We start from the raw sequence: 57,671 nt of genomic DNA, 5'->3' as shown, positions 1-57,671 counted from the left end.
CGACAGGTAACTCGCGAGCTCAAGCATAAAGCTGTTGACTACGAGCTGAAAAACACCAAGCGTAATAATAGTGAGCGGCAGTGAGATGACGGTCAGGAACGGCTTGACGAGCGAATCGACAATGTTCAGGAACAGTCCCACAAAGGCAAAGCAGACCCAGGTCTCGGCAAAGCCGAAGGGTTGGATACCGGGGACGAGGAACGTGGCGATCGCGATGGCGATCGAGGTGAAGAGCCAGTTAAGCATAAAGCGCATGGCGTGAATCCTTTCTTGCGCCGGGGTTGCTGGCGTCGCGTGAAGCGGCTTGCGGCGGCGACCTGGATGGTTGCGCGGGCGCGCCGCGGTGTTTGGGCGCCCATTGTCTCAAATATTCGTGGAGCTTACGTGCGCATACGGTTTCTAAACGGCGTTCGTCCTGAAAAACGCGCCGCTGGCAGAGAGTCTTGTCGCTTTAGTTTGGTGGTGTGCTACACTGCTACGGGCAAAAGCCACAGGCGTTGCCCTATTGCATAGAACGGGTGAACGATGCCCGATGTCAGTATCAACTTCGATGCCTTTTGGCGGGTTTGGCGGTGATCGATGAATATCGAGAACATGTTTGACAAGCCTGATGTCAAGCAGCTGGTCCACGCATTTAGCCTTTTGGACGACGAGAAGGATATCCAAGTGTTTTTGACCGATATCTGCACGCCGCGCGAGATTTGCGACCTTTCTCAGCGTTTGCAGGTTGCGCGCTATTTGGACGAGGGCGAGCCTTATGTTGAGGTTCAGGCCCGTACCGGCGCTTCGTCCACCACGGTGAGCCGCGTTTCAAAGGCGCTGAACGGCGAGTACGGTGGCTACCGCAAGATCCTCATTAAGTTGGAGGATGGCGAGTAGGCCAGCGACAACATTGAATTACGAAGAACCGTCCCTCCGGGGGCGGTTTTTATATGCCTGCAATCGGCTGGTGCGTTGGGTTCAGGTTGCTTTGTACCAAAAGATGGAACTGCGGTGGCAATGTGTCCGCTTGGGCGGGTAGGATGGATGCATTGATTATTGCGAACGGTTTGAGCGGAGGACCATGCCTGTTCGAATCTATACCACCAATGCCGGCACGGATTTGAGCGATGCCGAGTCGGCGCTGCTTGCCGACCTTATTGCCCGTCACGGGCGTGCCGTGTTGCTGGCACCAACGTTTGCCGAGCTCGATCTGTGCCGTCATGATGCGGCGGAAGCCGGCATTTCGCTGGGTATCGACTACAAGACACCCGCATCGTGGCTTCGCTCGCTTTGGGAGCTTTTGGGCGACGGGCGCGGTTTCGTCGACAACCTGCAACGTCAGATGCTGTTTTCGGATATGATTGCCCGCCGCGACGATGCCGACCTGCAGCCGCTTTCGCGTAGCCAGGGCACGGTGCGCATGCTCGCGCGCATGGCCCGCGATGTGCTGCCGGGTGTGGCGGGGACGACGGCCGAGCGATGCGGTGGCAACAATTGCCAGCCTGAGCCAAAAAGCGATGCCGAGGCTCGTGTGTTTGAGCTTTTGCGTGCCTACGCGGGCGGTTTGGACCGTCGAGATATGGTCGAGCCCTGCGAGGCAGCCGACATTATGGCCGGTGCCCTGGCCGATAGCCTGCCGGCGTGCGCCCGCGCCGTATGCGTGCGCGGTACCACGTCGTTTACGCACGGTCTACTCGAGCTGCTGTCTGCCGTGGCGAACAATGGGGGAGAGGTCGTCGTGCTGCTTGCCCGCGAGCAGGCGGCGATGCGCGAGGAGCTTGCCACGGCATTTGATGCCCGCGGTGTGCTGTTTGAGATCGCGCCGCTGGGGGAGGACGCCGTCGCGTCTGATGTCGCTTGCGGGGCCGCCGCTCAGCCTGCCTTTATTGAGGTCGCCGGCCCCCATGCCCGTGCTCATGTCTATGCGGACGCCATCGATAAGTTGGTGAAAGCGCACAAGGAGTCCAAGGCCGATAAAGCTACTGCAACGCCCGCCGACCCCGTGCGCGTGCTCGTCGTTTCTGCCCGGGCACCCCAGCTGTTCGGCGAGCTCGCCGCCCGTTTGGCGGCGCGTCACATTGCGGCCGAGACGACTGAGTTCACGGCGTTTTCCCAGTCCATCGCGGGCAGGCAGTTTACGGCGCTCGCCAACCTGATCGAGCGTATGAAAGCCGCCGACGAGGGCACCGCTTCCAAGACTGAGTGGTGGCCCGCGCCGGAGCTTACCGACTGGATCTACAGTCCGCTTTCGGGCGCTGATGCCGTCAATGCCCGTACCTTCGATAAGAATATGCGTCTCTCGCGCAGCAAGACTACCGCGGGCGTCAAGAGCCTGCTGCAGAGCGTTCAGGGCCAGGTGAGGGGCGCGCGCAAGGCGACGAGCGACGATAACTGGTTTAAGAACGTACCGTGTGTGGTCTCGGACGTGTTCCAGGCGCTGTGGCGTGACAAGCCCGTGACGGCGCTTAAGGCCATGCTTGCCGTTGCCGAGGCGTTGCCCGATCGCGCTCTAGGCGGCCTTGACGGCCAGGCCCGTCGCCAGGCAGAGACGGCTTTGCTGCGCCATGCCATCGACATCCTTATGAACGATGCTCGCGCGCTCGACGTGTCGCAGGCCGCGACCGTGCCGGTTCTCGACGGCGTTCGAACCAAGGTGGACAAGCGCAGTACCGCCTACGATTACGAGACCTATGAGGTCGATCGCACACCACGAGCACAAGTGCGCTTCGCGTCGCTTGCCGATGCGTCGGTTCTTCGCCCTGGCAGCTACGATGCCGTGCTGTTTGCCGATGTCGACCTGGACAGCTATCCGCTTTCGCACGAAGAGGGCCCGCTTGCCACGTTGACAGCCGAGCTGCGCCGCGACGGCGTGTCTTTGGAGCCCGCTGCCCTGCTGCGCGTGCGCTTTGGCCGTGCGATGCAGGCGGCGAGCGGTCCGGTCGCGCTCGCCCGTGTGACGCACGATCGCCAGGCACGCGAGTGCTACCCGGCAGCCGTATGGACCGAGCTGTGGGCACATGCCGAGGCCGCTGGCGCTGCCAAGCCCATGCGCGTGGGCGAGGGCGATATCATCGCCGACTTTGATCCCGCTGCAGGCGAAGGTCTTAGGCGCGAGCGCGTGACCTGCGATGCTCCTCAGCATCTGAGCGATGAAGCCATTCCGTATCTGGTCCTGCGCCGTCGCGATGGCGAGGGTGAGGACGCGCCGCTCGTGCCGCGCCTGACGTCTGCCTCGCAGATCGAGGCCTATTCGACCTGCCCGCTATGCTGGTTCGTCTCGTACCGCGTGAAGCCCCAGTCGATCGACGCAGGCTTTGGCAATATGGAGAAGGGCAACTTTGTCCACGACGTGCTGGAACACCTGCACGCCCGTCTGCCCCAGGAGGGCATGGAGCGCGTGACGCCCGAGAACCTGCCACGTGCTCAGGAGCTGCTGCGCGAGGTCTTTGACGAGACCTTGGCCGAGCATGCCTCCAAGCGTGGCAACGAGGGCCCGCTGGTGCCGCTCTCTGCGGTGGAGGAGCGCCAGGTGGCCGAGATCTTGCCGCAGCTGGAGGGTGTGCTTGCCTACGAGTCCGAGGCACTTGCCCCCTTTGCCCCGCGCTACCTGGAGTTCGCCTTCAACGAGCTCAAGGTCGAGTATGCCGGTTGGCCGCTTGGCGGGCGCATCGATCGCGTGGACGTGGACGCCGAGAATCGTGCCGTGGTGATCGACTACAAGCATCGCACGGGCGTTGAGGAGTTTAAGCTCGCCGACCCTACGGTGCGCGACGAGGAATCGGGCACGGCGCCCATCGACGATCCACGCTGGTTGCCACCACATACCCAAACGCTCATCTACGCCCAGGCCATGCGCCGGGCGCTGGATTTGGACACCCGCGCGGCGCTCTACTTTTCGACCAAGGGTGGCAAGCCGGCGTTGCGCGGTGCTGCGAGCGCCGAGCTGCTCGAGGAAGAGCGCGGCGACGGTCGCATCCCGGGCCTTAAGAAAGGTTTCCCCGGCGAGGGTGGCAGCATGGACTTCGACGCCCTGCTCGATCGCGTTGAGGCTGGCATCGCCGAGCGCCTGCGCGAGCTCGAGGCAGGCAACGTTGCCGCCATCGACCCGACGTCGGCTCAGGCCGCGCATGCGCGCTGCTCGTATAACCACGAAGGAACGTTTGTAAGGAGGGACGTGTAGACCATGGATCTTTCGACTTTGATGCCGCAACAGCTGCAGATTGTCAAAACGCTCGACCGTCCGCTGTTTGTCTCGGCGGGCGCCGGTTCGGGCAAGACCTTTACCCTCACGCGCCGCATCGTCTACGCGCTCTCGCCCGAATCAGGTCCGTTCGTTGAGCATCTGGACCAGGTGCTCGCCATTACCTTTACCAAAGATGCCGCGGCCGAGATTCGCGACCGCGTGCGCCGTGCGCTTATCGACGAGGGCATGGACGAGGAAGCACTGACCGTCGACGACGCGTGGATCTCGACCATTCACGGCATGTGCTCGCGTATCCTGCGCGCGCATGCGCTGGAGCTGGGTATCGACCCCGAGTTCACGGTGCTCACCGATACCGACGAACTTATGGACCAAGCTGTTGAGCATGTGTTGGCCCGCGCGACGGCGCCCGATGCCGCCCCCGAGCTCGCGGCATCGCTCAAGGCCCTCTATGCCTGGTATCCCATGGCGGGCGAGGGCGGCCCCTTTGGCACCGGCACGACCATCAAGGGCCTGGTGCGCGACCTGCTGGAGCTGTCGAGCCAGTTGCCGGGCGGTATGGACGACGTGTGCGTGGCGCGCGGCCAGGCCGATACCTCGGCACTTGCCGATGCCTATCGTGCGGCGCTGGGCGCAAGCAAGGCCGCGACCGAGAAGGCGCAGACGGCGCTCGATGCCATCGACGCGTTCGAGGCGAGCGGCAAGACCATGGCCGATGCGGCGCGACTCATGATGTCGTGCACCATGCCGCGCGCGAGCAAGGCGTTCCCCAAGGAGCAGGTCGAGCTGCTCAAGGCGGAGGCTGCCGATGCATTTATCAATATCGTGCTTGCCTGCGGTGGCCCGGCGCTCGATGCGCTGGTGGGCTTGGCCCGCTCTGTAGAGGCTGAGTACCGCGCGCTGAAGGCTGCCCAGTCTGCCCTCGACAACAACGACCTGCTGCGCATGGCCTACGAGGCCCTGCGCGATTACCCGGCCATCCGAGTGGCATACGAGAGCCGCTTTAAGATGGTCATGATCGACGAGTTCCAGGATACCGACCAGATGCAGGTCGATCTGATCTGCTACCTGACGGGTGCGGGGGAGCGCGCGCTGTGCACCGTGGGCGATGCACAGCAGTCGATCTATCGCTTCCGCGGCGCCGAGGTCGAGGTGTTCCGTCGCCAGGAGCGCAAGGTAGGTGCTTCGGGCGCGGCGGCAGCTGCCAGCACCCCGGGCGCCGTCCTCGCTTCGTCCGAGGTGTCGGCCTCGTCCGGGGCACCGGCCGGTGAACTCGTCAAGCTCGTGCGCAACTTCCGCAGCCATGACGAGGTGCTGCGTTACGTGGCGCGCGTCTTCGATGGCGATGACGGCGGCCTGATGCAGGGCTTTTTGGATCTTGAGGCGAGCGACGGCCGCAAGGACACGCTGGTGGCAGACGCCTCGCGTCGCCAGGCCCTCTTTGTTGCCGGCGGCAGTACGCAGGAGCGCACACAGGCCAAGGCCCGTGCGATCGCCGAGCGCTTCCGCGCGCTTGCCGATGCCGGCCAGCCCCAGGGCGGCATGGTGCTGCTGCTGGGCCGCATGACCAACGCCGACGTCTACGCCCAGGCCTTCCGCGACCAGGGGCTCGACTGCGTCATCGCGGGCGGCTCGGTCTTTGCCCAAGCAGCCGAGGTGCAGACGGTGCGCGCCCTGGTTTGTGCGCTCGCCAATCCGGCCGATACGGCGCAGGGCCTTATGCCGCTGCTCGCCTCGCCGATGTTTGCACTCGGCGCCCAGGAGTTCCTGGCGCTGGCGACCAAACTCGACGATCAGACGGGCGAGACGTCGCGCCGCAACATCGATGCGGGCATCATGAGCGATTCCGATGTGCCGGGTTTGCAAGACTTGCCGCTCGTGACGCGCGCCCGCGAGGTGCTGCGGTATGCGCTTCGTCGCGTTGGCCGCGATTCGTTCGCCGCCATCGCGCGCGACGTGGTCAACGCCTCCGGCTGGTTTGTACGTCTGGCACAGCGTGGTCCCGAGGGCAAGGCCATTGCCGCCAACGTGCTCAAGGCGCTCGATGCCGTGGCCGAGGCGGAGGCCGAGTTCGGCAACTCGCCGCGTTCCATCGCGCTGGCCTTCGACCGCTTCTTGGCGGGCAAGGAAGCCCCGGGTGCCCTCAACGAGGGGGGCGACGGCGCGGTGCGCATCATGACGGTGCATGCCTCCAAGGGTCTGGAATATCCGGTCGTGGCGGTCGCCGAGTGCTTTGGCGTGCGTAAGTCCTCGGGTGCGGCACAGATGGGTCGCGTCGAGGGCGGAGCACAGGTCGTGGCACTGCCGGCACGTTTCGACGGCGTTAAGCTCGCCGACGGTACCTTTGTGAAGGGCGACGACGTCAAAAAGCAGTTTGAGCATGCGTTTAAGGGCAAGGGCACGTCGCTGTGGCTGCCGCCGGAGCTCATGGAGGACGTCTGTGCGACGGGCTCTCCCGCCGAGGCATTTGCCCGCCTGCGCAACGACGACCTGCGGCTTTCGCTCGAGGAGCGGGCCCGCTTGCTCTACGTTGCCATGACGCGTGCGCGCGAGCTGGTGATCTTGGCGATGGATGCTGGCGTGAGCCGTGGCAAGGTGACGGCGCCGACCTTCGATGTCGAGACCGATCTGACCTACGACGTGCTGCGCCGTATTTTGCCGACCGACGCTCTGGACATGCCGCAGCTCGATGCCGACCGCCTGGTGTTCGACAACTCCCAGCCGGGCGACTACGAGCTCATTTCGCTTTCGGACTTTACCTTTGGCGAGCAGGCGTTTGAGGCCAACGCTTCGCTGGATGCCGAGGGCAGGCTTGTTCGTGGCGATGCCGATGCCGCCGATAATGCTGCGCGCTCAACCGTCCCCGGTCCTGCCGACCCCAAGCCCGATTCGTTTGAGCTTGTGTATTCCCAGGCAGTGGGCGTGCGCATGGGCATCTGTCCGTATCCGATGCGTGATTCGTATAGCTACTCGTCAATCGCCGCGGCGCTCCATGCCGAGACGGAAGATCGTGCCGCCGAGGCACACGTGCCCATGGACGAGGCCGGCGATGATGCGGAGTCGGATGGCTCGGAGATGACGGATGCAGACGTGGCTGCCGTTGAGCCCGCCGGCAACCCCATGGCGCTGGGCTCGGCGTTCCATGCCGCCTGCCAGTGGCTGATCGAGATGGGTGCCGATGCGCTGCCCGCTGAGCGTGCCGATGCGCTGGCGCGCCTGTGGTGCCTGACGCCGGAGCAGCGTGAGCGCTTCGACGTTGCCCTGGACCGCTGGCTCAAGTCGGCTGTTCGTGCCGACTTGCTCGCGTGGCCGTGCGTTCGCGCCGAGGTGCCGTTCTTTTCACTGGGCTGCGAGGACGAGGACATCGCTCGCTACGGTGCTTATGCCGAGGGCGCCATCGACGCTTTGGCGACGAACCCGGCGGATTCGTCATGTGCGCTGGTCATCGACTACAAGACGGGCGGCGCGCCGGACGAGACGCCGGAACAGCTGCAGGAGAAGCACGCCCTGCAGGCGCGCGTCTACGCCGACGTTCTGCGCAGGGCGGGCTTTGAGGCTGTGACCGTCAAGTTCGTTCGCGTGGAGCAGGCCGATCCGACTCTCTTCGTCAATCCCGCCGAGCCCCAAGTAGTCACCTACAATCTCTAGCCCTCAGATAGCTTGCGGTGGAATAGTTCCTGTATTGCGGCCCAGATGGCCCAAGCGGGAACTATTTCACCGCAACTCAAGAGGAGCCGTGTGGGTTTGGCTAGGTTCGGGTGCTGTCCGTGCCGTGGGGTAAAATCGTTCAGTCAGAACACGAACCCGCATCGGAGCTCATCACATGGCATTCGTCCATCTGCACAACCACACTGTCTTTTCCATGCTCGACGGCGCAACCCGTATCCAGGATATGGTCAACCGTGCCGTTGAGCTGGGCATGCCCGCCGTGGCCATTACCGACCACGGCTACATGTATGGCGTGCCCGACCTGGCGCTGGCCTGCGACGCCGTCAACCACAACACGCCCGAGTACAAAACCTGGAGCCACGACAAGGCCTTCCTGGAAAAGGACCGCCGCGACGAGCTGGTGGAGCCCGATCCCGAGGAAAACCCGCGCGAGCATGCCCAGTATGTGAAGGACATGGCCATGTGGGACGAGAAGGGCAACATCGACGAGCTCAAGCCGCCCCTGGTCATCAAGCCCATCTTTGGCTGCGAGGTCTACTTTACGCCGGACGAGACCCTTGCTCGCGACCACAAGCCCGAGCTCTACCACATGATCCTTCTGGCCAAGGACCAGGAGGGCTACGTCAACCTGATGCAGACGGTTTCCGAGGCCGCCGTGCAGGGCTTTTACTACAAGCCGCGCGTGACGCTCGACAACCTGCGCCGCCACGCCAAGGGCATGATCTGCACGAGCGCCTGCATCGCGGGCATCATCCCCAAGTACATCGACCGCGGTGACATGGAGGGCGCCATCAAGTGGGCCGAGACCTTCCGTGACACCTTCGAGCCCGGCGACTTCTACATCGAGATCCAGGAACACGGCATCACCACCGACAACGGCCTGACCGACGAGCAGATGGACCGCACGCTCATCGACATCGCCAAGCAGGTGGGCGTCAAGGTCATCGCCACCAACGACTTCCACTACCTGCGCCGCGAGGACGCGCCCGTGCAGGACGTCATCATGTGCATTGGCATGAACGCCAAGGTCGACGACCCTAACCGCATGCGCATGACCGGCTCGGAGTTTTACATGAAGACCGAGGAGGAGATGCGGGCGATGTTCCCGTATTGCCCCGAGGCCTGCGACAACACGCTCGAGATCGCCGACAAGTGCTACGTTGAGCTGGACTGGGACTCCATCATCCTGCCGCGCTTCCCGTTGCTCGATCCCGGCGAGACGCACGAGAGCCAGTTCCGCCGCGAGTGCGAGAAGGGCCTGCGCCAGCACTACGGTGACGACTGGGCCACGCGCGAGATCGGCGGCGTCAACATCAAAGAGCGCTTTGAGTACGAATACAAGGTCATCTGCGACAAGGGCTTTGCCGCCTACTTTTTGATCGTTGCCGAGTACGTGCAATGGGCCAAGGACAACGGCATCGGCGTCGGCCCCGGCCGTGGCTCGGCCGCCGGCGCTATCGTCGCCTACGCCATGAACATCACCGCGTTCGACCCGCTCGAGAACGGCCTGATGTTCGAGAGGTTCCTGTCCCCGCAGCGTACCGAGATGCCCGATATCGATATGGACTTCGACGATGAGCGGCGCCTCGAGGTCGTGGAGCACGTTCGCCAGCTCTACGGCCCCGAGAAGGTTACCCACGTCATCACCTACTCGACCATTAAGGCCAAGCAGGCCATCAACGACGCCGCGCGCGTCCTGGACTACCCGGTCTACATGGGCCAGCGCCTGTCCAAGATGGTCTCGAGCGACCCCAAGGTCAAGCTCAAGCAGGTGCTCGAAAAGCAACCCGGCAAAGAGGATCTGTTTAACCCCGACTTTGCCGAGGCCTATAAAAAGGACGACGACGCCCGCCGCATCATCGACACGGCGCTCTCGATCGAGGGCCTTACCCGTGGCGAGGGCGTGCACGCGTGCGCCGTTCTGATTTGCCGCGACCCCGTCAACGAGCACGTGCCCACCAAGCTCGATACCAAGGGCGGCGTCGAGATTACCCAGTACGAGGGCCATACCGTTGCCGACATGGGCCTGCTCAAGATGGACTTCCTGGGTCTGCGTACGCTGACGGTTATCTCCAAGGCCAAGGCCAACATCAAAAAGAACTTCGGCATCGACATCAAAGAGGAAGAGATTCCCTTTGACGACCCCGAGATCTTTAAGCTCATGGGCTCCGGCCACACCGCCGGCGTCTTCCAGGTCGAGTCCGCCGGCATGACGGCCACGATCAAGAACATGAAGCCCACCGAGTACAAGCACGTCGTGGCATTGATCGCTCTGTACCGCCCGGGACCGCTGGGCGCCGGCATGGTTTCGTCCTATATCAACCGTATGAACGGCAAGGAACCGGCTGTCTCCTACGACGACCGTCTGGACGACATCCTGGGCGAAACCTACGGCACCATGGTCTATCAGGAGCAGGTTATGCTCATCTCCGTCGAGATGTGCGGCTTCTCCAAGGGCGAATCGGACTCGCGTATCCGTAAGCCCGTGGCTAAGAAAAAGATCAAGCTGCTCACGTCGACGGTGCTCCACTGGGAGGATGGCTCGGACGAGACCACCTACGACCACTGGATGAACGGCGCTATCAAGAACAACTACACGCGCGAGGTCGCCCAGAAGATTTGGGACGATGTTCTTGAGTTCGCGTCCTACGCCTTTAACAAGTCGCACTCCGCCGGCTACGCCATCCTGGTTATGCAGACGGCGTGGCTCAAGGCGCACTATCCGCACGAGTACATGGCGGCCGTTCTGACGTCCTATACGGGCAAGACCGACAAGATCGTTCACTACGTCTCGGCGTGCCGTCACGACGGCATCCCCGTGCTGTCGCCAGATGTCAACGAGTCCGGTACTGAGTTCACGGCTACCAAGGAGGGCGTGCGCTTTGGTCTGGCCGGCATCCGCGGCGTGGGCACCGGCGTGGCGCAGGCGATTATCGCCGAGCGCGAGGCGGGCGGTCCGTTTAAGACGCTGCACGACTTTGTCGAGCGCGTGGACTCGAGCCAGGCCAACCGCCGTGTGATCGAATCGCTCATCAAGGCAGGCGCCTTCGACTCCACGGGGTATCCGCGTCGCCAGATGATGCACTTTGTGGATAAGAACAACCCTGAGAACATCATCGATGCCGCGGTGAAGCGCCAGAAGGATCGTGCGAGCGGCCAGACGTCGTTCTTCGACATGTTTGGTGATGTTGAGGGCTCGGGCTTTGAGGTGAGCGTGCCCGATCCGGATGGCCAGGAGTGGGACCGCCACCTTAAGTTGAGCCAGGAGAAGGAGGTTCTGGGCATCTATGTCTCGGACCACCCGCTGCGCCCGTTTGAGTATGCGCTGGCCAAGGCACGCGACTTCTCGTTCTCGCAGATCGACACTGGCTACGAAGTTCAGAATCCTACGGGCGGTACCATCAACCAGGAGATTCCCGAGGGCAAGGCGCTGTGGTGGGCCGGCATGGTCTCGAGCGTGTCCAAGCGCGTGACCAAAAACGGCGACCCCATGGGCATCGTGCAGCTCGAAGACATGGAAGGCGAGGCCACGGTCGTGGTGTTCCCCAAGACCTACAAGGAGGCCGAGGGGTATCTGTATGGCGAGGTCGATCCCGAGACCGGCGCGCAGCTGTCCGACGCGTTTGTGCGCATTAAGGGCAAGCTCGAGCGCTCGGACCGCGGCGACCAGATCATTGCGCAGGAGATTGTGCCGCTGGAGCTTAGCGAGGAGAAAAACAAGCCCAAGGTCTTTGAGGTCATGGTGCCCAACAGCCGATTTAGCCAGGGCAATATGGCGCGCCTGGCCACGGTGCTCACCACCAACCCGGGCGGCGACCGCGTGGAGATCTTTATTGAGCAAGTCGACGGGCGCGTGCTGCGTGCCGAGGTGCCGGCCAAGGTCAATGCACGCTCGATTCCGCTGCTGGCAGAGGCAAAGGCCATCGTCGGCAACCAAGGCCGCGTGACGGTTATCTAAGCTACCCCGGGTGAGATTGGAGGAAGTGATGGCGCAGGGGACGTTTGTGCAGGCGCTCCGGAAAGAGGCGGCGCTGAGTGGCACCTTTATGAAGGGGCGTTCGCTCATGCTCAACGGCGCCGTGCTGTCGATCGAGGACAGCGGCTCGCGCTTCTCCAAAAACGTGACGGTTGAGGGCTCGGTGCGCGGTTCGCGTGGCGACCTGTACAAGACGCGCGTGGCGCTCGACATGGACGAGCACGAGGTGATCGACTACGACTGCGATTGCCCCGCTGCCTATCGCTACCCCGGCATGTGCAAGCACGCTATTGCCACGGCTCTGGCGTATTTGGATGCCAGCGGCGCCGAGCCCGTCGAAGGTTTGCGCACGCCGGTCCGCACGTTTGCGGCGCAGCCGAAACAGCCCGCGCGCAACGCGCCCAAAGCGCCGGCCGTCAATCCCAACTTTCCCTTTCCGGCGCCCGTCCCCACGAGTCCCAGCCTCATGGCGGCGCTCTCCGATCTTTCGGACGCGCGCATGGATGAGCTGGCGAGCATGCGCCGCAAGCTCGCCGGCAGTGTGGATCCCGATGCCCCCAAGGCGGTGTTGGAGCCCTCGCTGGTGCCGTATTACAATCCACTGTTTGCCGAGCGCTTTAGCTGGGCGCTCGAGCTTCGCATTCGCTGTGGATCGGTCTCCTACGTGGTCAAGGACATCGACGGCATGGCCGATGCCTACGTGCGCGGCGGCACCTTCTCGTACGGCAAGAAGCTCACGTTTGTCCATACGCCCGAAGCCTTCGAAGACGTGTCGACAAAGCTGCTCAACCTTGTCGTGACGACAGTTGCCTATCTCGATGACATCACAAGCTCGCGTTCGGCGTCGTACGACTTTGCCCGCAGCGGTTTTGTCGCCGAGCGTCAGTTGCCGCTGTCCGAGCATAGCATCGTATATGTGCTGGACCTGTTGCGCGGCCAGACCATCTCTTTTGAGCCCGCCTGGTCGCGGGGGACGACGACGCATCGCACCTATGACGTGGCGGTTGAGATGCCTCCGGAAGGGGAGGACGAGGCGCTGTCTGAGCGCCCACCGCTCCTTGCCGCCAAAATCGCGCCGGCGGCTGGTGGCAGCTACGATCTACGCCTGCCGGCCGATGCATACTGCTTTGCTTCGGGCGACGTTGCCTATCTGGTCGACACCCGCCGTGCGCGCCGCGCCGATGTAGCGTTTGCCCAGCATGCGGCGCCGTTCCTATCGCGCTTACTGCCCTGTCGCACGCCGATCCATATCGCTGTCGACCAGGTGGAGGAGTTCTGTCGTATGGCGCTGCCCATTTTGCGCGACTACACCGACCTTACCGCGCCCGCCGCGCTCGATACCGTGGCGCCCGAGCCGAGCTTTACTATAGCTATCGGCGTCGACGATGGGCTCGTGACCTGCAAAATTACGGTTACCTACGGCGACTGGTCGGCAGATCTCTTTAGCCTGGGCGCTCCGGGCAGCCCCTTCGAAGAGCAGCGCCCGGGCGTGCCGCCGCGCGATGAGGTGGCAGAGTTTCGCATTATGGACACGGCGGCCCTGTATTTCGACTTTTACGAGGGCGGCCTGGCGTTTGAGGAACGCGATGACGAGAGCCTGTTCCGCTTGCTGACCGAGGGCCTGTCTGCCCTGTCTGAGCTGGGCGAGGTCATGCTCAGCGACCGCCTGCGCCAGGTCTCGGTCCGCCCTGCGCCCAAGCTTTCGGTGCGTGCAACCGTCAAGAGTAACCTGCTCGACGTCGAACTGGGCGCGAGCGGCCTTTCGGCGGCAGACCTTGCCATCTATCTGGACTCCTACAAGCGTCACCAGACGTTTGCGCGTCTCACGTCGGGCGACATCGTACGCCTGGACGAGGGGGCGCGCGCTGCGTTTGGCCTTGCCGAGGATCTGGGGGTCGATGCTGTCGACTTGCTCGACGGCGTGTCGCTCCCCGCGTCGAGTACCCTGTTCGTCGACAGCATGCTTGCGCGCACGCCTGCGCTCGAAGCCGATCGCGACGCTGCATTCCGTCGCACCGTCGAGCGCTTGGATACGCTCGGCAAGATGGACTTTACGGTGCCGGTCTCGCTCAAGGCAACGATGCGCGGCTATCAGGTCGACGGCTACCAGTGGCTCGGCTCGCTCGAGCACCTGGGCCTCGGCGGCATCTTGGCCGACGATATGGGCTTGGGCAAAACGCTGCAGATGATCGCACATATCCTGGCGCGCGTGGAAGCGGGGGACGCTAAGCCCACGCTTGTGGTGTGCCCTGCGTCGCTTGTGTACAACTGGACCGCCGAGCTGGAGCGCTTTGCCCCGTCGCTCGATGTGTGCGCCATTGTGGGTGCCAAGGCCCAGCGTCGCGTGCAGATCGCCGGCGTGGCCGAGCATAACGTGGTTGTAACGTCGTATGACCTTATGCGCCGCGATATCGATGAGTACGCCGAGCAGGATTTTGCCCGCGTGGTGCTCGACGAGGCCCAGTACATTAAAAACCCGCTCACCCAGGTGGCGCGTGCCGCCAAGCGCCTGCCGGCCGGCGTGCGCTTTGCCCTGACGGGCACGCCCATCGAGAACCGCCTGTCCGAGCTCTGGAGCATCTTCGACTTTTTGATGCCGGGCCTGCTTGGCACGCGCGAGTCGTTTGCCAAGCGCTTCGAAAGCCCGGTCGAGCACGCCGAGGGTGACAGCGCCGCTCGTCTGCAGGCGCTCGTGTCGCCGTTTGTGCTGCGCCGTGTCAAGGAAGACGTGGTTGCCGACCTGCCCGAAAAGATCGAGGACACCGTCATGGCGCAGCTCACCGGCGAGCAGCGCAAGCTCTACCTGGCCAACCAAGACCGCATCGCCCAGCAGGTGCAGCACCGCGAGGCATCCGAGTTTAAGAAAGACAAGCTCAAGGTGCTCGCCGAGCTCACCAAGCTGCGCCAGATCTGCTGCGACCCGCGTCTGCACTACGAGGATTACAAGGCGGGGAGCGCCAAACTCGATACGTGCATGGAGCTCGTGCACGGCGCACTCGACGGCGGGCATCGCATCCTGTTGTTCAGCCAGTTTACGGGTATGCTCGATATCATCGGCAAGCGCTTGGCCAAGGAGGACATCGGCTTTCTTAAGCTGACGGGCGCTTCGTCTAAGGAGAGCCGCGCCAAGATGGTCGCGCAGTTCCAAGCGGGCGAGGTTCCGGTCTTTTTGATCTCGCTCAAGGCGGGCGGCGTGGGCCTTAACCTGACGGCGGCCGACGTGGTCATCCACTACGACCCGTGGTGGAACGTGGCGGCGCAGGACCAGGCGACCGACCGTGCCCACCGCATTGGCCAGCAGCACACCGTGACCGTGTACAAACTCATCGCCAAGGACACGATCGAGGAACGCATTATGCGGATGCAGGAGTCCAAGCGCGACCTGGTCAACAGCGTGCTCGGCGGCGACGGCATCTCGTCGGCACTGTTCACGCGCGAGGATGTTCTGGCACTGCTCGGCGGTGACGGTCGCTAGCCGCGCGCGGGGTGGGACTGCTGGAGCGGGCAGGACGGTCGACGCATTTTGGCCCGACCGCTTGCCTGATCCGTTATGTGTTCATTTGCAATGCCGTGGATGGTTTGTCTGCCTTTGGGCATAAGAACCATCAAGAACATTGGCACATCAGCAAAGGAGAACATCATGGCGAAATTCTTTAAGGACCCCGACGGCAAGCTTATCGCCGCCCTTGGCGACGACGTTGCGACCCCTGCCGGTTGCACGGAACTGACTGCAAACACTGAGGACGCGGCGCACGAGAAGCACGTGCCTGTTGTCGAGACCGAGCGCGACGGTCACGTGATTCGCGCACGCGTTGGCTCGGTCGAGCACCCCAGCCTGCCCGAGCACTACATTGAGTGGATCGCCCTTGAGGCCGAGGGCCGCTTAGAGGTTCATTACCTTGAGCCCGGCATGAAACCCGCGACGTTTTTCGCGGGCGGCTCCAAGACCGGTACCGTCTATGCCTACTGCAACCTGCACGGGCTGTGGTCCGCGACATTCTAGGAGCGCGCCCCCGCTCGGGGTATCATAGCTAGCATATGCACATGCAAGCGCCGGCTGCATTATGCGGCCGGCGCTTTTACTACGATTTCGATGGTTTACGACGGAAAGGGCTGGGCCATGAAGCTCGCGCTTGCACAGATCGATATGCGCCTGGGTGATATTGAGGGCATTTGCGGCCGCATCGAGGACCAGGCTCGTCTGGCCCACGAGCGCGGGGCGCGCGTGCTGTGCGTTCCGGCTCCGCTCTTTATGGGCGCCATGCCCGGTGGCCTGGTGGGCGCTGCCGACTTTGAGCACGACATGCTTGCCGGCTTGACTGGTGTCGCTGAGCGTATCCAGGAGCTTGACATGATCTGCATCGTGCCCGCGGCGGTTTCGTTTGAGGGCCAGCCGCTGCTCGACTACATGATGCTCAAGGACGGTCATGTGGTGCCGGCGCGTTCGAGCATTGCCCTGCAGCGTGGCGAGAACAACGACACACGTTGGGCGCCGCCGGTGTTCGACGTGGACGGCGTGCGCATCGCCGTGATTTTTGACTTGGACCGCGAACTCGAGATACTGCCGACCGGCGTTGACCTCATTGCGTATTTCCAATTCAACGCGTTTGACATGACCGACCGCGAGACTGCCGCCATTGCCGCCGTTCGCAGCGGTGCCTACCGCAAGATCGCATCCAAGCGCAGCGTGTGGTTTGCCTGCATGGCGCCGGTCGGTGCCTATGACGAGTCGGTGTATACCGGCGGATCGTTTGTGCTCGACGACTGCGGGCGCGTGGTGGCCCAGGCGCCGTGTTTTGAGGAGAGCCTGCTGATTCAGGAGATTCAACGCGGCGTGATGCTCGATGCCCTGGAAGATCACGAACTACCCGAGTTCCGTTCCGAGGAGTGGCTGTGGCAGGCGCTGGTGCTCGCCGTGCGCGACAACGCCCGAGCCCACGGTGCGTCGCGTGCTGTGGTGGCACTCGAGGGTGACTTGCCGTCGTCTTTGCTGGCGGCGCTGGCCGTCGACGCTCTGGGCCCGCGCAATGTGATTGGCCTGGTGCTGGGGCGCAACCGTATCTTTACGCCGGCGCAGGAAGAGGCCGAGGCTGCCCGCTGTGCCGCCGTCCGCGCCATTGCCGAGCGTTTGCACATTCGCACCGTCGAGCGCGATGCACCGGATGCGGCGCGTGTGCTCGATCGCGACGTGTCGGCAGGCGATGCCGAGCGTCTGCGCTCGCGCACGCTAGGCCTCATGCTGGAGGACACGGCGCTCGAGTTGGGTGCGATGGCGCTGAGCCCGCTGTCCAAAACCGAGTACGCGCTGGCGGCGCCGGCGCTGTGCGGCGGCTACCAGGGCGACTTTGCGCCCTTTGGCGATGTGTACCTGTCGACGCTTGAGTTTGTGGCGCGTGTGCGCAACCGCACGTCTGCTGTGGTGCCCCAAGAGCTCGTGACGCTCAACGCGGTGGAAGATTGTATGGAGCGCGTGCTGGCGCAGGCGCTCTCGACGCTCGACGGTCCGGTCGATATGCTCGACCGCGCGGCACAGCTGCTCGGTGGGCTTGAGCCGGGTGAGGTCGATGGCGCGCTCGAGGCACACGTGGACCGCAATCAATCTTTCGACGACATCCCGATGGCCGCTGGCAAGCCTGAGGCCTGCTCGCTGCTGCTGATGCTCGTGCGCCAGGGAGAGGCTTCCCGTCGCATGCTGCCGACGGCGCCGATCGTCTCGTCCCGTTCGTTTGCCGAGCGCTCCTGGCCTTACATGCTCGCGTGGTCCGACCTGGGGCTTAACGGCAAGGAGCGCATGTCGGTCGATTCGCTGGCGCGCGCCGAGGTGCGTCGTTTTGCCGACGAGGATACGAGCGAGCGCGTGCGAAACGAGATGATGGGCGTGCTGGGCGAGCTACTGGGTATTTCGCCCGAGCAGATGGAGGAGCTGCGCTCTGAGGACGGTCAGCGTCGTTTGCACGAGGGAATGAAAAAGTTCGAGGGCGAGGTTCAGGACGCCATCGATAAGATGATGGGCGGTCAGGGCGGCTCGCAGGGTGGGCCCCAGGGCGGACCGATGCCGCACCCGCCGGTTGATCCGAGGCAGTTCCCATTCTTCTCGCAGAATTAAGCTGGAGACGGGATTTGCTCCCAACGCCGACACTTCAACTAAGTATCTTGGCCCCGTTGTGTTATTCTAGAACAGACGTTCGTGAATAGTGCGCGGGGCCTTGTCTTGCGCTGTGCTTGTGGCGAGGGGAGGTCTGCTTGGTTATCTTGGGCATTGACCCCGGTTTGGCTCATACGGGTTGGGGGATTATCGAGGAGCGGCGTGGCGAGGTTCGTTGCCGTGCCTACGGCTGCATCGAGACCAGTGCCGGAAGTCCGCTCGCGGTGCGCCTGTCGCATATCGCCCATGACCTTAAGGATGTCGTTGAGCGTTATCGACCCGACACGGCTGCTGTCGAGAGCATCTACTTTGGCGCCAACGTTCGTTCCGCCATCCCCACGGCGCATGCCCGCGGTGCTGCACTCGTCGCGCTTTCGGAATGCGCGCTCGAGATTGGCGAGTACACGCCCATGCAGATCAAACAGGCTGTGGTGGGCACCGGCGCCGCGGACAAGCGGCAGGTCGCCTACATGGTACGCACGCTCACACAGCTCGATCACGACCCGCATCCCGACCATGCCGCCGATGCCCTTGCCTGCGCCATCTGCCACGTAAACCTCAGCCGCACCCGCGCCCTCACCGGTGGCGAGTTCTATCAACAGAGAGGAACCGGATACTGATGATTTCCCAGCTCCACGGAACGCTTGTCGAGGTCACGATGAGCTCTGCTGTCGTCGATGTGTCGGGCGTTGGCTTTGAGCTCGGCATTTCGGGCAGCACTGCGGCCACGTTGCCGACGCCCGGCGGCGAGGTCCGCCTCTACACGCGTATGCAGGTGCGCGAGGACGCCATGACACTTTTCGGTTTTTCCTCAAAGGATGAGCGCACGATGTTCGATCGGCTCGTGTCCGTCTCGGGCGTTGGCCCGCGCTTGGCGCTCGCCGTTCTTTCCACCTATACCGTGGGGCAGCTGTATTCGCTGGTGATGGCCGAGGACGACAAGGGCATGGCCAAGGTGCCCGGTGTGGGCAAAAAGACAGCTCAACGCCTGATCCTGGAACTCAAGAGCACCTTTGCCAAGGATAAGGGCTTTGTGCCGGTCGACGTGATTCCCGGCCAGGTTGCGATGCCGGTTCCCGCCGCCGCTCCTTCGGCGATCGATGACGCCCGTGCGGCGCTCCTTTCCATGGGCTTTAGCCCGCAGGAGACCGATGTTGCCCTGAGCGGGTATGATGGGCAGAATATGCGTGTCGAGGATCTGCTCGGCGCGGCGCTTAAGCGACTCGGAATGGATGCGTGATGTGGGAAGCCGATGACTCTCAGGACCTGTGGGCGACGCCCGGCAACTCGCCGGCGGCATCCATGGCGCACGGCGAGCGCATGGTGGGCTCGGAGCTGACGGCCGAGGACCTCGATGTCGACCGCACTTTGCGCCCCCAGCGCCTGGACGATTATTGCGGCCAGGAGCACATCAAGCAGAGTCTGCGCGTGTTGATCGAAGCGGCGCAGAGCCGTGGCGAGACGCTCGACCACGTGATTTTCTCGGGTCCTCCGGGCCTGGGCAAGACCACGCTGGCCACCGTTATCGCCAACGAGCTGGGCGCTCAGATCAAGACCACGAGTGGCCCTGCCATCGCGCGCACGGGCGACCTGGCGGCCATCCTTACTAACTTGCAGCCGGGTGATGTGCTGTTTATCGACGAGATCCACCGCCTCAACCGTTCGGTCGAGGAGGTCCTGTACCCCGCGATGGAGGACTTTGCGCTCGATATCGTGATTGGCAAGGGTCCGGCGGCGCGTTCGATTCGCCTGGATATTCCCAAGTTTACGCTGGTAGCGGCAACGACCCGCTCAGGCATGTTGACCGGCCCGTTGCGCGACCGCTTTGGCATTTCATATCGCCTGGATTACTACACGGTCGAGGAGCTCGCGCAGATTGTAACGCGCTCGGCGACTATCCTGGGCGTGACGATCGACCATCCCAGTGCACTCGAGATCGGCTCGCGTTCGCGCGGCACGCCACGTCTTGCAAACCGCCTGCTCAAGCGCGTGCGCGATTACGCGCAGGTGCGCGGCAACGGCCCCATCGAGCTCGATATCTGTCGCCAGGCGCTTGAGTTCTTCGAGATCGACGAGCTCGGTCTGGACTGGATGGATATTCGCATTTTGGAGACGCTCGCCAAGACGTTCTCCGGTCGTGCCGTGGGACTTACGACCCTTGCCAGCGCGGTGGGCGAGGACCCGGGCACGCTCGAGGATGTCTATGAGCCCTATTTGCTGCAGTGCGGGTTGATGATTCGTACGCCGCAGGGCCGTCAGGCAACCCTTCGCACCTTTGAGCACCTGGGGATTGAACCTACCGTTTAGGGCGCTTTGTTTTGGCGGGCTGTTGGGCTATCGCTGGGCATCGGGTAAACATATCGCCGTTCATCGGTTATGGGCGTTTTTACTATTGCGCGCCCGTGCTATGCTGAATTGGTCTTTTTCTCATTCGGTAACGAAAGGACCGCCCATGCCTACTGACATCGAAATCGCACGTTCTGTCACGCCACTGCCTATTACCGAGGTGGCCAAGAACGCCGGCGTCGACGTTAAGCACCTTATTCCGTACGGCTTCGACAAGGCTAAGGTCGACTATTCACTGCTCAACGAGCCGACTGATCACCAGGCCAAGCTCGTCCTCGTGACCGCTATCAACCCAACGCCTGCGGGCGAGGGCAAGACCACCACGACCATCGGTCTGGCCGACGGCCTGCGTCGTCGCGGCGTCAAGAGTGCCGTGGCCCTGCGCGAGCCTTCGCTCGGCCCCGTCTTTGGCGTTAAGGGCGGCGCTGCCGGCGGCGGCTGGGCTCAGGTCATCCCCATGGAGGATATCAACCTGCACTTTACCGGTGACTTCCATGCCATCGGTGCTGCCAACAACCTGCTGGCCGCCATGCTCGACAACCATATTCAGCAGGGCAACCAGCTCGGTATCGATGTTAAGCGCATTACTTGGAAGCGCGTCGTCGATATGAACGACCGTCAGTTGCGCCACGTTATCGACGGCATTGGCGGTAAGGCCCAGGGCGTGCCGCGCGAGGACGGCTTCGATATCACCGTCGCCTCCGAGGTCATGGCAATCCTGTGCCTGTCTACGAGCATCAGCGACCTCAAGGAACGCTTGGGTGAGATCGTCGTCGGCTATAGCTTTGCCGGCGAGCCCGTCCGTGCCCGCGACCTCAAGGCCCAGGGTGCCATGACCGCGTTGCTTAAGGACGCGCTCAAGCCCAACCTGGTGCAAACGCTCGAGGGCACGCCCGCGTTTGTCCACGGCGGTCCCTTCGCCAACATTGCCCACGGCTGCAACTCTATCATGGCCACGCGTATGGCGATGCGCTTTGGCGATGTCGCCATTACCGAGGCCGGCTTCGGTGCCGATCTGGGTGCCGAGAAGTTCCTCGACATCAAGTGCCGCATGACGGGCGTTCGCCCCAGCGCCGTCGTGGTCGTCGCGACCGCTCGTGCGTTGAAGTACAACGGTGGCGTCGCCAAGGCCGATCTCAACGAGGAGAACCTCGAGGCACTCAAGGCTGGCATGCCCAACCTGTTGCGTCATGTCGACAACATCCAGAACGTTTATGGCCTGCCCTGCGTGGTCGCCATCAACCGTTTCCCGACGGACACCGAGGCCGAGCTTGCTCTCATCGAGTCCGAGTGCCAGAAGCTCGGCGTCAACGTTAAGCTTTCCGAGGTCTGGGCCAAGGGCGGCGAGGGCGCGCTCGAGCTGGCCGATGAGGTTATGCGTCTGATTGAGCAGCCGAGCGAGCTCAAGTTTGCCTATGAGGACGGTGCCGATGTGGCCGACGCCCTCGAGGCCGTTGCCACCAAGGTCTACCACGCCGACGGCGTTGACTTTACGCCGGCCGCCAAGCGCCAGCTCGCCGAGCTGCGCGAGAACGGCTTTGGCAACCTGCCGGTGTGCGTGGCCAAGACGCAGTACAGCTTTAGCGACAACGCCAAGGCCCTGGGCGCTCCCGAGAACTTCCGCATCACGGTGCGTGAGCTCAAGGTTTCCGCCGGCGCCCACTTTGTGGTCGCACTGACTGGCAGTGTTCTGACCATGCCGGGCCTGCCCAAGGTGCCCGCGGCCGAAAACATCGACGTCGACAACGACGGCAACATCACCGGCCTGTTCTAAGTCTGCTGTCCATAGCTGCTTGTCCGCCCCGCCGTGCCCACAAGGCCCGGCGGGGCTTTTTGATCCTTAGGCCCGCGCATGTCTTGTAGATACCGACGGACTCTGCCCATCATAGGCTTTTGCGCGGGTAGAATGCATGGATAACTTGAGGCTCACGCGCGACGGAAAGGAATCGTTGCATGGATCAGGACAAGACAACCGTGATGGGCGGCTACGGTTCCGCGCAGGCTGGCGATAGCGTCGATGCGACCCGCGTTGTTCCCAACCCCGGTTATGCCGACCCCGCCGCGACGCAACCTTCTGCCGAGCCCACCCGGGTTATGGGCTATGGCGACACGGCGCAGGATTCTTACGCTGCATCTTCGCAAGGCCCCTATGGCAACGCAGCTCCGGATCCGTTTGATTACACGCCGCAGGATTCTTATGCTGCTTCGACGCCGAATCCCTATGATGACCTGTCGCAAAATCCCATTCCGCAGCCTCAGCAGACGACGTATATGCCTCGCACGGCGCAGCCTCGCTACGAGTCGCGCGAGCCGTATCGCGAGTACCCCAAGTCGATTCCGCAATATGGCGAGGACGAGGAGAGGAAGCCGTCGCGTTCGTCGAGCGTGATCAAGAAGATCCTCATCGTACTGGCGATCTTCTTTGCTCTGTCGATTGTGTTTGCCATCGTGTCGGGCATGCTCAACAAGCGGGGGAGTTCAACGGCCGATGCCACTGCCGAGCAAACCGAGTCCGCCTCGTCTAGCACCGTCGATCTGAGCGATATCCCGGGGCAGTACTGGTCCAACGCCAAGAAGATCCTCAAGTCGCGCGGCGCCGATCTTTCGAATGCCGTGGTCCTGACTGATGATGGCTCAACGCCCGTCGTCGATGCCAACTGGGTCGTTACTTCTGCCTACTATAACGACAACGGTAACCTCGAAATTCAGCTCACGCACAAGAACAGCTCGGGCAACTCGTCCGACGGACAAAGCGGTACCGACAGCTCGAGCTCCAATACGCTGGAGGACTTGAGCAACAAGGCACAGGAGTTGGGAGACAAGGCGCAAGAGCTGGGCGACACGGCCCAGAACCTGGGCGATACCGCGCAGAACTTGGGCGGCATGGCGACGGATGCCTGGAACGCCCTGCAAAACGGCATCTCGGGCGCGCAGGGAAACTAGCTGTTAAACAGGCTACAGCTGCTCTGCTGGACGGTCGGGCGAGCTAAAGCCCGAGTCAAACGTAACGACGCATGAGGCATCGGGTCGGCGCTCGTGCACGATGCGCGTGACGAGCTCCAGCAGCTCCTCGTCGGATATGTCAAAGCCGTCGGGACGCACAAGGTCAAATGACACAAAGCCATCGTGTTCGTGAAGGTCGTGGATGGAAAGCGCGGGGTCGATCTGCGCTACGCCGCGCTTGACCCAGCCGCGCAGGTCGTCGCCGGTGGTGGCGATGGGGTCGCAGTGCAGCGTGATATCGATGCCCATTTGGCGCTTGATGTCGTGCTCGATGGTGTCCAAAATCTCGTGGTGCTCAAATGCGTCGCCCTCGCCGGGCATCTCCACGTGGGCGCTGGCAAACTGACGACCGGGGCCGTAGTCGTGCACCATGAGGTCGTGTGTGCCCAAGACCTGCGGATAGGACATGATCTTGTCGCGGATTGCCTGGACGAGCTTGGGGTCGGGCGCTTGCCCCAGCAGCGGGCTGATGGCGTCGCGCACCAGGCCCATGCCGCTGATGCAGATGAAGACACCAACGCCCAGGCCCGCCCAGCCATCGAGGTCAAAGCCGGTCGTCTGCGAAATAAGCGCCGCCACCAAGACCGAGCCCGAGGTGATGACGTCGTTTTTGGAGTCCTGCGCTGTGGCGATGAGCGTCTCGGAATCGATGCGGTTACCCAGTGCGCGGTTGAACGCGGCCATCCAGAATTTGACGAGCATGGACAAGACGAGGGCGGCTATGGAGAGCGCCGAATATGCGGTGAGCGAGGGCTTGATGATCTTGGTGACCGACTCGAGGATCAGGTTGATGCCGACGGCGCAAACCAGGACGGCGACAAACAGACCGGCCAGGTACTCGTAGCGGCCGTGGCCATAGGGGTGGCCTTCGTCTGCCGGGCGGCTGGCAAGGCGAAACCCGAGCAGGCTTACGATGTTGCTCGAGGCATCGGAGAGGTTGTTGAAAGCGTCGGCGATGAGGGAGACGGAACCGGCGAGCAGGCCCGCGATGCCCTTGGCTAGGCACAGGGTGATGTTGAGGCCAATGCAGATGAGGCTTGCGGCAAAGCCCGCGTTGGTGCGGCAAGATGCATCGACCGGCTCGCCCTCGCTGCCGGGAACAAGCGTATGTACCAGCCGATTTACAAATAGCATAGCGGTCGTCCTCACAATCATGTTTAAGGGGATAGTGTAGCTCGCGCGGGGGCGCCGTGCACCGATGCTCAGAAAATGCAGCAATAGTCTGCCGGTGCTAACGAGCGAGCCTTCTCGTCTGCCTGGGTGGTCCATTTTGGGCCACATGGGTATGGGCATGTGCCTGTTTGCTCGACATACTTAATGTCGACAGCCCCTGTGCAAAGGAGGACGTTTCCATGGACGAGATGTTTGCCATTAAATGTCAAAACTGCGGCGGCCCTATGTACTCGCACCAGGCTAAGCGCAGCTTTGAGTGCGCCTATTGCGGTGCGGTCATTCCGTGGCAGTCGGACGCCGGAGAGCCCAAGAGCGCTTTGGGTATTCGCCATACGCCGTTGACGGTGGTGGATGGACTGCTCAAACTCACGCATGTGTCGCAACTCGAGCGCCCGCAGGACCCGGACTGGTATTTCTTCAATGCGCACTGGCGCAATCAGTCGGTCCTGGAACATCTGCTGTGGGAGGATCGCGGCACGGCGCAGGAGTTCCAAGAGGCCACGCATGTGAGCATTCCTTGCCCCTTCTGCGGAGCGTCCTTTGAGGGCGAGTCAACGCAGCGTGTGTTTGAGTGCCCGTCGTGCGGCAACAAGATTGGCGTGGCCGACCTGCTCAAGCCCGGTAAGTTTAGCAAGCGACTGACCATGGGCGTTGGCGCGGAGTATGTACCTGAGCAGGGCATTCCCTGCGAGATCACTCCGCAGCAGGCGCGTGCCAACGCACTGCAGCTGGTGCGCCAGTATGCGGAAGCCTTTGCCGGGCACGACGTGGAAGATGCGATCCAAAACGACATGATGCTCTTCTATTTCCCCATGGCGCTGGCGGACCTGCGCATGATGGCGTCCTTCCCGGGCAAGGGCCTGAGCAAGGAGACCTTGGTGTACTACGAGGTGCTCGACTGGGCATATCCCAGGGCAAACTACCTGGACGTTCGCCTCATGGGCATTTTGGAGCCGTGGGACTTTGCCAAGGTTGGGCCGTTTGACCCGGCCATGCAGGAAGGTGACTTTCGCGTTGTCTCCGTCGATGCGTCTACCAAGGACCAGGTGGTTATTGATAAGTTGGCGCTCGACGTTGCGGGCAACGACGCCGAGGCTGTACTGGGGCTCAATAAAAAGAGCATCCGCACGTGGGCATGCAAGGCCCGCAAGCACAAGGACGGCCTAGTTATGGTGCCGGTGTACTTTGTCGACCGTCCGGCAACGGACAGCCGCGACGGCGATCAGGTGCGCATCGCCGTAAACGGCCAGACGGGTCGTGCGGCCGCGGTGGTGTTTAGCGACAAGCGCGAGACGCATATTGTGGCGCCGCTCAGCTCGAGCCTGCATCTGTCCGGTGAGAGCACCGTGCACGCCACGCCCATCGAGGTCAAATACGTTAAACCGCCGTTCCTGTACCAGATCGTGCGCCGTGGAGGCGGCGAGCAACCGCGCCAGGTTGCAGCCGCCGTCGAGGGTTCCTACCGAGAGGAGAAGCCCAAACGCCGCGGTCTGCTGGGTGCGCTATTTGGGAAGTAGGGGGGAGTAGCACCGGTTGTTGCCGTAAGGTGATGGCCGGGGGTGCGGGGCAACTCTCAGGAGTGCGGGCTGCCGTCTGATTGTTTGAGGGTGCCAGATGTAAATAAACAGTGGAGCGGCTGCAAAAGAGCCGCCCCACCGGGTAAAATCAGGTTGTGCCGCGGAACCCGCTCCTCAGCTAGTCACACTTCGGAAGCGCGGGCAACGCAGGTATTATCGTCTAAAGGGCCGACTGCAACCGGCCCTTTTCTGTGGCAGCCAATGGACCCACATCAGACGAAGGCCGCGTCTTTGCCTGTCAGGTCACGCTCGCCAGCCACGGCTAGAATGTCGTTGCCGGCGTCCATGACCGATATTGTTTCGTAGCGTGCGTCGCAACCGCGAGTGCGCCTGCGACGGCTGCGGTGGTTTCGGTCGCAACGTGCTGCTATCCTTGCACTTCGCCATTAGTCGCTTCGTTGATGGCGCGGTACTCGGCGCTTAGTTCGCGCGCCAGCTCTTCCTTGCTTGGAAGATACGGCAGGTATTTGGCGGCAAACACTTGGTCGTTGTCTTCGGGCAGCGTGTACTCGACGATCGAATCGCTTTTGTCCGCGCAGAGCACGATGCCTATGGGCGGATTGTCGCCTTCGTTCATGAGCTCACGCGTGTAGTAGTTCACATACATTTGCATCTGGCCCAGGTCCTGATGCGTAAGGTCATCGGTCTTAAGGTCGATGAGCACGAAGCAGCGCATCAGATAGTTGTAAAAAACAAGGTCAATATAGAAATGGCGCCCATCAAAGGTGATGCGCTTTTGGCGCGCCTCGAAAGCGAAACCACGGCCAAGCTCCAGCAGGAACTTCTGAAGATGCGTGATGAGCGCCTGCTCTAGATCGCTCTCGCGAAACGCAGTATCGTCCGAGAAACCTAAAAACTCCAGTACATATGGGTCGCGGATGATATCCTCGGGGCGACGAGCCGGGGCGCTCTTTTGGATTTCCTGGGTGACGGCCTCTTTGTCTTTGCTGGCAAGTAGGCGCTCGCGGAACATGGTGTTGATCTGGCGCTCGAGCTGACGCGTGCTCCAACGAGAATCGGCGCATTCGTTCATGTACCAGGCGCGAGCATCAGGGTCGGGAATGCGCATCAACCTGCGGTAATGAGTCCAGCTCAATTCGCTACGCAGTGCGTCGCGAATTGGAAACGCAAGAAAGAACTGACGCATATTGCGAAGGTTTGCGATGCCAAAGCCTCTTCCGAAATCCGCGGTAAGCCTTCTGGAGAGGCCTGCAATCAATGCCTCCCCATATGCTGCGCGCTCCTCTCCGCCCTGCTCATCAACAATGCTCTTGCCAATCTCCCAATACGCCTCAACCATCGCAAAGTTAACGGCGGTATAGGCCTTGTCGCGAGCGGCGTTGAGAATTGAGGAGACCTGCTTGTAAAAACCTTCGGGCACGATTGCCGATTCTCCACGGTTTACCAGTTCGCCCATCACTGTCGCCCCACTTTCCTCTTGTGGAATGCATCTTTATCGCATTTAGTTTAAAGCCTCGCGCGGACACGAATTGCTTTGCTGTCTGGCACCTTCGCATGGGAGCCTTGCGGTGACTAAAATGTGGCCATAGAGGCAGTTTTAGCGAACCCCGCGGGAGTGACACGCATGGATAACAACACTTTGCTGTTCCAGGACAAAGGTTCGGGTAGGTTTAAAGACGTTAAGATCTACCCCAACCGTATTGAGGTGCTCAAGAAGGGCACTTTTGGTGGCAAGCACACCGAGATTGTTTATCTTAAGGACATTACGGGCGTCAATAGAATCAAAGGCCGCGATGATTTTCTGCGCAATCGTCTGTTGACCGCTTGCGTCTTTAGCCTGAGTGGCCGTGCGAAGGCCCAGGAATTTGTGAACGCGCTGAACATGGTGATGTAGCCGATAGCGGCGTTCGGGCCAAGGTAAAAATCGGGGGCACAGAACGGTGTTCTGCGCCCCCGATTGAGTCGATGTGTCTAAAAGGCCGGCTTGCCTATTCGCTGGCGCCTTCGCTGTCTTCGCGGTCACTGGCAAGCATTGCTGCACCGGCGACCGTTGTCGCCATGGCGGCAGCGGCGAGCCCGGCGGCAATGCCGGAGCCGTCGCCCGTGTCGGCGAGTTTTCCGCCCGAGCCCTTGCCCTTGTTGCCCTTACCATTCTTATCAGCGCTGCCTGCGTTGGAGCCCGTGCCGCTGCCGGTGCCGGCGCCGCCTGCACCGGCAGCGGCCGCTACGGTAAAGCTTGCGGCTCCGTCGCTGGCGAGCGTGTAGTTCTGCGCCGCGTCGCCCAAGAGACCGTTCACGCGCACCCAGTACGTTCCTGCGGCAAATGTTTCGCCCTCGGCCATTGCTGTGCCCGGAGCGCCGTTCGCGCCGTGCATAAACTCGAGCTGGGCCGTGCAGGCATCGGTTTCGAGCTTGCCCTCGAGTGATGCCGCAATCTTGGCGCGCACGTCTTCGCCGGCCTTAAGGCCTTCGAGTCCCTCAAAATGGGGCGTCAGCGCGCGTGGATCGATATCGATGGGCACAGAGCCCTGCAGCCCCGTAACGGTCTCGTTGCCCAGGGCGTCGACATCAACGTATTCGATGACAAATGCACGCCCCGAAGCCGCTACGTTGAGTACGTTGCTGCTGTCGACAAGGCGGAAATGGCCCTCGCCAACGGTCTTGCCGTCCTGGAGCGAGGCGTCGCTCAGCGAGTCGCCATATGTCATGTGCATGCGGGCTGGGAGGTAGCACGAAGCCGTCTGCTTGTGCTCCGTATCGTAATTGCGCTGGTAGATGCTCCGGGCCAGCGCCGCATCAACAAAGTCGGATGCGATGATGCCAATGTGCTTGAGGTAATCTGACTTTGTATCCCCGGTGCCGCTGGGATTGATGTACGGGCTCTTGTACAGATGCTCGTCGACTACTCGTGCCGAGGTAAAAGGATTGCCTCCGTGCGACAAGCCCGTGCAGCTGGTGTAGTTGATAGACCAGCAACGCTCCAGGACTTTCTCCTTGGTCCCGTTATCGTCCTCGACATCTACCTCGTTGCGCGTGCGCCCGGTCGTTTCCTTCAGCGCATTATCGACCCAGCTGAGCTTGTCGGTTCCCGTGAGTTTGTACTTGTCCTGGGCGTATACCTTGGTGCAATAGGGCTCTTTGTCGCCTGTTTCCCCCGCGGCTTCAAAGCCCCGCGCGTCTTGGACGAGACACATAGTGGCGCTGTCGGAGTGAGCCTTGATCTTGTCATCCCATTCGGTAAGGTCGAGGCCCCACGTGTGGCCGCTTACACTGTTGCCGGCGAGCCTAAATCGACGCAGCAGAACGATCTTTCCGCGCACCTCGCCCAGTGTGGGAACGCGGCTCGACGTATAGAACAGTTTGGGGTTGTCGTCCAAAACCTTGGCGAAAGCCGTCGTAACACTGTCGTCGGTGGCTTCGTCGTTGCCTCGTGATACAAGCATGATGAGCGCTTCTGTCGGGTTTTCGTTCAAAAACGTTTTGAAGTAGCCTATGACATCGGAAAGATGCATAAAGTACGGGTCTTTTTTGAGCAGGTAGTAATCCCCGTGGTCGATGCCAGGGTTGTCGCCCTTTCCGAGCCGGATATCAAAATAGCGAATGCCTTCGAGCAGCTGCGTGGGAATGTAATCCTGCTGGCATTTTACTTGCGAGGATTGGGGCTCAGTGTCGTTGTCCACGCTACAGGTGCCCGAATCGTGCGTACCCGGGATGCTCAGTTCGTCGAGGAACTTGTTGTCGTCGACGTATTTCATCCAACATGGCCCATCGACGTAGCTGCTGTACGTGATCCAGTCGAGGCTGCTAACCGTGGCATCGTTCTTTTTCATGTCGTAACCGATAAGTTCGAGCTCCCACGGAATGCTCTTACTCTTATGGCAGATCTTATTGTTGTCCTGGTCTTCGCCGTTCGATTCTATTGCCAGGTACTTAATGTCTTTTTTCTCGGTTTTTTTCTCGACCGTGCGGTCTCGGATGATATAGGTTCCGTTTGATTGCCGCTCGAATGCAAAAGAGCGGCTGGCCTTGCCGTCATGCTCGCCACTCCATACGTGGATAACCTTTCCATCTTTGTCCGAGTCGCCATCGACCGACCAAATGCTGTAGCCCGTCTTCTTGTGCTCTTCGAAATTGAGCAGGGTGCGGATGGCATACCAGTTTGTATCGTCATTCTTGGTCGTTACGTTCTCAAGGATGAGCTTGCTGGACGTGCCGTCATTAAACAGGTGGCAGACGTTGCCGATGACGTTGCCGTCTTCGTTAACGCTTGCGGTACGAAAATAGCCCGCGGGGCGAAGGCGAATGACGAAATTGTCGAGGCTGTCCGACGGTGCGGGTGTGTTGTCTGCAAATGCCGCTCGCAGGGGAATGCCCGGCGCTGCGGTTTCGGGCAGGCTTGCAAGTGGTGACAACGCCGCAAGCCCTAGGCCCAGCGTAAACGCTCGGCGGCTGATGGCATGGTGTTCGGTCATAACTTCTCCATTCGCAGAGTGCGGTTATGCGATAGTTTTGGTCACTATACTGCCCAGATGTTTAAAGATGCTGGTTTAATTGTCTGCGCGGCGCAATAAATCGGTGGGCGGACGTGTTGGGGTGTTTGTCGTTTTCGTACTGTTGCCACATTTGGAGCGGTTCCGGCGTCCGGCATCCTCGCGTTCGTTGGCTACCGGCATAAGAAAGGGAGGGTCGGTTTACCGGCCCTCCCTGGGTACGAAGCGCTGGGGTACCGTCGCTTGTTTGCACCGCGCCCGTGTTTCCCGCTGCGCTCGCCAGTCGCTTAACGCTTGATCTCGATATCGTCGAGCTTGACGTCCATGGCCTCGGTCTTGGCCTCGGCGATGTCATCGGCAAATTCCAGAGACTTCATCATGGTCTCGACGGCGTCCTTGTGCTCCTCGACGTTGTCGATGCGCACATACACGCTGCCACCGTCAACGTCGGTGAAGTACTCGGTCGTCACGCCGCCCGAGTGCGTAAAGTAGGCGTTGCGCCAGGTCTTGCCGTTGTACTTAACGGGATCGCTCTCGGTCCATCCGGAGTTGGCCTCCCATTTGGCCTCGTAGTCGAACAGCTCGTCGGCGTTCTTGTCAGAGTCGAAGACAGGGATGAAGCGATCGCTGGCGTGCTCGCTCTCGGTGAACTTAAACTGGGCCCTGTCAGCGGTGTCGCCGGCAACGTCGGTAATCTCGACGCCCTCGGGAACCTCGACCTTAAACCAAATGAAGTCGGTCCTCATATCCACGGCTGGCTTTTCCGCTCCACCGCCACCGCCGCTGCCGGTAGTGCCGCCGCTGCCACCGCAGCCCACCAGGGCAACCGCGGCAAAGAGACTGATGCAGAGGGTGAGAATCGCAAAGGCCTTCTTTTTCATGGCCGTGTCCTCCTCGATCTGTAATCGTCCATGGATTACCTGCCTTTACTGTACGCGTGGACGGCTCGCTAGGGTGGGCCATGTGTCCCATTCTGAGGGCCGGATTTGCGCCGTTAAGTGGCAATATGCGCGGGTCCAAAAGAGAGGGGGGGGCGGTGCTGCCGGCTCTCCTCGGGGTGAGGTGCCCATTGTTTAAATGGGGCGCGTGTACGCGGGCGTTGCCCCAACGGGTTCCTTGTTTATAGATATGCCCCAGTTTGTGTCGTTCGGGAGTCTCGAAAGGTGGGCCATGTGTCCCATGCTTGCGTTGTCGACGCCTATCGCGTGCCATAGAAATCCGCGATGGCCAGGTGCGCTGACGCTCATGTACTTATGGGCTAAACTTAGCACCATTACGTGTTTGACGCGGTTGGCCGGCGGTTGCCACCCGACCGATCTATATGACTTGAAGGTGCGTGCGTATGAGCCAAGAGATGATGGATAAAACCTGTCGAGAGTTTGCCCAAGCGCTGGCCGCGCGCGAGCCGGTTCCCGGTGGTGGCAGCGCGAGCGCTTTTGTGGGCGCGCTGGGCGCCTCGCTGTGCGGAATGGTTGCCCGCTACGGTGCGACAAACCCTGCGCTTGCCGATCGCGCAGACGATCTGACGCGCGCGTTTGCCCAGGCGGATGAGTTGGCGCAGGAACTTGTGGGTCTGGTTGCCGAGGACGTTCGTGCCTACGGGCAGGTGTCCGCGGCGTACGGTATTCCGCGTGAGGACCTGGCCCGACCGGCTGCGATTCAGGATGCGCTGCATGTGGCCGCCATGCCACCGTATCGCATTATGGATGCCTGCGGGCGCGCGCTGGCGCTGCTCGAGGACATGGCCGACAAGGGTTCGCGTCAACTGCTGTCCGATGTGGCGTGCGGCGCCGTGTTCTGCCGTGCCGCCATGCAAGGCGCGAGCCTGACGCTCTTTGCGAACACCACGTCTATGAAGGATCGCGTTCGTGCCGAGAAGCTCGAGACGGCGTGTGATGAGTTGCTCGACACATGGTTGCCGCGCGCCGATGCGCTGGCGCGCCGCGCCTCCGACGCTGCAAGGAAGAGAGGATAGCCATGGCTGAACTGCTGAAGGGTGCTCCCGTTGCTCGCGCTTTGACTGAGGAACTTGCTGCTCGCTGCGCAGCCCTGCACGAGCGGGGCGTCGTTCCGACGTTGGCTATCGTGCGTGTGGGCGAGCGCGAGGACGACCTATCCTACGAGCGCGGTGCGCTCAAGCGCTGCGAAAAAGTGGGGATTGAGGCTCGTCGCGTTTTGCTTTCTGCCGATGTTTCGCAGGACGAGCTGTTGACGGCTATCGAGGACATCAATGCCGATTCGGCTGTTCATGGCTGTCTGATGTTCCGTCCGCTGCCCGCCGGCCTTGACGAGAACGCCGTCGCCGCAGCGCTCGATCCCGCCAAGGACGTTGACTCCATGACGCCGGCTTCGCTGCTCACCACGCTTTCGGGGCGCGGCGAGGGTTTTGCCCCCTGTACAGCCGAAGCCGTGCTTGCTTTGCTGGACCATTACGGTGTTGAGCTGGATGGAGCTAAGGTTGCTGTGGTCGGGCGCTCGCTGGTGATCGGGCGTCCTGTTGCCGCCATGCTTACGGCGCGCAATGCGACCGTGACGACGTGCCATACGCATACGCGCGACCTTGCTGCCGAGTGCCGTGCTGCCGACATTGTGGTTGCCGCCGTTGGACGCGCGCGTACGATTGGTGTGGACGCGGTTCGCGAGGGCCAGACGATCATTGATGTGGGCATTAACTGGGATGAGGACGCTGGCAAGCTGGTGGGTGACGTCGATTTTGTTGCCGCGGAGCCGGTTGTTGGTGCCATCACCCCCGTGCCGGGCGGCGTGGGCGCCGTGACAACGGCGATTCTCGCCAAACACATGATCGAAGCGGCCGAGCGCGCATCGAAATAGGCGTTTTGAAGCTGTTTGAGGGGTTAGTTCTATACCCCGTGGACAAAAAATGCCAAATATGAGTAGTGTTGCCAAGATAGTCACATATATTTTAAGTTAATTTGGCTCTCTAACGATATTTATTATCGATAGAGAGCCTATTTTATTGGACCTATGGGGAATTACATCATCTAATTTTTGAACAAATGTAGACTTCCGACACCCATGCGTAGCAAAATTGCTGTTACTAAATTGGTGACAGTACTCATATTTGGCATTTTTTGACCACAGGGGTTGCCGGTGCCGTGGTTTCGCCCTTTTTGCGCCGAAGCGATACACTGTTGCCGTTTGATTTCTTCGCTCAAGGAGGATGCGCATGCCGTGCACAACGATTCTGGTCGGTAAGAACGCAAGCTACGACGGGTCGACCCTGGTCGCCCGCAACGAGGACTCGTCCAACGGGGTATTTGAGCCCAAGCGTATGCGCGTGGTGCATCCCGACGAGCAGCCGCGCGTCTACACGAGCGTCCTGAGTCACCTGACCGTTGAACTGCCCGATAACCCCATGCGCTACACGAGCGTCCCCGATGTTGTCCCGGGCCACGGCATCTGGGCCGAGGCCGGCTTCAACGAGCTCAATGTGGGTATGTCCGCAACCGAGACGCTCACCACCAATGAGCGCGTTCGCGGCGCCGATCCGCTCGTCGACTACGTACCCGCCAAGGGCAACGAGGGCGAGGACGGATACGTTCCGGCACAGCCCGGGGGCTTGGGCGAGGAGGACATGGTGACCCTGGTCCTGCCGTATGCCAAGTCCGCCCGCGACGGCGTGCGCATCCTGGGCGACCTGCTCGAGCGCTACGGCACTTACGAGAACAGCGGCATCGCCTTTAGCGACGTGGACGAGATCTGGTGGCTCGAGACCATCGGCGGTCACCACTGGATCGCCAAGCGCGTGCCTGACGATGCCTATGTGACCATGCCCAACCAGCTGGGTATCGACAGCTTTGACCTGGATGACGCCGAGGGCGCCCAGGCCGACCACATGTGCTCCGCCGACCTGCGCGCCTGGATGGCCGAGTGGCATCTGGACCTGACGCTGGGCGTCGAGGGCGACGGCCCGGCTGCGGTCTTTAACCCGCGCGAGGCCTTTGGCTCGCACAGCGACAGCGACCATGTCTACAATACGCCGCGCGCCTGGTACATGCAGCGTTGCCTCAACCCCAGCGACGTGTGGGATGGTCCCGACGCCGACTACACGCCCGAGAGCGACGACATCCCCTGGAGCCGTGTGCCCGAGCGCAAGGTGACCATCGAGGACATTAAGTACGTGCTCTCGAGCCACTACCAGGGCACGGAGTACGACTGCTACGGCAGCAAGGGCACGCCCGCCTCGCGCGGCGCCTATCGCCCCATCGGCATCAACCGCAATAGCCAGCTCGCCGTGTTGCAGCTGCGCCCCTATGCGCAGCCGGCGTATCGCGCCGTGCAGTGGATGGCCTTTGGTTCCAACTCGTTTAACGCGCTGGTTCCGCTGTACGCCAACGTCGAGACCATGCCCGAGTACTATGCCGACACGCAGGCTCGCGTGACGTCCGAAAACTTCTACTGGGCCAACCGCCTGATCGGCGCCCTGGCCGACGTCCGTTTCCATGAGTGCGGCCGCGCTGTGGAGGACTATCAGGAGAAGGTCGGTGGCATGGGCCACAAGCAGATCCATGACGTCGATGCTGCCGTAGCTGCTCTGCCCGAGGCCGAGGTGCCTGCCGAGCTTGCACGCGCCAATGAGGCCTTTGCCGAGCGTGTTCGCGTAGAGACCGATGCTCTACTGGGCAAGGTGCTCTACACCACGAGCTGCGCCATGAAGAACTCTTTCGCGATGAACGACAACGTGAGGTAGGGATTTCCCGTCGATCGAATAGCGCTAAAACGCTTTGTCGCTTTCACTCAATCTTGGGTACAAGAACGCCAATGCAGTTGTTTGTGATTGGAGACAACCATGGTTATGAAACTCGATCAGCTTGTTAACGGCGCCATTAACGTGGGCTTTGGCGCTGCCGCCGTTGCTGTCGAAGGCGGCAAGAAGGTCCTCGACGACCTTAACACCAAAGGCGAGCAGGTCCGCAAGGACACCGCCACCCCCGATATCGCCCGCAGTGTGTCCGATATGTTCGAGCAGGCCGGCGGTACCATCTCCGATCTGACCGAGCGCTTGGGTACGCAGGGCGAGACCGCGGCCCAGCGCGTGCTCGACGAGCTTATCCTTGCCCGTGTCCGCGTCATGACCGCCCCCGAGCGCACGGCCTTCTTGGCCCATGTGCGCGACATCGTCGATTCGGTCGAGGACAACGTGACCTCGGTGCCCGTCGAGTCCGTTGAGCCCGACGATGCGAAGGATACCGAAGAGGCCGAGTAGCAGCGCAGATGGCAGATTCCACCACCGATTACAACAATCTAGATCCCTTGGGTGACGAGGCGGCGGTTGTCGATGAGGTCGATGCCGCCGTCTCGGGCGCTCGCAAGAAGCCGCGCGCTGTCGATATGGTCCCCGAGGAGCCCGACGCGATGGCGCCGGACGAGGAATACCAGCTCACGCCGGCGGGTCGTCGCGAACGCATCGGGCAGATTGTTCGCCTGGTCAAAAAGTACCGCGTGTGGGATAACCTCACGCCGGTTCGTTTGCGCCGCCTGCTCGAGGAACTCGGCCCCATGTTCGTCAAGATGGGGCAGATTCTGGCCAACCGGTCCGAGATTCTGCCGCAGCGCTTTTGCGACGAGCTGCGTCGTCTGCGCTCCGACGTGGAGCCGGTGCCGTACGAGGTCGTACTCAGCTGTCTGGAAGAAGAATACGGCCTGCGCCTGGGGGAGATGTTCGATGCGATCGACCCCAACCCGCTCGGTAGCGCATCGCTCGCGCAGGTGCACCGCGCTCGTCTGGTGACGGGCGAGGACGTGGCCGTCAAGGTGCAGCGCCCCGGTGCGCAGCAGGTTATGGCACAGGACATCGATATCATCCGCTCGGTGGTGCGTATCGTTTCCAAGTTCGTCAACACCGATCAATTCGTTGACCTGCACGGCGTAGTCGAGGAGTTGTGGACCTCGTTTCGCGAGGAGACCAACTTTTTGGCCGAGGCCAAAAACCTCAACGACTTCTACGAGTTCCATAAGAGCGTTCATGGCGTGACGTGCCCTAAATCCTATCTGGACCTGTGCACCGAGCACGTGGTGGTTATGGATTACGTCGACGGCATTTCGATTGCCGATCCTGAACGCTTGGTGGCCGAGGGCTATGACTTGGAAAAGATCGGTGCCGCGATTGTCGAGGACTACTCGACGCAGGTGCTCGATGACGGCTTTTTCCATGCCGACCCGCATGCGGGAAACATCATTCTCAAGGACGGTATCGTTTACTTTATCGACTTGGGTATGGTCGGGCGCATGTCGAGTCACGACCGCGGCATCGTCAAGGATATGATTTTCGCCGTGGCCAAGAGAGACGCGCCCAAGCTCAAGGATTCGCTCATGCGCTTCGCCGTGACGCGTGGCGACTCGGCTGAGCTCGATCATTCAGCCTTTTTGTCCGATCTTGACTATATCGTGGCTGACTTTGCGGGCCTTGACCTGAAGGATCTGGATATCGGCGAGTTTTTGACCTCGCTGCTAAACCTGGCGCGCAAAAACGATGTTGAGCTGCCGAGCGTGGTAACGATGTTCGCGCGCGGCATGGTGACGCTCGAGGGTTTGCTGACCGAGTATATGCCCAACGTCAACATGATCCAGATCATCCAGACGCACATCAAAAACGAAAAAAGCACCTATGCGCGCGTGCGTGATATGGGACGCGATCTTGCCGCGAGCAGCTATCGCGCGGCAAAAGGCTCGCTCGAGGCGGCCGAGTATTTGGGCTTGGCTTCGCGTATGCTCACGCGCGGCCAGCTTAAGGTGAACACGCAGATCATGAGCAGCGATAAGGCGCTGCGACAGCTGGGCGGAATTATCGACCGCATGTCGATGGCTATCGTTATCGCCGGCCTGTTTATCGGTTCGTCGGTGGTGTACTACGCACGCATCGAGCCGGTTGTGTTCGGTATCCCAGTCATTGGCTTTATGGGCTACGTGAGCGCGCTGGTGCTGGCGCTTATGCTGGGCCGCAATATCTGGCTCAACAGCCACGGCGGCAAGCACTAGAGACTGCGACCGTCACCGCGTTTTCCTATCGCAAACAATAGCTTTTACCTTGGGCTTCGCCTGCGTGCGAGGCCCTTTTGCGTGATACCATTTTGACAGTAATAATCGATGGCCTAGATGGTGGTGCGGAGACGCACGAATGCGCGGTTTTCCTGCGCGTTTGGGAGAATCGGGGTGCAAGTCCCCGGCTGTACCAGTAACCGTAATTCCTCTTGGCTCGGGATGCTCGCGTCGCAGATCGGACGACGTGCCTGAGCCGTTAAGGTTAAGTCGGATCGCCTCCCATCTTGCATGCGGCTGCGGCGTTTGCCGCCGGTGTGCATAGGGCTCTGGAGGGAAGGGGGACCCCGATGGGGGAACTCGAGCGCAGTATGCGCGATGACGTGGGGCAGCCTCAAGGCAACGCTCCAAGTACAGACAATGGGGGACAAATGGATATGTTTGAGGACGAGCGCGAGCGCGCCTCGATGCATCGCCGTGGCGCGATTGCACGCGGTATAGCCAAGCGCGGCCTAGTGGCATTCCTGGCCTTCGCGATGGCCTTCAGCACCACGCCGGCTCAGCTGTGGGCCGAGGGTGCCGAGGGCATTACCGAGGCCGTGGCTCAGGCTGCGACGCCGGGCGAGGACGCAGCGCTTGCGGGCGGTGCCGCTGAGCAGAGCGGCGCCGAGGTTTCGGATTCTGGGAGCGCGTCTGCAACTAGTGCCGCCACAACTGAGGCGGCAACTGGCGACGAAGGCTCGGCGACGGGGGAGAGCCCTGCCACGAGCGAGCAGTCTTCGACGGCATCCGCTGGCCAAGCAGGATCTGCCGCCGCGGCTGCCGTCAAGACAGAGAACCCGACAGAAACCTGCGATGTCGCCAAGAAGCAAGTCGAGGTCTCGTTCTCGATTATCGGCACCGATGCCGACGGCAAGGCTCAGACCTGGGTGGCACCTACGCAGCTCAAGCTCGACGAGGGCGCGACGGCTGCGGATGCCTTCGTCAAGCTGCAGCAGAAGACGGGCTTTAAAGCAGATTACGAACCGAACACGGCATACGGTTTCTACCTCAAAAGCATCACATCCCCGGCAGGTGACCGCACGCTTGCCTTCGATTTGGCGACTCATGCCTACTGGCAGCTGTTCGTCGACGGCGCGTCTTCCTCGGTTGGCGCGAGCAGCGTTAAGCTCACCCAGGGGCAGAAGATTGAGTTTGCCTATACGGCTGGTAGCGCGTCCCCTGTCGTTAAGGACCAGGTTGCCGCAAATGTGACCGTCATTGGTCGCGATGCTCAGGGCGAGACTCAGACCTGGGTCGACAACGCGCGGTATGTGGTGACGTCCGGTTCGAGCGCGCTTGACCTTACGAAGGTCGCGCTCGAGGCGAATGATATTGACGCCGTTGCTGCGGGCTCCTTCATTCTGAGCCTTAAGTACAACGGTGTTGAGCTGAGTACGCCCCAAGATTATTCGACCTATTGGCAGCTGTTCATTAACGGCAAGTCGAGTGACTATACGGCGGACAATGTCACCATCCATGCCGGCGATACCGTTACGTGGTTCTACGGTGGCTGGGGCGACCAGTTGCCGTCCGATTCTGTCCATGCTTCTGTTCAGGTTCTCGGTAAGGACAAGGACGGCAAGCAGCAGGTTTGGGCTTCGACGGGCCAGACGAGTCTCAAGGCAGGCTCCACTGCTAAGAATCTCCTTGAGCAGACCGGCCTTAAGCTCGATGCTAGCGAATCGTCTTGGGGCTGGTTCCTCAACGGCATTACTTCGCCGTTCGATGGTAAGTCCTATGGCTGGGATGCTGCGACCAATAGCTATTGGCGCTTCTACGTAAATGGCAAGTTCGCCGACGTTGGCGCCGGTGCCTATGAGCTCCATGAGGGCGATGCCGTCACCTTTATGTATGGTGCTGACGCCGATGCCCTTCCTGGCCAGGTTCTTGGGTCTGTCGATGTTATCGGCCCCGATGTCAACGGCAACAATGCTCGCTGGGGCTCGGCAAGCAACGTTTCTCTGCCCGAAGGCTCTACTGCCCAGAACCTTATTGAGACGGTCCTGAAGGCCAAGGGCGTTGCGTACAACGGCTCCCAGAGTGGTGAGTACTGGTTCCTGAATTCCATTACTTCGCCGTTCGATCACAAGCCGTATGGTTGGGATGCTGCGACCAATAAATATTGGCATCTGTATATCAACGGAGAGCCCTCCTTACTCTGCGCCAATCAGATTACGCTCAAGAGCGGCGATAAGGTCACGCTTGCCTATACCACCGATAATTCGCCCATGCCCGCTCCCGACAAGATTGTCGTGGATCCGAGCGCGACGACTCCTGATTGGGATGCCGAGTGGGCCGGCTACGGCAACAGTGGCAACGGTTCGACCGTAACGGATGCCAAGACGCCTGCGCAGGCCGCCGGTCTTAAGTGGGCCTTCGATTGGAAGGCCGAGTCTGGCCAGCAGTATGCCAACTGCAGCGAGCCTGTCATCGCTAACGGCTTTGTGTACATCGCGACCGAGAACGAGCTCATTAAGATCGATTCGTCCACGGGCAAAAAGGTTGCCTCTGCGCCGCTTGCCTCCAAGGTGAGCTATACCTCTCGTCCGATCTATACCAATGGCCTTATCATCGTTCCGCTCAACGGCGGTGCGGTCCAGGCGATTACTGCAGACAAGCTGATCTGCAAGTGGCTGACGCCTGGTTTGACGGACTTGACGCAGAGCTCCTGCACCGTCGTTTCGGACGGCGAGTACGTCTATGTAGGCTCGGTCGATATTTCGTATGACGAGAATTACAACGCGACCTACGGCAACGGCTCCTTTGCGCGCATTAAGATTGCCACGGGCGAAGTTTCTTGGCAGAACATCGACCCTACCGAGGGCTATTACTGGACTGGTGCGGCTTTGACGGATAAGTATGCCATCGTTCCTACGAGCGCGGGTACGCTTAAGTGCATTGATAAGACGACGGGCGATGTCGTTTCGACCATGAAGCTCGGCGCTCTCGCGAACGCCGACTGTGTCGCCGATCCGTCCAACGGTTCGACCTTCTATCAGATGACGCACGATGGAAAGCTCCATGTGATTTCGCTTTCGGCGAGGGGCGTACTGAGCGAGCAGAAGACGGTCGATCTGGGTCTTACTAATAACATGAGCGCACCGGCGGTGGCTGGCGAAAACTTGATTGTCGGCGGACAGACGGCTACTGGCTCTGCTCTGGCTCTCTATAATCTGAAGACGGGTAAGACCACGATGGTCGCTGCTGCCGACGGCAAGGCGCTGCCGGCTGGCCTCAACGGTATTGCTGCCACTCCGCTGGTGAGTGTTCAGGGCGGCAAGACCTATGTGTACTTCACCGTTAACAGCGCGGATAGCAAGGATTACGTCAACTACTCTGCTGGCGGTGGCGTGTATCGCTATACGCTCGGCGATGCAGAGGCGACGCAGATTTATGATGCGGCTGGCCATTACCAGTACTGTGACTCTCCGGTCATTGCCGATGCTTCTGGCAATCTCTACTACATTAATGATTCGGGCACGCTGTTTAAACTTGGAGCTGTCGAGTCTTGGACGGTTGCCTTTAATTCCAACGGCGGGTCTGCTTGCGACACTAAGTTTGTTGCTACGGCCGATGGCAAGCTGGTCAAGCCGGCCGATCCGACGCGCGATGGCTACTCTTTCGGCGGTTGGTTCACCGATGAGGCCTGCACTCAGGCGTATGACTTTAGCACGCCGGTGACGGTCGATCTGACGCTGTATGCCAAGTGGACCAAGAATGCCACCAACCCTGGCGGTAATGGCGGCGCTGGTTCGAATGGCGGCGGCGGTTCTAGTACCGGTACTGGTTCCGGCACTGGCGCGGGTTCTGGCTCCGGCTCGAAGGGCGGCGCTGTCGCCCCGGGTCATAAGCCGGTGACCAAGACGACGGTGTCGACCAAGACTGAGACCAAGGACAACAAGTCCGACAAGAAGGACTCCGATAAGTCCGATAAGAAGGACGAGAAGAAGTCTGACAAGAAGTCTGACAAGAAGGACAGCAAGTCCGACAAGAAGTCCGATTCCAAGTCCGATACGGGCGCTGCTTTCATCACCGCCACTAAGAAGTCCTCTAGTGCTTCCGAGCAGGAGACTGGCACCAATCCGCTCGCCATCGTCGGCGTTGCCGCCGGCGTCATCGGTCTCGCCATCGTCGGCGTGTTCGTGTTCACCAAACGTCGGTAGGTGAGGGCTGTGTCCAATAAATCCAAGGACGCTGACCCCAAGCAACCAGATTCCTCGTTCATTCAGTTCGACGATTCAAAGCAACAGGGCGCCGCTTCGGCGGCGTTCGCCTCTCGTCACAAGGCGCTCCTTGGCGTTCTGACTGCCGCATGCACCATTCTGATCGTCGTCTCGCTGGGCTTCGTCCATCCTTCCACAAGCGGCGCCTGGTCCATCGACTGGATCATTCAGAACGTGACGGGGGAGAGCGTCGTCGCCAAGGACACCAAGGGGTCTGGCTCGACTACGACTTCGGGCGAGGCCAGTTCCGAGGACTCCAAGTCATCGAATGATGCAAAAGACGGGTCCAAGGGTTCGAACGACGGCAAGGACGATTCCGAGTCTTCGGACAAGGAATCGGATAAAAGCTCGGATAGCAAGAAGTCCGATGGTCAAGACGGCAAGAAGTCTGGAGATAAATTCGCTGCCCAAAATACGGGAGACGGCGATACGCCCAATGTGTCTGGCGGTGCTTCTTCGGGCGGTGGCCAGTCGTCTGATGGAGCCTCATCCTCTAATGGTGGAAACGCCTCCTCGGGCGGCCAGAGCGGCTCACAGGAGTCCAGCTACGTTACGGTGACGGTTTCGGTCACATCAAGTGCTGTGGGCAATCCTGTGTCCTCTGGTGGCACCTTTACCTTTAATGAAGGCGCTACCGTCTACGATGCCCTGTGTGCGCTGGGTCTTTCTGTCAACGCGCATGGCTCGTCGTACGGCACGTATGTCTCCGCGATTGGTGGTTTGGCCGAGAAACAGTACGGCGGCACGAGCGGCTGGATGTACTCCGTCAACGGCGCAACGCCCATGACGGCGTGCAGTAACTACGTTCTCTCAAACGGCGACAACGTGGTCTGGTATTACGTAACAGGCTAGAGGCCTCGACATAGCGCGCCAGACGGGCGGTTCGGACAAACATCCGAGCCGCCCGTTTTTCATGCACAGAGGACTGGGTCGCTGGGTCTCTCGGCAAATAAAAAAACCGGTTGGAACGGGAATTCCAACCGGTTATACATTCAAGCAAATAGTGAATCGACTACGACCGTGCGCCCTCGAGGAAGAAGCGGCGGCTAAAGTAGTTGTACCAGGTGACCAAGAACGTGGCGATGGCCTTCATGGCCTGGTAGCCGATGCTCAAAAACGTGACGCCCACAAACATGTACAGGTCGTTGAGGCCCAGGCCGATCACCGACAGGATGGTGAAGATCGTGAACTCGCGCTTGCGGCTCATGCCCTCGCGATGGTCGAACACGTACTTCATGCTGAGCCAGTAGTTGACCACGACGGACGTGATAAACGAAACCGTGGTGCTCATCAAAAAGTCGAGGTGGAACAGCTCGACGAGCGCAATGAGCATACCCCAGTCGATGCCAAAGGAGATAAGACCCACGACAGCGAACTTGAGGAACTGCTTGGTATGAGGTTGTGCCAGCGCCTTGCGCACGTAATCACATCCAATGCGTTGATGAATCGAGCAGAGGATACTTTAGAGCTTTTGCAAGGGAAACGTAAGGTCTTTACCAAGAACTATACGAACTTGCCAAATATTCAAGAGCTAATCCGCAAACGTTGAAAATTTGCCCGTAAACGAACGATGCCCACGGGCGATACTGTGCTGAGCGTGCATTGTCCGTGGGCATCGTAAGGCTGTAAGGTTGCGAGTTACTTGGTCTCGTCGCCCTCCAGGAAGATCTTGCGGGTCACAAAGTTGTAGACCATGACAAGCGCGGTGGCGCAAATCTTGGCGATATTGGCCTCGAATCCCAGGCCGGTGTTGAGCGCCAGCACGATGCCGTCGTTGAGCACCAAACCGATCACGGACAGCACGACAAAGATGATGAACTCGCGGCGGCGGCTCATGCCTTCCTTGTGCGCAAACACGTACTTCATGCTTGCGAGGTAGTTAAAGATGAGCGAGACGATAAAGCCGCTGGTGTTGGCGATTAGGATGTTGAGGCCCAGACCGTAGTGGAGCAGATTCATAATGCCAAAGTCGATAACCGTGGCAATGACACCGACGACGCCAAATTTCATGATCTGCGCAAGGAGCTTTTGCATGGTACCTGCCTTAAGCTGGCGCCGAAGCGCCGCGGGGATGACAAACTCAGCAAGTTTAGCCAATCCCCGCGGGTGGTGCTAGGCGCGCTCCTCGATAGCACCGTTTCTATATGCATCGAGCAACTGGCGCAGGTCCTGGATCTGGCTGCGGATCTTGGCTCCGGAATCGGTGTCGCTCACCATGCGGCGACGGTCTGCTTGGTCAAAACGGTTGGTCTCGCTTTCGATGTCCATGTTGCGCGTGAGTGCCTCGGCAACCGTCGTAAAGGCCCGGTGCGACTTGAGGCGGCAGCCGCGCGAGCTCGAGATGAGCGTATAGCCGGCGATACCCGTCTTGGGATGGTAAGCGCGGCAGAAGCCGCCATCGATGACCAGCAGCTTGCCCTCAGCGCGGATGGGCTGCTCGCCTTTGGTCGTCTTGACGGGCGTATGGCCGTTGATGATGTGACCGGTCGGTGAACATGCCATGGGCGCGACGCCAAACTCGCGCATGATGTCGTCGCAGACCGAGGGCGACTTGGTAAGCGTAAAGTACGGGTCCATCGGCTCGACCCAGGTGCTCGTATCGGCGATATAGGCGCGCTCAAAGGTACGCACCAGGCGTCCGCTGGCGGGTGAGTTAAAGCCAATCCACAGGTACCACATCCAGTCGAGGGCGTCGCGGTCGCCCACGCGCCAGGCGCGGCGCGCGATGTGGTCGCAAAAATCGAGATAATCGCGGCCAGCGTGCCAGGTGCCCAAGCAGTTCATGCTGCTAAAGGTGCCGTCTTCGTTGAGCGGAACGCAGCCGTGGAAGAGCAGGTTGCCGTTGGTGACCTTGTACATCGAGCCGTGGGAATAGAGGAAATCGATATGGCGATGCAGGTGATCGGCGGTGACAAACTCGGACACGAGCTTGTCGATGATGTGCTGCTCCTGAGACGTGAGCGTATAGGGGTCCGCCGGGTCGACGGTGGGGAAGTCGTTGGTCGTGAGCGGCCACACGCTGCCGTCGGCGAGCGTGACCGTGCCGGTGTCGTGATTGATCTTGTCGAGTAACAGGCGGTCGGTCATATCGAACTCGGGGTGGCGCTGGATAATCTGGCCCTCGAGCTTAAAGAGCAGCACGTTGATGGCCTTGATCAACGGGGTGATGGACTCACCGGCGGTGTAGGTGGCATCGGCAAAGGCGACAAGCTCACGCAGCGAGATGCCGTAGTCGTTCTCGAGGATCTCGTAATTGTCGTAGCGTAGGTTGTTGCGCAACACCGTGGCGATGCAGGCGGGCTCACCGGCTGCAGCGCCCATCCACAGCAGGTCGTGGTTGCCCCACTGGATGTCCAGCGAATGGTAGGTGAGCAGGCGGTCCATAATCTTGGCCGCGCCGCCGCCGCGGTCGAAGATATCGCCCACCAGGTGCAGGTGGTCGACGGCCAGGCGCTTGATGAGCGAAGCGAGCGACTCGATAAAGTCGTCGGCGCTGGCGGTCTCCAGGATGGACTCCACGATGCGCTCGTGATAGCGCACGCGATAGTTGTTCTCGTCCGGGTGCGTGTGCAACAACTCGTCGATGATGTAGGCATAGTCGCGTGGGATGGCCTTGCGCACCTTGGAGCGCGTGTAGCGGCTTGAAAGCGAGCGAGCGACCATGATGAGCTGGTCAAGCATCGTCTTGTACCAGGTTGGCGAGTCCTCGCGCTGGCTGCGGACCAGGTCGATCTTCTCGCGCGGATAGTAGATGAGCGTGCACAGCTCGCCCTTCTCGTCAAAGGAGAGCGTGTCGCCAAAGATCTCGTCGACATGCTCGCGCACGACGCCCGAGCAGTTGTTGAGGATGTGCATAAAGGCTTCGTACTCGCCATGTACATCGCTCATAAAGTGTTCGGTGCCCTTGGGTAGGTTGAGGATGGCCGAGAGGTTGATAATTTCGGTAAATGCGGATTGTTCGGTGGGGAACTGTCTCGACAGCAGGCGCAGATACTTGAAGTCTTGCGGGTTGCGATCGAATGCGACCATGAAACACCTTCCGATGGGGCTGGTAAAACTGATAAACAGCGTCAAACGTTTATCAGTATGCGCCGCTTTTGTTTCGATTTTGCGCCAGCGGCTGAATTGTCGGCTGAACGGTTTGGTAAATCGATTTAGTTGAGGTAGATATGGCGGTTGAGTGGAGACGATAGAGGGTGTTTTCTTAGATATTTATGCGTGGGGTCGGTGGAAACGATGGTGGTAAAGATGTTCGCTATTTTTGGTTCGATTTGGTAAATAGTGGACATATGTACCGTATGTAGGCTCACTGTGCGATAATTTGCGCAGCAATGAGTAAGGAGCCTCATATGAGTGATTTTGTCCTGACCTGTGAATCCGCCGCCGACCGAACCCGTGAGTTCTTTGCGTCGCGCAATATCCCTGTCGTGTGTTTTCATTACGAGATCCACGATGTTGTCTATACGGACGATCTGTATCAGTCGATTACGCCGGACAAGTTTTTTGCCCAGATTGCCGCGGGCGCCATGCCCAAGACGTCTCAGGTGAGCGTGGGCGAGTACGAGGAGTTTTGGGAGCCGTTTGTTGCCGAGGGTAAAGACGTGCTGCACCTGACGTTGTCGTCGGGTATTTCGGGCACGTATGGATCGGCCTGCGTCGCGGCGCAGATGCTCGCGGATCGCTATCCCCAGGGCGGCAAGGTGCACGTCATCGATTCGCTGGCGGCGTCTTCGGGCTTTGGCCTGTTGCTGGAATATGCCGCCGACGTGCGCGATAGCGGGGCTTCACTCGACGAGACGGCTGCCTGGATCGAGGAGCACAAGCTCAACCTGCACCACTGGTTCTTCTCGACCGATCTGTCGAGCTACCTACGAGGCGGTCGCATTTCGGCTGCGAGCGCGATCATCGGCACGGCGCTTAAGATTTGCCCGCTTATGACGGTCGATTGCGAAGGTAAGCTGTCGCCACGTGAGAAAATTCGCACTAAGAAGCGAGCGATTTCCGAGATGGCCAAGACCATGATGGCACACGTGCAGGACGGTGTGGATTATTCGGGTAAGTGCATCATGTCGCACTCGGCGTGCCGCGAGGATGCCGAGGCAGTTGCGGCGCTGATTGAGGAACAGGTTCCGCGGCTTAAAGGCAAGATTGAGATCAATGACATCGGTACTCTGATTGGCTCGCATACCGGCCCCGGCACGGTAGCCGTCTTCTTTATGGGCGATAAGCGCGTGGACTAACGTTCGTGGGCTGGCTGACGGTTTTAACCGCTGCGCCTGTCCCTCCTGACATTTGATAACAGAAAAAGGCCCGTCCCGTTGTTTGTGGGGCGGGCCTTGCTTTTGCAGCTAGCGTTTCTTTCCGCGGAAGAAGAAACCGTGCAGCGAGGGCTTGAGTCCGCGGTTGGCGCGACGCTCCTCGATATGATCGTGGATCGAAGCGACGCGTTCGATGACTTCGTCGGGGATCGGCACGTCGGGATTCATGTTCTCGACCTGGCTAACCTCGGCGGCGGCGACCTGGTCGATAATGGGCACATCGTCGCGCGAGATGACAGGTGTGGCGTCTTCCTTCATCTTGCGATAGCGCTGCATCATGTCGGTCTGTAGCTGCTGGGCCGAAGGCGGCGTCCAGATGATGGCGTTGGCGCCGGCGGCGATGGTTTCGCGGATGCTCTCGGGCGTCTTGCCGCCCGGTGCGATGAGCGGCAGGTTGGGATAGTGCTCGCGCAGCTCGCGCAGGACCTGGCGCGTGTTCTTGCCGGCCGCGATGTTGAGGATCTTGGCTCCGGCGCGCACTTTGGCATGCGCATCATCGTCGCAACGTACGACCGTGGCGATGACGGGGATGTCGGCGATGTTGGTGATGTGCTCGACCATCTCGGCAGTGGCGGGGGAGTTGACCACGCAGCCCGCCGCGCCCTGCATCTCGGAGACGGCCGCCATCTGCACGGAGCGCTTACCGGTGGTGGTGCCGCCGCCAACGCCCACAAAGACCGGGCACTCGGCAACAGTCAGCAGCGCCTGCGTAATGGCGGACTGCGGCGTGAAGGGGTAGACGGCAAACACGGCATCGGCATTGGAGTTGCGGATGACCGCCACGTCGGTGGTGTAGATGAGCGATTTGATGCGGCGGCCAAAGAGCGTAAAACCGCTGGCCTCCTCGATTTCATCGGGCATGCGGAGGGCCGCCTTGCGCAGGCGCCCATCGATGGGCAGCGGCTCCATGGGCAAAAGGCCGTTGGGAGTTACGGCTACCTGGGGCTCGGTAAATTCGTCTGCAAGCTCTACCTCGGAGAAGTCGACCGAGGCGACGATGTCCTCGTGAACCTCGGCGGGAACATCGATGGGGGCTTGGTCGTTAGTCGCGGCAGGCGTTTCGAAGGAGCTGGTGCCGACAAAGGCGTCGACGCGCTCGTTCAAATCGTTGAGAGAATCCATGGCGGTCCGTTTCTATGTTGTGAGGTCGGCAGTGTACGACCGGCGTTGCGAGTGCTAAATCGTTTGATGAGTTGATTTTTCCCCGCTGCGCCATCCGTTAGACTGAAGGGCCGGCGAACGTGAAGGAGCTGTGGTGGCGGGAATCGAGGTGCTATCTTGAATGTCCCGTATGCAAAAGAGAGGTGACGCGGTATGGAATTTTCGGCAATGTTGGGTTCGATTGGCCTATGCGTGGGCGCGATCGTTGCCGCCGCGGTCATCTACTTTGCGGTCACGGCCATCAAGGGCAAAAAGGCCGAGCGCAAGGAGCGCGAGGCGCTTAAGCAGTGCCGTGACCAGCAGGACAGGCACGCACGGCGATAGCTTGTTGAGTTTTGAATCCGTGCGCTAGCTGCGTTTTCGGACCAGGGCGATATAGAAGCCCTCAAAGTCGCGACTGGGCGGAATGGTCAGCGTGCCGGGCATGCCGTTGGCAATGGCCGAGACGTGGCCGGCGGCGATGGCCTCGGTAAGGGCGTTGCACTCGATATGCGGCTTGTCGCCGGCATCCTGGGCGCGGCGTGCTTCGCTTTCGCTCGGTGTGCCGTCGAGGGGGATGAGCTCACAGTCCATGTGCTTGTCGAGGGCCTCTTGCAGGGCATCCTCGTTTTCCTGCGGCAAGATCGAACACGTCGAATAGACGAGCGTGCCGCCCGGTTTGAGGGCTCCCATGGCGCGGTCCAGAAGCGCGCGCTGCGAGCGGGCACACTTGACGAGCAGCTGCTCAGTGAGGCCGCGCAGACTTTTCTCGTTGCCGCTGATGACGGTGCCCGTACCGGTACAGGGGGCGTCGAGCAGAATACGGTCAAAGCGGAAGAATTCGTCAAGCTCGCGTGCGTCAATACGCATGACGGGCACGTTTTTGGCGCCCTGGCGGCCCAAGTTGGCCTCGAGCTTTTCGGCACGGGGAATGCTCATCTCGCAGGCGGTGAGGTGCGCCTGTCCCTGGGTGAGGGCGGCGATCTGCGTCGTCTTGCCGCCGGGGGCCGCACACATGTCCAGGATGTCCTCGCCGGCCTGAGCGCCCAACACCAAAGGCGGCATCATGGACGACAAGCTCTGCAGATAGATTTTGCCGTCACGGTAGATGTCGAGATCCCACAGATCGGAAACCTGGGCCTCGGGCAGGATGAAGGCATCCTGATACCATGCGACGGTTTGGTGGGCGATCCCGGCGGCGTCGAGTGCAGCGGCGATGTCCTCGGCGGTCGCCTTGAGCGTGTTGGCGCGCAGCGTGACCGGGCGCGTGGCTGCGGCGCCAAAGCCTTCGATCATGCGCTCAGCATCGGCAGGCGTATAGGCGCCGGCAACCGTGTCGACCATAAAGCGCGGCAGGTCGGCGGCGGAGTGTTGGGCGGCAAGCTGATCGGAAAGCTCGGTAGCGGCAAACTGCCTAAGCTTGAGCTCGGGCTTAACCTGCTTTTTCTGCTTACGACGACGCGGCTTGGACATCCGTCTTCCCTTCCCGTCCCAATTTGACTACTTTCCGGGCACGCTGCTGCTGGCGTGCTTTAGTACTGGCTCTCGTGCTTGCTAAAGAAGTCGAAGCGCGGGGGCAGCGGCTTCACGCGGTGCTCGCCGGGCTTCTCACCCAGGCTCTCCACAAACTCGTCCGTGGAGGCAAAGATGTTGTCCCAGCTAAAGAAGGCGACTGGGTCGACGTCGAAGTACTCGCAGACGAGCTCGCAGCCGGCCGGGACGATGCCGTGCATCAGGACGGTCGCCACGCGCAGCTCGGTAAAGGCGTCGACCAGGGCCTGCTTCATGGCGGCGTTGGCCGGCTCGCCCTCGAGCTTGTTGGCGGCCTTGGAGGCATCGCTCCAGCGCTTGTTGGCGGCGCGCAGGCAGTCGTCGCACACGGCGAGCGCGCGGTGCGTCTCGAACTTGTACATGGCCTGTTCAAAGGCGAGGGCGGCCTGCTCGGCAGCCTCGACTACGGCGGCAGAGGCTGCGCCGGCCGGAATGCAACCGTTGCGGTAGGGGCTCTCGTCGCCCTCCTTGACGGCGACGCCGTAGAAGCAGCTGCGGGCCAGGCGGTTGAACACGCCGGTCAGCAGCGCGCTCTCCTTAAGGGCCGGGTCGATGACGCGCTTGTCGTCGCAGGCGCGCACCTCGTTGCCGTCCTTGTCCTTGCCGGTCACACGCGTGTCGTATGCCTTGGGGCTAAAGCTCACCGGCTTTTCGGACAGGCCGAGCGACAGCCAGTGCGCGCGCATCTGCTCGCAGGTGTAGTGGTTGAGTAGATCGTCTGCCGGCGGGGGAGGCGTCTGCGAGGACGAGCTGGCTTTTTTGCCCATGTAGAGCAGGTGATAGCAGGCGCTGACGGTGCTCTGCGTAAGGTCCCAACCCAGGGCCTCCCACATGGCGGTCTGAGCGATGCAGTAGAAGTAGATGTTGTCCTGACCGATGAACTGGTAGATCTGAGCGTCGTCCGAGCACCACCAGTCGCGCCAGTCGAGCGAGCTGTGCTGGTAGGTGGGAGCGGGTACCTGCGTGGAATCGGCAGCGGGCTCGCCCATGAGGGCGGCATCCTGGGCGGCGACGCCCTCGGTTACGCCGGCGGCCTTGGCATCGCGTGCGAGCACGGTACGCGTATAGCTGATGGGCGCCCACAGGCTCTCGGGCCAGCACCAGCAGGTGACGTCGGAGACGCCATCGACCTCGGGCACCGGAACGCCCCAGCCGATGTTGCCGGTGATGCGGAAGGGCACGAGTGCCTTGCCGCTGCGGAAACGCACGCCACCGTTGGCGAGCACCGCGTGGGCATCGTCACGTTCCTTCCAGCTGGGGAAGGTGACGGTAAAGCTGCTCTTGTTGCCCTCGGGCTCCAGGACGGTGTGCTCGGGAAGCTGATCCTCGACGGCATCGAAGGCCTCGCGGAACTTGTTCTGGATGTAGAGCTGAGCCGGCAGCAGCCACTCCTCCATGGTCTTGGAGACCACGGAACGAACCTGCGGGTTCTGGGCGAGCTTGGCGGTATAGGTCTTCATAAAGTCGAGGTAGGCCGGCAGGTCGAAGTAGAGGTTGTCGACCGGGCGCAGCTCGGGCACCTCGCCGGTGAGCTGGCTCTTGGGCGCGATGAGCTCCTCGGGCTCAAACTGGTGGCCCAGGTCGCACTCGTCGGCATAGGCCTTCTCGGACTTGCAGCCCTGGATGGGGCAGCGGCCGATCACCTGACGGCCGTTGAGGAACGTGCCGGCCTTGGCGTCGTAGAACTGCAGCGTGGAGCGCTTGGAGATGGTGCCCTGCTCGTGCAGGCGCTCGATAATCTCGGCGGTCACCTCGTTGTGAATCTGCGCAGCCGGCTCAAGGCCCGAGCCGCCGTAGATATCGCAGCTGATGTTGTAGTTGTTGAGGGTCGCGGCCTGGCGGGAGTGATTGGACTCGACATACTCGCCGATGGACTTATCGTAGCCTTCGTTCTCCTTGAGCTTGCGGTAGCTCTCCATGATGGGCGAGCCGTAGCAGTCGGTGCCCGAGGTGAAGATGACGTTCTCGCGGCCCAGACGGTCGCGCAGGAAGCGGGCGAAGAAGTCGGCAGGGACAAAGACGCCGCCAACGTGGCCAAAGTGAAGGCCCTTGTTGCCGTAGGGCTCGCCGGCGGTAACGATGGCGCGGCGAGGCCAGCTGGGACGGTCGTTCATGGAGTATTTGGATGCCATGGGACTCCTTCGCATATGGTGAGAGCGCAGCCGGGCGTGGGGCTCGGCGGCGCGGTGGTCAATTCGTGCATATCGTTCGACATTATCGCACATGCGGACGGGTACGTGGCAGGGGCGCTATCCTAAGATGCTATGAATGAGATTTCCAACATACATGCGTTTGAAGACGAGGATTTTCTGCACGCTTGCTTTGTGTGGGGGATGGCCGTGCTTGTGGTGTTTGCCGTGTGCCTGGTGCCGGTGTTTATGCTGCTGGGCGGGCCTGCAGACTTGGATGCGGCTGACGCGGGCGGCTGGATGGCCGTCTTGGGCTGGATGGTCGGCTTGACTGCGGTTTCGGCGGCTTCATTTGCCGTGCACGAGCTGGTGCACGGTGTGTTTTTTAAGCTGCTGGCGCCCGCGGGCGCGAAGGTGACCTTTGGGGCGAATCGCGAGACGGCGATGATCTATGCCTGCGCCGAAGGCGTTGTGTATTCGCGCCGGCGGTACATGGCGGTTTGTCTGGCGCCGACGGTTGTTGTGACGACAACGCTTGCCCTGGGGTTTGCGTTTTCGGTCTATCCGCTGCTGTGCTATCTGGCTTGCGGCTTGCATTTGTCGGGCTGTGTAGGCGACTGGTATTACGTGCGGACCATTTTGCGCGACCGCCGCATTGTCGCCTGCGAGGATACGTCCTTTGGCGTGCGCTTTTTTGGGTGAGGAGATGTCGATGAAGTCGTTGTTGCTGCATGCGTGCTGTGCACCATGCTCGCTTGAGCCGGTTCGCCTGCTGCGCGAGGAGGGGTTTGAGCCCACGATTTGCTGGACCAACCCCAATATTCAACCGCGCGATGAATGGCAGCGCCGCTTGGACGAGCTGCGCCGGTGGTGTGCCGATGGCGACATCGAGCTCATCGAGGCAGGGGAGGACCGCGATCGCTGGGAGACCGGCGTGGCACCGCTGGGTGCCGATCGGCCTCGCCGCTGTCGCGCGTGCTATGCCCTGCGCTTGGCCGAGGCGTGCCGCGTGGCCCAGGAGCGCGGGTTTGAGTTTGTGGGCACGACGCTCGCCGTCTCGCTGTACCAGCTGTTCGATACCTGCAATGACGTGCTTGAGCGCTTGGCGGCGGCACATGGGCTCACCCCGGTGATTCGCGATTTTCGCCCGTATTACCCCGAGGCGACACGCCGTTCGCGCGAGCTTGGCATGTATCGGCAGAACTACTGTGGTTGCCGCTTCTCGGCTGTCGAGGCGGCCATGGACCGCGCCCGCATCCGCGACGAGCGCAAAGCCGCCAAAAAGTAGTTCACTTGGGACGTCAGCCTGCTAGGATGTAGAGCGGACTTTAGCTATATAAGGAGAATCCGACGTGTCTATGCGTACCGATGATTTTGACTATAACCTGCCCGAAGAGCTCATCGCCCAGGCGCCTGCCGAGCCGCGCGACTCCTGCCGCCTGCTGGTGGTTGATCGCAAAGGCTCCCAGGCGGGAACGCCGCTGGAGCACGGCGGCACCGTTGAGCACCGCATCTTCCGTGACATCATCGACTATATCGAGCCGGGCGACGTGCTCGTCATCAACCAGACGCGCGTGATGCCGGCTCGCCTGATCGGCCGCAAGACGGGCTCGGGCGGCGTGGTCGAGACGCTGCTGCTCAAGCGCCGCGAGGATGTTGACCCGCTGGGTCACGTCTGGGAGTGCCTGGTCAAGCCGGGCAAGCGCCTGAAGCCCGGTGCTCAGATTGAGTATCGTGCGGGCGGCGCCCATGCGCCCGAGGGGGCTCCCGTAGTGCTGACGGCCGAGGTCGTCGACTTTGTCACCGATAGCCGCGGTGGCCGCCTGGTGCGCTTTGAGCCGGCCGGTTGCAATGCCGCCGGCGACCCGCGCGCGCTCGACGAGGCCATCCATGCTGCCGGCCACGTGCCGCTGCCGCCTTACATTACCGATTACGAGGGCGATCCCGAGAAGTACCAGACCGTCTACGCCATGAAGGAGGAGCACTCGGCTGCCGCTCCTACGGCGGGTCTGCATTTTACTCCTGAGCTCATGGCCGCTATCGAGGCCAAGGGTGCCAAGTTTGCCGCCGTCGAGCTCGAGGTGGGCATCGATACCTTCCGCTTGGTGGAGGAGGACGACCCTACGCAGCACGTCATGCACACCGAGCGCTACCACGTGTCGCAGGAGGTTGTCGACGCCGTGCATAAGGCCAAGGCCGAGGGTCATCGTGTGATCGCCGTCGGCACTACCGCGGTGCGCTCGCTCGAGAGCGCGTTTGACACGGACGCGCCGGTGTCCGATCCGGCCGTGACGGCGCGCTATTTTGAGGGCCGCGAGGACGGGGCCGATACACTTGGCCGCGGTGACATCGTGGTGCGCGAGAACGCCACGACGCAGCTCTACCTCATGCCCGGATCGACCTATCACGTGGTCGACGCGCTGATCACAAACTTCCACGTGCCGCGCTCCACGCTCATGATGCTCGTGAGCGCGCTTGCCACCCGCGACCAGATCATGGATGCCTACGCCGCCGCTATCGAAGAACGTTATCGCTTCTTCAGCTTTGGCGACGCGATGCTCATTTGTTAGTTACGCGGTTCTACGAACCGCGTAACTGCTCGACGCTGCGCGGGCCGCATTTGGACAATCTGACGTTCAACTTCAAGGGCGCGACCAGAAGGTCAGCGCCCTTTCGTTTCACGTCACCTTGTCTCAAATGCGACCCGCTCGCTGGCGTTGCCAAAACATCGGCATTTCTTTGGTTGTCGATGTAGTCATTGGGGACGTTCTTGTTCGACTAGTCGTTTAAGAACGTCCATTACAGTCGAAATTGTCAGCCCGGGACCGTCTCGGGCTACGATTGAGGCGCGCCCAGAACGGGCCGCCGACCGGGCGCCCGCGCACGGCCGAACGTCCCTGCCCCCGAGAGGGCCTGTTGGGTGCTGCCGGCGCGGGACGCGCCGCCCCCGACGGCTGATAGGAAAGTGCCGGGCAGGTGCCGCGGCTGGTAATGTGAGTGCCGAGGGGGAGGCCATCCGGTCGAACGACTACCGGAAGGATACCACCGTGAAAGCGCCATCCACCAGACCCGCGGCCGTGCTCGGCCTGGACGTCGGCAAGTCGTCGCACTGGGCCTGCCTGATCGACCGCGACGGGGAGGTGCTGGCCAGCGCCCCCGTCCGCAACAGGGAGGCCGAGCTCGACGCGCTGTTCGCCTCCGCGCCCGCCGGCACGCTCGTCGTGGTCGACCAGTTCCGCAACATAGGGTCCCTCGCCGTGAGGCGGGCCCGCGCCGCGGGGCTCGGGGTCGCCCACCTGCCCGGGCTCGCCGCCAGCCGCGCCGCGGGCCTGTTCGCCGGCGAGGCCAAGACCGACGAGCGCGACGCCGCGGTGATCGCGCGGACCGCCCTGGGCGTGCCGGACTCCCTGTCGGGGGTCCCGGGCCGCGGCGAGGCCCTCGAGGCCGCTCGCGCCCTCTCGTCGCAGCGCGACCACGTCGTCGCCTGCGCGACCAGGGACAAGAACCGCCTGCGCGCGGTGCTGCTCGAGTCCTGCCCGGCCCTCGAGGCCGCGGTCGACCTGTCGGACCGGCGGTGGCTGGAGCTGCTCGCCGGGTTCGGCGGGGCGTGGGGGATCGCCCGCTCCGGGGCCGAGGGCCCGCGGGCCGAGGCCGCCGGGGAGGTCGCGGCCGCCTCCACCGCGCCCCCGCCGGCGCTCGTCGAGGCCGAGAACAGGCAGGTCAGGTTCCTGGCCGCCCGGATATCGGAGGCCCTCGACGAGGCCGGGGCCCTCGAGGCCGAGACGGCGGCGCTGCTCGAGGGCGACGAGACCTACGCGTGCCTGCTCACCGTGCCCGGCATCGGCCCGAGGACCGCGGCGCAGCTCGCGGTGTCGGTCGACATCGGGAGGTTCCCGGACCACGACCACCTGGCCTCGTACTGCGGCATAGCCCCGAGGGTGAGGAGCTCCGGCACGTCGGTGAGGTCGGTCAGGGCGTCCAGGCGCGGCGACGCGAGGCTCAAGTCCCTGCTGATCTTCTCGTGCAACAGCCTGGTGAGGTCCTCGGGGCGCTACGGCGAGTACTACCGGGCCTGCAGGGCGCGGGGCATGGGGCACGGGCGGGCGCTCAAGGCCGTCGCGAGGAAGCGGCTCAGGGCGATATACGCCGTGATGCGCGACCGGGTGCCCTACCGGGAGTAGCCCCGACGGTTGACAAAACTATAGGAACACCCAATGACTACCTTGCATCAATCTAATAAGTTGCGGTGAGATAGTTCTTGAATTGGCCTTTTTTGAGGCCTAACAGGAACTATCTCACCGCAACTGCGTTGAGCGTTTTTTTGGCAGCCGGTTTACTTGCTTGCGAACAGCCAGACTAGGATGATCACCAGGATTGCGGCGATGATGCAGACGATGGCGCCGGTGAATTTGATGCGTGAGTCGCGGGTACGCTCGCGCACCGCGTCCTCGGTGGCCTCGAGCTGGGCGACTTCTCGTTCGGTCTCGGCGTGTTCGGCTTTGTCTCGGGCCAAGGATCCTGCAAGCGACTCAGTGATCTCTGGGTGGTCGTGCACCTCGGTCGCCTGTTCGATGATCGACTGCGCATGTGCGGCATCTGCTTGGGCGTTGGCGATGCTCTGCTCTTGGTCGCGGCGTGCCTTGTCCTCGGCGGCGATCTTCTCGCGCAGTTCGCGCTGGCGCGTCGCGGCGGCCGTCTTTGCCGTCTGCAACTCGTCGCGCGCGGCATCGGCCTCGGTCGTCACGGCTTGGTGCGCGCGTTTTGCTTCGGCGATGGGGGCCTGCGCTTGCTCGACGGCCTGCTCGGCTGCGGCAAGCGAGTGCTCAAGGTCGGCGGTGATGCGCGGGACATCTTCTTCGGCTTTACGCAGGGCATCTGCCGTGTCGGAAATCTGCATCGAGAGCTCGCTGGTGCGCACCGTATAGTTGGCAGGATTGGCCGAGGGATTGCGTTGCAGCTCGGCATACTCATGACGCAGCGTCTCGAGCTGGGCGCGCGTGGCGTCGACGGTTTGTTGTGCGGCGGCAATGCCGGCGTCTCGCTCGGCCTTCACCTTGTCGCGGATGCGCTTGGAATCCTCAAGACGTCGAACGAGGCGGTTGCCGGTCTCGCGAGAGCTCGCCTCGCGGGCCTCCACGGCGTCGAGCGCGGCCTTCAGGCGGAGCTCAGTCGCGTCATCCTCTGTCTTCATTTGTTCGAACTGACCCTTGAGCTCTGTCGCTTTGGCGGCGTGGGCATCACGGTCAATCTCGGCTGCCGCAGCGGTCTTTTGCGCTGTGGCGATCGCCTGGCGCTGGTCGGCGACGATCTGGTCGTAGCGGCCTGCGATATCCTGGCGCGTCTCGAGTTCCTCGGCCTGATCGGCAATGCGCTGCTCAAGTTCGGCCAGGTGGGCGCGGGCGTCCGCGAGTGCCTTCTTTGCGGCATTCATCTCGCGCATGGCCGAGGCGCCCTGGGCGATAAAGGTGCCCACGGCGTTCGCAGTGTTCGAGACAGCGGTCCCCAGATCGCGGTTCGCGGCGGGGGAGTGCGGGGCGGTCGGGCGAGCGGTGTCGGCAGAGTCCGCATCGGCAGCCTGCGGCGCGGCGATATTGCCGGTACCGCCCTCGACCACAGAAAAGCCTGCTGCGTGCGGATCGACCGCATCGGCGCCAATCGTGGGATGCTCGAGCTGCAGAAACGAGGGCATGGTACTGCCCTGGTCGGCAACCGGAGTCTCGCCGGGCACAAAGGTCGAGGCGGCCTC

General features: G+C 61.6%; 40 protein-coding genes (2 of these 40 only partly in view). 27 read left to right on the top strand and 13 right to left on the bottom strand.

The features are described 5' to 3' along the window. Positions 1-255 carry the 5' portion of a phage holin family protein gene (locus AAAX34_RS04725; protein ID WP_117769519.1) on the bottom strand. The gene continues 111 nt to the left of window position 1, outside the view, so the window shows 255 of its 366 coding nt (coding positions 1-255); its start codon is at positions 253-255; its stop codon lies off the left edge, out of view. A 324-nt stretch (positions 256-579) separates the two neighbouring features. On the opposite strand from AAAX34_RS04725, the gene AAAX34_RS04720 reads away from it, so the two are divergent. The 12 genes from AAAX34_RS04720 to AAAX34_RS04665 all read left to right on the top strand — a co-directional run bounded on the left by AAAX34_RS04720 (position 580) and on the right by AAAX34_RS04665 (position 23,262). Then, the gene (locus AAAX34_RS04720) at positions 580-879 is read left to right on the top strand and encodes a YerC/YecD family TrpR-related protein (protein ID WP_349110218.1); all 300 of its coding nucleotides are present in this window, start codon (positions 580-582) and stop codon (positions 877-879) included. Positions 880-1,063: 184 nt separating this feature from the next. Next, complete coding sequence (locus AAAX34_RS04715; protein WP_349110217.1) at positions 1,064-4,162, top strand: PD-(D/E)XK nuclease family protein; 3,099 nt, start codon at positions 1,064-1,066, stop codon at positions 4,160-4,162. A gap of 3 nt (positions 4,163-4,165) precedes the next feature. Next, complete coding sequence (locus tag AAAX34_RS04710; RefSeq protein WP_117848434.1) at positions 4,166-7,831, top strand: UvrD-helicase domain-containing protein; 3,666 nt, start codon at positions 4,166-4,168, stop codon at positions 7,829-7,831. A 175-nt stretch (positions 7,832-8,006) separates the two neighbouring features. Then, positions 8,007-11,810, top strand: a complete 3,804-nt coding sequence (gene dnaE, locus AAAX34_RS04705) for a DNA polymerase III subunit alpha (protein WP_117769525.1) — start codon at positions 8,007-8,009, stop codon at positions 11,808-11,810. 28 nt (positions 11,811-11,838) lie between these two features. Continuing rightward, on the top strand, positions 11,839-15,303 hold the full coding sequence (locus AAAX34_RS04700) for a DEAD/DEAH box helicase (RefSeq protein ID WP_349110214.1): 3,465 nt from the start codon (positions 11,839-11,841) through the stop codon (positions 15,301-15,303). A 165-nt stretch (positions 15,304-15,468) separates the two neighbouring features. Beyond that, positions 15,469-15,831, top strand: coding sequence for a desulfoferrodoxin family protein (locus AAAX34_RS04695; RefSeq protein ID WP_055285739.1), 363 nt, complete (start codon positions 15,469-15,471; stop codon positions 15,829-15,831). A gap of 90 nt (positions 15,832-15,921) precedes the next feature. Then, positions 15,922-17,934, top strand: a complete 2,013-nt coding sequence (locus tag AAAX34_RS04690; protein WP_349110213.1) for a hypothetical protein — start codon at positions 15,922-15,924, stop codon at positions 17,932-17,934. A gap of 137 nt (positions 17,935-18,071) precedes the next feature. Further along, complete coding sequence (gene ruvC, locus AAAX34_RS04685; protein WP_022095142.1) at positions 18,072-18,593, top strand: crossover junction endodeoxyribonuclease RuvC; 522 nt, start codon at positions 18,072-18,074, stop codon at positions 18,591-18,593. Next, entirely contained in the window at positions 18,593-19,213 is a 621-nt protein-coding gene (gene ruvA, locus AAAX34_RS04680; protein WP_349110211.1) for a Holliday junction branch migration protein RuvA, read from the top strand. Before ruvC ends, ruvA begins: the two co-directional genes overlap by 1 nt. Then, a complete protein-coding gene (gene ruvB / locus AAAX34_RS04675) occupies positions 19,213-20,280 on the top strand; it encodes a Holliday junction branch migration DNA helicase RuvB (RefSeq protein WP_022095140.1) in 1,068 nt (355 codons plus the stop codon). The genes ruvA and ruvB overlap by 1 nt, the downstream gene beginning before the upstream one ends. A 145-nt stretch (positions 20,281-20,425) precedes the next feature. Next, complete coding sequence (locus tag AAAX34_RS04670; protein ID WP_349110210.1) at positions 20,426-22,093, top strand: formate--tetrahydrofolate ligase; 1,668 nt, start codon at positions 20,426-20,428, stop codon at positions 22,091-22,093. A 179-nt stretch (positions 22,094-22,272) separates the two neighbouring features. After that, positions 22,273-23,262, top strand: a complete 990-nt coding sequence (locus tag AAAX34_RS04665) for a hypothetical protein (protein WP_349110208.1) — start codon at positions 22,273-22,275, stop codon at positions 23,260-23,262. Between the two features lie 12 nt (positions 23,263-23,274). Here the strand turns inward: AAAX34_RS04665 and AAAX34_RS04660 are convergent, their stop codons facing one another. After that, a complete protein-coding gene (locus AAAX34_RS04660; RefSeq protein WP_349110206.1) occupies positions 23,275-24,456 on the bottom strand; it encodes a cation diffusion facilitator family transporter in 1,182 nt (393 codons plus the stop codon). 218 nt (positions 24,457-24,674) lie between these two features. On the opposite strand from AAAX34_RS04660, the gene AAAX34_RS04655 reads away from it, so the two are divergent. Further along, on the top strand, positions 24,675-26,012 hold the full coding sequence (locus tag AAAX34_RS04655) for a hypothetical protein (RefSeq protein WP_349110204.1): 1,338 nt from the start codon (positions 24,675-24,677) through the stop codon (positions 26,010-26,012). A 427-nt stretch (positions 26,013-26,439) separates the two neighbouring features. On the opposite strand, the gene AAAX34_RS04650 is transcribed toward AAAX34_RS04655, so the two are convergent. Next, on the bottom strand, positions 26,440-27,489 hold the full coding sequence (locus tag AAAX34_RS04650) for a PDDEXK nuclease domain-containing protein (protein ID WP_349110202.1): 1,050 nt from the start codon (positions 27,487-27,489) through the stop codon (positions 26,440-26,442). Positions 27,490-27,657: 168 nt separating this feature from the next. On the opposite strand from AAAX34_RS04650, the gene AAAX34_RS04645 reads away from it, so the two are divergent. Then, positions 27,658-27,927 (top strand): hypothetical protein, encoded by a 270-nt coding sequence (locus tag AAAX34_RS04645; RefSeq protein WP_349110201.1) that lies wholly within the window; start codon positions 27,658-27,660, stop codon positions 27,925-27,927. 94 nt (positions 27,928-28,021) lie between these two features. On the opposite strand, the gene AAAX34_RS04640 is transcribed toward AAAX34_RS04645, so the two are convergent. Continuing rightward, complete coding sequence (locus tag AAAX34_RS04640; RefSeq protein ID WP_349110200.1) at positions 28,022-30,505, bottom strand: phosphatidylinositol-specific phospholipase C; 2,484 nt, start codon at positions 30,503-30,505, stop codon at positions 28,022-28,024. Positions 30,506-30,810: 305 nt separating this feature from the next. Next, positions 30,811-31,404, bottom strand: coding sequence for a hypothetical protein (locus tag AAAX34_RS04635; protein ID WP_349110198.1), 594 nt, complete (start codon positions 31,402-31,404; stop codon positions 30,811-30,813). Between the two features lie 461 nt (positions 31,405-31,865). Here AAAX34_RS04635 and AAAX34_RS04630 point away from each other — a divergent pair, with 461 nt between their 5' ends. Both AAAX34_RS04630 and AAAX34_RS04625 read left to right on the top strand, forming a co-directional pair. Continuing rightward, positions 31,866-32,498 carry a cyclodeaminase/cyclohydrolase family protein gene (locus AAAX34_RS04630; RefSeq protein WP_349110196.1) on the top strand — a complete coding sequence of 211 codons (633 nt, stop codon included), beginning with the start codon at positions 31,866-31,868 and terminating at the stop codon, positions 32,496-32,498. A 2-nt stretch (positions 32,499-32,500) separates the two neighbouring features. After that, positions 32,501-33,355: a bifunctional 5,10-methylenetetrahydrofolate dehydrogenase/5,10-methenyltetrahydrofolate cyclohydrolase gene (locus AAAX34_RS04625; RefSeq protein ID WP_349110194.1), complete on the top strand. Its 855-nt coding sequence runs from the start codon at positions 32,501-32,503 to the stop codon at positions 33,353-33,355. 170 nt (positions 33,356-33,525) lie between these two features. On the opposite strand, the gene AAAX34_RS04620 is transcribed toward AAAX34_RS04625, so the two are convergent. Beyond that, positions 33,526-33,699, bottom strand: coding sequence for a hypothetical protein (locus AAAX34_RS04620; RefSeq protein WP_349110192.1), 174 nt, complete (start codon positions 33,697-33,699; stop codon positions 33,526-33,528). A gap of 11 nt (positions 33,700-33,710) precedes the next feature. On the opposite strand from AAAX34_RS04620, the gene AAAX34_RS04615 reads away from it, so the two are divergent. From AAAX34_RS04615 to AAAX34_RS04595, 5 genes are all read left to right on the top strand, one after another. Further along, a complete protein-coding gene (locus tag AAAX34_RS04615; protein ID WP_349110190.1) occupies positions 33,711-35,234 on the top strand; it encodes a C69 family dipeptidase in 1,524 nt (507 codons plus the stop codon). A gap of 105 nt (positions 35,235-35,339) precedes the next feature. After that, a complete protein-coding gene (locus tag AAAX34_RS04610; RefSeq protein ID WP_349110188.1) occupies positions 35,340-35,750 on the top strand; it encodes a hypothetical protein in 411 nt (136 codons plus the stop codon). Between the two features lie 8 nt (positions 35,751-35,758). Then, complete coding sequence (locus tag AAAX34_RS04605; RefSeq protein ID WP_349110186.1) at positions 35,759-37,522, top strand: AarF/UbiB family protein; 1,764 nt, start codon at positions 35,759-35,761, stop codon at positions 37,520-37,522. Positions 37,523-37,953: 431 nt separating this feature from the next. Then, on the top strand, positions 37,954-41,727 hold the full coding sequence (locus AAAX34_RS04600) for a DUF4430 domain-containing protein (RefSeq protein ID WP_349110184.1): 3,774 nt from the start codon (positions 37,954-37,956) through the stop codon (positions 41,725-41,727). 9 nt (positions 41,728-41,736) lie between these two features. After that, entirely contained in the window at positions 41,737-42,639 is a 903-nt protein-coding gene (locus tag AAAX34_RS04595; protein ID WP_349110182.1) for a DUF4430 domain-containing protein, read from the top strand. Positions 42,640-42,799: 160 nt separating this feature from the next. On the opposite strand, the gene AAAX34_RS04590 is transcribed toward AAAX34_RS04595, so the two are convergent. The 3 genes from AAAX34_RS04590 to AAAX34_RS04580 all read right to left on the bottom strand — a co-directional run bounded on the left by AAAX34_RS04590 (position 42,800) and on the right by AAAX34_RS04580 (position 45,816). After that, entirely contained in the window at positions 42,800-43,207 is a 408-nt protein-coding gene (locus tag AAAX34_RS04590; RefSeq protein WP_022095123.1) for a GtrA family protein, read from the bottom strand. A gap of 218 nt (positions 43,208-43,425) precedes the next feature. Beyond that, the gene (locus AAAX34_RS04585) at positions 43,426-43,884 is read right to left on the bottom strand and encodes a GtrA family protein (protein ID WP_349110180.1); all 459 of its coding nucleotides are present in this window, start codon (positions 43,882-43,884) and stop codon (positions 43,426-43,428) included. Between the two features lie 15 nt (positions 43,885-43,899). Continuing rightward, entirely contained in the window at positions 43,900-45,816 is a 1,917-nt protein-coding gene (locus AAAX34_RS04580; protein WP_349110178.1) for a fructose-1,6-bisphosphatase, read from the bottom strand. Between the two features lie 320 nt (positions 45,817-46,136). Between AAAX34_RS04580 and AAAX34_RS04575 the strand changes: the two genes are divergently transcribed. Next, complete coding sequence (locus tag AAAX34_RS04575; protein ID WP_349110176.1) at positions 46,137-47,027, top strand: DegV family protein; 891 nt, start codon at positions 46,137-46,139, stop codon at positions 47,025-47,027. A 108-nt stretch (positions 47,028-47,135) separates the two neighbouring features. Here AAAX34_RS04575 and AAAX34_RS04570 read toward each other — a convergent pair whose 3' ends face one another. Further along, positions 47,136-48,227 (bottom strand): hypothetical protein, encoded by a 1,092-nt coding sequence (locus AAAX34_RS04570; protein WP_349110174.1) that lies wholly within the window; start codon positions 48,225-48,227, stop codon positions 47,136-47,138. Positions 48,228-48,419: 192 nt separating this feature from the next. On the opposite strand from AAAX34_RS04570, the gene AAAX34_RS04565 reads away from it, so the two are divergent. Beyond that, the gene (locus tag AAAX34_RS04565; RefSeq protein WP_349110172.1) at positions 48,420-48,590 is read left to right on the top strand and encodes a hypothetical protein; all 171 of its coding nucleotides are present in this window, start codon (positions 48,420-48,422) and stop codon (positions 48,588-48,590) included. A 24-nt stretch (positions 48,591-48,614) separates the two neighbouring features. Here AAAX34_RS04565 and AAAX34_RS04560 read toward each other — a convergent pair whose 3' ends face one another. After that, a complete protein-coding gene (locus AAAX34_RS04560) occupies positions 48,615-49,718 on the bottom strand; it encodes an RsmB/NOP family class I SAM-dependent RNA methyltransferase (RefSeq protein WP_349110170.1) in 1,104 nt (367 codons plus the stop codon). A 59-nt stretch (positions 49,719-49,777) separates the two neighbouring features. Next, positions 49,778-51,928, bottom strand: a complete 2,151-nt coding sequence (locus AAAX34_RS04555; protein ID WP_349110168.1) for a class I tRNA ligase family protein — start codon at positions 51,926-51,928, stop codon at positions 49,778-49,780. Between the two features lie 132 nt (positions 51,929-52,060). Here AAAX34_RS04555 and AAAX34_RS04550 point away from each other — a divergent pair, with 132 nt between their 5' ends. From AAAX34_RS04550 to AAAX34_RS04535, 4 genes are all read left to right on the top strand, one after another. Continuing rightward, positions 52,061-52,627, top strand: a complete 567-nt coding sequence (locus AAAX34_RS04550; protein ID WP_349110166.1) for a DUF3267 domain-containing protein — start codon at positions 52,061-52,063, stop codon at positions 52,625-52,627. 10 nt (positions 52,628-52,637) lie between these two features. Next, entirely contained in the window at positions 52,638-53,213 is a 576-nt protein-coding gene (locus AAAX34_RS04545) for an epoxyqueuosine reductase QueH (protein ID WP_349110164.1), read from the top strand. Between the two features lie 70 nt (positions 53,214-53,283). Beyond that, complete coding sequence (queA, locus tag AAAX34_RS04540; RefSeq protein ID WP_349110234.1) at positions 53,284-54,495, top strand: tRNA preQ1(34) S-adenosylmethionine ribosyltransferase-isomerase QueA; 1,212 nt, start codon at positions 53,284-53,286, stop codon at positions 54,493-54,495. Between the two features lie 477 nt (positions 54,496-54,972). Continuing rightward, positions 54,973-56,106 (top strand): IS110 family transposase, encoded by a 1,134-nt coding sequence (locus AAAX34_RS04535; RefSeq protein WP_349110162.1) that lies wholly within the window; start codon positions 54,973-54,975, stop codon positions 56,104-56,106. A gap of 152 nt (positions 56,107-56,258) precedes the next feature. On the opposite strand, the gene AAAX34_RS04530 is transcribed toward AAAX34_RS04535, so the two are convergent. Next, positions 56,259-57,671, bottom strand: the 3' portion of a protein-coding gene (locus AAAX34_RS04530) for a hypothetical protein (RefSeq protein ID WP_349110160.1). The gene runs 351 nt beyond the window's last position; only the last 1,413 of its 1,764 coding nucleotides appear in the window; its start codon lies off the right edge, out of view — the gene reads right to left on this strand; its stop codon occupies positions 56,259-56,261.

It is taken from the genome of Collinsella sp. CLA-ER-H4 (assembly GCF_040092395.1).
GTDB lineage: Bacteria > Actinomycetota > Coriobacteriia > Coriobacteriales > Coriobacteriaceae > Collinsella.
The sequence above is the reverse complement of the archived record's forward strand: the minus strand, read 5'-3'. Positions and strand labels throughout refer to the sequence as shown.

Excerpts from the sequence above, each read along its gene's own strand:
- dnaE (WP_117769525.1), top strand. The coding sequence starts at position 8,007 with ATGGCATTCGTCCATCTGCACAACCACACTGTCTTTTCCATGCTCGAC.
- AAAX34_RS04695 (WP_055285739.1), top strand. The coding sequence starts at position 15,469 with ATGGCGAAATTCTTTAAGGACCCCGACGGCAAGCTTATCGCCGCCCTT.
- AAAX34_RS04630 (WP_349110196.1), top strand. The coding sequence starts at position 31,866 with ATGAGCCAAGAGATGATGGATAAAACCTGTCGAGAGTTTGCCCAAGCG.
- AAAX34_RS04670 (WP_349110210.1), top strand. The coding sequence starts at position 20,426 with ATGCCTACTGACATCGAAATCGCACGTTCTGTCACGCCACTGCCTATT.
- AAAX34_RS04605 (WP_349110186.1), top strand. The coding sequence starts at position 35,759 with ATGGCAGATTCCACCACCGATTACAACAATCTAGATCCCTTGGGTGAC.
- AAAX34_RS04570 (WP_349110174.1), bottom strand. The coding sequence starts at position 48,227 with ATGGATTCTCTCAACGATTTGAACGAGCGCGTCGACGCCTTTGTCGGC.
- ruvB (WP_022095140.1), top strand. The coding sequence starts at position 19,213 with ATGTGGGAAGCCGATGACTCTCAGGACCTGTGGGCGACGCCCGGCAAC.
- AAAX34_RS04580 (WP_349110178.1), bottom strand. The coding sequence starts at position 45,816 with ATGGTCGCATTCGATCGCAACCCGCAAGACTTCAAGTATCTGCGCCTG.
- queA (WP_349110234.1), top strand. The coding sequence starts at position 53,284 with ATGCGTACCGATGATTTTGACTATAACCTGCCCGAAGAGCTCATCGCC.
- AAAX34_RS04715 (WP_349110217.1), top strand. The coding sequence starts at position 1,064 with ATGCCTGTTCGAATCTATACCACCAATGCCGGCACGGATTTGAGCGAT.
- AAAX34_RS04550 (WP_349110166.1), top strand. The coding sequence starts at position 52,061 with ATGAATGAGATTTCCAACATACATGCGTTTGAAGACGAGGATTTTCTG.
- AAAX34_RS04635 (WP_349110198.1), bottom strand. The coding sequence starts at position 31,404 with ATGAAAAAGAAGGCCTTTGCGATTCTCACCCTCTGCATCAGTCTCTTT.
- AAAX34_RS04665 (WP_349110208.1), top strand. The coding sequence starts at position 22,273 with ATGGATCAGGACAAGACAACCGTGATGGGCGGCTACGGTTCCGCGCAG.
- AAAX34_RS04690 (WP_349110213.1), top strand. The coding sequence starts at position 15,922 with ATGGTTTACGACGGAAAGGGCTGGGCCATGAAGCTCGCGCTTGCACAG.
- AAAX34_RS04575 (WP_349110176.1), top strand. The coding sequence starts at position 46,137 with ATGAGTGATTTTGTCCTGACCTGTGAATCCGCCGCCGACCGAACCCGT.
- ruvA (WP_349110211.1), top strand. The coding sequence starts at position 18,593 with ATGATTTCCCAGCTCCACGGAACGCTTGTCGAGGTCACGATGAGCTCT.
- AAAX34_RS04660 (WP_349110206.1), bottom strand. The coding sequence starts at position 24,456 with ATGCTATTTGTAAATCGGCTGGTACATACGCTTGTTCCCGGCAGCGAG.
- AAAX34_RS04700 (WP_349110214.1), top strand. The coding sequence starts at position 11,839 with ATGGCGCAGGGGACGTTTGTGCAGGCGCTCCGGAAAGAGGCGGCGCTG.
- AAAX34_RS04565 (WP_349110172.1), top strand. The coding sequence starts at position 48,420 with ATGGAATTTTCGGCAATGTTGGGTTCGATTGGCCTATGCGTGGGCGCG.
- AAAX34_RS04710 (WP_117848434.1), top strand. The coding sequence starts at position 4,166 with ATGGATCTTTCGACTTTGATGCCGCAACAGCTGCAGATTGTCAAAACG.
- AAAX34_RS04610 (WP_349110188.1), top strand. The coding sequence starts at position 35,340 with ATGAAACTCGATCAGCTTGTTAACGGCGCCATTAACGTGGGCTTTGGC.
- AAAX34_RS04600 (WP_349110184.1), top strand. The coding sequence starts at position 37,954 with ATGGATATGTTTGAGGACGAGCGCGAGCGCGCCTCGATGCATCGCCGT.
- AAAX34_RS04545 (WP_349110164.1), top strand. The coding sequence starts at position 52,638 with ATGAAGTCGTTGTTGCTGCATGCGTGCTGTGCACCATGCTCGCTTGAG.
- AAAX34_RS04560 (WP_349110170.1), bottom strand. The coding sequence starts at position 49,718 with ATGTCCAAGCCGCGTCGTCGTAAGCAGAAAAAGCAGGTTAAGCCCGAG.
- AAAX34_RS04555 (WP_349110168.1), bottom strand. The coding sequence starts at position 51,928 with ATGGCATCCAAATACTCCATGAACGACCGTCCCAGCTGGCCTCGCCGC.
- AAAX34_RS04640 (WP_349110200.1), bottom strand. The coding sequence starts at position 30,505 with ATGACCGAACACCATGCCATCAGCCGCCGAGCGTTTACGCTGGGCCTA.
- AAAX34_RS04655 (WP_349110204.1), top strand. The coding sequence starts at position 24,675 with ATGGACGAGATGTTTGCCATTAAATGTCAAAACTGCGGCGGCCCTATG.
- AAAX34_RS04645 (WP_349110201.1), top strand. The coding sequence starts at position 27,658 with ATGGATAACAACACTTTGCTGTTCCAGGACAAAGGTTCGGGTAGGTTT.
- AAAX34_RS04720 (WP_349110218.1), top strand. The coding sequence starts at position 580 with ATGAATATCGAGAACATGTTTGACAAGCCTGATGTCAAGCAGCTGGTC.
- AAAX34_RS04615 (WP_349110190.1), top strand. The coding sequence starts at position 33,711 with ATGCCGTGCACAACGATTCTGGTCGGTAAGAACGCAAGCTACGACGGG.
- AAAX34_RS04625 (WP_349110194.1), top strand. The coding sequence starts at position 32,501 with ATGGCTGAACTGCTGAAGGGTGCTCCCGTTGCTCGCGCTTTGACTGAG.
- AAAX34_RS04650 (WP_349110202.1), bottom strand. The coding sequence starts at position 27,489 with ATGGGCGAACTGGTAAACCGTGGAGAATCGGCAATCGTGCCCGAAGGT.